We start from the raw sequence: 57,671 nt of genomic DNA on the forward strand, positions 1-57,671 counted from the left end.
GATCGCTCCGGTCCCCGACGTGGCCCGGCAGGCGATGTACTCGACTTGGTACAGCGACCACCAGCACGTCTCCGCCGAATCGGTCGAACGGCACGCCCGCGCGGGTGCGTCGTACGGCTGTGAGGCGGTGATTGTCGACGACGGCTGGCAGACCGACGACACCGCCCGCGGCTACGCGTACTGCGGTGACTGGGAGCCGACCGGCCGGGCGTTCCCGGACATGGCCGCGCACGTACGCCGGGTGCACGATCTCGGACTGCGCTACGTGCTCTGGGTCGCGCCGCCGCTGATCGGCGTGAACTCGAAGGCCTGGGAGCGGTTGAAGGATCGGACCCTCGGTTTCGCGGACGGCGAGGTCACCGCGGTGCTCGACCCGCGCTACCCGGAGGTTCGGGAGCACCTGCTGGAGAGCTGCATCCGGCCGGTGCGGGACTGGGGAGTCGACGGATTGAAACTCGACTTCATCGACTCGTGGGCCTGGTCCTCTCCTCCCCCGGCGCCGGGCGGCGATTGCACGTCCGTCGACGAAGGCGTCGAGCTGCTCCTGACAGCGGTCACCACCGAGCTTCGGAAGTTGCGGCCGGACGTGCTGATCGAGTTCCGGCAGGACTACGTGAACCCGCGGCTCTGGCAGTTCGGCACGTTCCTGCGCGCCGGCGACTGCGCCCTGGACCCGGTGGAGAACCGGGTGCGCACGGTCGACAGTCGCCTGCTGGCCGGCGATCGAGCGGTGCACTCGGACATGCTGCTGTGGCCGCCGACGGCAACCGCGGAGACCGTGGCGCAGCAGTTCATCGGCGCGATGTTCAGTACGCCGCAGGTGTCGATGGAACTCGATGCGCTGTCGGCCGAGCACGAGCGTGTGGTGCGGCACTGGCTCGGGTTCCTGCGGGATCACACCGACGTGTTGCTGGGCGGCGTACTGACGCCGTCGCGGCCGGATGCTCGGTACACGCAGGTGCGGGCGGTCGGCGACCGGACCACGGTGGTGGCGGTGTTCAGCAACCCCGTGGTCCAGCTGGACGACTCGCCCACGATCGTGGTGAACGGCGGCGCGGACCGGCGGATCTACGTCGAAGGTGCGTCGACCGGGCCGGTCGATCTCGTAGTGTCTGATTGTTCGGGTCACGAGGTACACCGCAGTACGTCGGCGCCGCAGGGGGTGTGGACGATCGACGTACCGATCGGCGGTGTGGCCCGGATCGAACGGAACCGAGGGGGATCGATTGGTTGAGCAGAAGCCGCGACGGACGACGGTCGCGGATGTGGCCCGCCGGGCCGGGGTGTCGGCGATGACCGTGTCGAACGTGCTGAACGCTCCACACCGGGTGGCCGACCCGACGGTCGAGACCGTGCGGGCGGCGATCAAGGAGCTCGGATACATCCCGAACCACGCGGCCCGGGCGTTGTCGTCCGGTCGCAGCCACGTGATCGGGTTGCCGCTGTACCTCGAGGACGAGTCGTTCAGCGACCAGAACCCTGGCCTGGGTGGGTTCCTGCACGGTCTGCTCGGCGGTCTGGTGAAGGCGGCCGCGATCTCCGGGTACGGCGTCCACGTCACTACCCCGACCGAGGGTGCGACCGAGATCGCGCTGTACGAGAAGCTGATCGCGGCGCGGCAGGTCGACGCGATCGTGGTCCTGGAGACGATGCCGCAGGACGAGCGGATCGAGTTCCTCAGCCAGCGGCGGTTCCCGTTCGTCGCCTTCGGGCGGACCGGACCGCAGCATCGGCAGTGCTGGGTCGACGTGGACAACGAGACGTCGATGGCCGGGATCGCCCAGCATCTGCGGTCGACCGGGCGCTCGCGGGCGGTCTACCTCGCGACGGACAGTGCGTTGCCGTGGGTCCACCAGCGGCAGGCCGGGTTCCGGCAGGAGTTCCCCTCGGCGGTCGTGCGCTCCTTCGCTTCCCTCGAAGCGGTCGCGTCGTACGTCGAGGACGCTGACGACACGGACGTTTTCGTCGCGGACAACGACGCGTACGCCGTGGTCGCGATGCGAGCGTTGCAGCGGCGCGGGGTCGCGGTCGGCGAGGATGTCGCGGTCACCGGGTTCAACGACTTCCCGTTCGCGAGCATGCTCGACACCCCACTGACAACGGCCCGCATTCCGCTGCGAGACATCGCAGCATGCCTGTTCGACCGCGCGTTGCAGGAGATCAGCGGCGAGACCGATCAGCCCGGCCGACTGGTCACCGCACCCCTGGTGGTTCGCTCGAGTGCCTGACGGGCGATCAGGAGGGTGGTCGTCGTACCGAGGATGCCGGCTGCGGCGATGGTGAGATTCGGTGCGAGGAAGGTGCCGACGAATCCGGCCAGGCCGATGCTGATGCCCTGGATCGTCATCAGGCCGCTGGTCTGGAGGGTGAAGAGCCGACCTCGGTACGCCGGGTCGACCGCATCCAGGATGAGTGGGTCGATGCCCTGGTTGAACGCGAAGCCGGCTCCGGAGACGGCGAGCAGGACCGCCGCGATCGGGACGGACGGTGTGGCGAGGAAGGCGATCGCCGGGAGCTGGCTGAGCAGCAGGAGTGGGACGACGAGCCGTCGCCGCGTGGAAGGGGTGAACCGCGCGGCGACGAGCTCGCCGAGTACTGTGCCGGTCGCGTAACCGGTGAAGAGTGCTCCCGCAGCCGCGGCCACCGTGCCGGCCTGGGCCGTGTAGGCGACGGCCAGACCGTCCGGGACTGACGAGAACGCGGGCGCGACCCAGGTCAGTACGACCAGGTTGCGGAGGCGCTTGGTGGCGATGAGGTAGCGCAGGCCGGTCCAGGAATCGCTGATCGGGTTGCTCTCCCGCTGACCTGCCGGGGTGTACGGCGTACCGACGCCGATCAGGATCGCGGACGCCAGGAAGGTGACCGCATCGAGGGCCAGCAACCAGGTCGGTCCGACCGCCGCCACCGCGATCGCCCCCAGCGCGAACCCGGTCAGCACGGTCACCTGACTAATTGCCCGCAGCAACGACCTCCCGATCGGGAAGAGATCGGCCGGGAGCAGGTGCGCGAGACTCGCGGCTCGTGCTCCCGCGAAGATCGGCGCGATCACCCCGGTCAGTAGCAACAACCCCAGCAACCCGCCGACGGGCATCCCCGGGATCAGCATCAGCCCGATACACAGCCCGCTGAGCAGATCACACCCCACCAGCACCCGCCGCGCCGGAAATCGATCAGCGAACGAGGACAGCAGCACCCCACTGACGGCGTACGGCAGAAAGGCGCACACCAGGACGAGCGCCGACAGCAACGGCGAGCCGGTCCGCTCGAAGATCAGGATCGACAAGGCAACCTGAGCCGCCACCGTCCCCAGCATGCTCACGGCATGCGCCCCGAACACGCTCCGCATGCCGGGCAGACCCAGGACGGCTTGATAGGACCTCACCCGCAGAGAATGCGAGGTGGTCGATGAACCGGCGTAGAGTTTTGGTTGTGGCCGAAAGTTCTGCGCGATGACGGTACTGCGGTTCAGCCAGGGCGACGCGTTGCGATGCCGATTCGGGGCTTCGCCGCTCTGGGAGACGATGTCGGCAGTGCGAGTCCTGAACGGCGCGCGGCATCGACCCTTGTACGCCGGATGGGTCGAAAGCAAGCGTGACGTGGTGGCCCAGTTGGACCTGACCCAATTGAAGGCCTTGCAGCCTCGCGTGGGGTTCACACCGGACTTCCTGACTCCCCCACCGAAAGCCTCCCGAGCCAAGTTCGCGACCGAGATCGCCCGGGTCCGGAGTACGCCGCTCGACCAGGTGAAGACCGAGCTGGTCCGCTCCCGCGACGAGCTGAACAACCCCGGCGCAGCCGAGATCAACAAGATGCTCCAGGACCTCTCCGGCACCCGCGAACAACTCGCCGACGCGATCGAGAGCGCCTGGACCCTGCTCGTCCAGCCCGACTGGCCACTGATCAGCCGGGTCTTGGAAGACGACATCGCCTACCGCGGTCAGCAGCTGACCGAGGGCGGTCTGGCCGCGTTGTTCGACGACCTGCACCCCAACCTCAGCTGGGACGACGACCGCCTGATCGCCCCGCGCTACCGCGAGCCGGGCCGCGAACTCACCGGCCAGGGCCTCCTCCTCGTCCCCGGCGTCTTCGCCTGGCCCTATCTCGTCATGGTCCTCGACCCCAGCTATCAACCCACCCTCGTCTACCCGGCCCGCGGCGCGGCCCGCCTCTGGTCCGACGCCCCCGCTCCCCCGGATCCGCTGGCCCGACTCCTTGGTCGCACCCGCGCCACGCTTCTCGTCGCCCTCGACCCACCCGCCACCACGAGCGCACTCTCGACCCAGTACGGCCTGGCCCTCGCCACCGTCGCCGAACACCTCTCCGCCTTGTACGACGCCGGCCTCGCGAATCGGCGTCGTACCGGTCACCAGGTGCACTACCGGCGTACCGAGGTGGGACAAGCCGTCATCGACGCATCCGTCGGATAGGACGCGTTCGGCGTCAGAATGCTGGAGTGAACAAGGTTCCGAAGGCCGCGCCCCACAGCATGCGCCACATCCGGCGGTGGCCGGCCTCGCTGGCCGTGATCGCCGTACTGATCCTGCAACTGCTGGTCCCGACCCAGATCAACGGGCTGCCGCGCTGGCTGATGCCGGCGCTCGGCCTGCTGCTCCTGCTGCCGCTGGTCTGGATGAACCCGTTCCATCTGCGTCGCGACGAACCGTGGTTGCGATGGGTCGAACTCGTCCTGCTCGCGGTCCTCGTCCTGGCCAACGCCTTCTACCTCGCCGGACTGATCTACTTCCTCAACCACGGCGCCGCCAACCAGGGACTGGTCCTGGTCAAGGGTGCGCTGCTGATCTGGGTGACGAACGTTGTCGCGTTCGCGGTCTGGTACTGGGAGGTCGACCGCGGCGGACCGTTCGCCCGCGCCCCCGAACACGACCGCGAGGCCGAGCGGGCCGACCTGCTCTTTCCGCAGATGACCGTCGACCTGCCTGGTTGGGAGCGCTGGCTGCCCGGTTTCACCGACTACCTGTTCGTCTCGTTCACCGCCGCGACCGCGTTCAGCCCGACCGACACGATGCCGCTGACCGCGCGGGTGAAAACGCTGATGGGGGTCCAGTCCGGGATCGCGCTGCTCACGATCGCGGTCGTCGCGGCCCGCGCCGTGAACGTCCTCTGAGACGTCTCTCGACAGCCTTGTAATGGGCATGAGACTGTTATGCCCATGTACAGCACGAAATCGGTGGGGTTGGGGTTCGCGGTCTTCTCCGCGATCACGTTCGGTGGGTCGGGGCCGTTTGCCAAGGCCCTGATCGGCGCCGGGTTCACGCCGGAACAGGCGGCCTGGGTACGCATCCTCGGCGCCGCCGCCCTGCTCGTCCCGCTCGCCCTGATCTTCCGCGGTACGGCGGGACTCCGCGCGGCCCGCTCATCCTGGAAAGCGCTCGTGCTGTACGGCCTGACCGGGATCGCCGGCTGTCAGACGCTGTTCTTCATCGCGGCCAGCCGGTTGCCGGTGGGGGTCGCGCTGATGCTCGAGTTCTCCGGGCCGGTGCTGGTCGTGGCGTGGCTCAAGTTCGGGCAGAAGGTCGCCGTACCGAGGTCTGCCGCGGTCGGTGTCGGGATCGCCGTGATCGGCCTGGCGACGGTGGCGGAGATCTGGTCCGGCCTCACGATCGACCTGATCGGGCTCCTCGCGGGGCTCGCGGCGGCCGCGTGCCAGGCGACGTACTTCATCCTGATCGACAAGCTGACCGGCGCCGCCGATCCGCTGGTGATGACCGCGGCCGGAAGTGTGGTCGGCGCGGTCGTACTCACGCTGATCTCGGCGCCGTGGGGTGTGCCGTGGCACGTCCTGACCGACACGATCGCGATCGGCCACCGGCACGCACCCGGCTGGGTGATGGCGACCTGGCTGATCGTCGTCAGCACTGTCGTCGCCTACCTGGCCGGCGCGGCCGCGGTCCAGCGCCTGTCCGCGGCGATCGGCGGAGCCGTCGCGTACGTCGAGGTCGTGGCGGCGTGCGTCTTCGCCCTGATCCTGCTCGGCGAAACCCTGCGCACCAACCAGATCATCGGCGGTGCGATCGTCCTGGTCGGCGCGTTCGTGGCCCAGTCGTCGGTCGGGAAGGTCGCTCCCCCGGAGATCCCGGATGTTGATGCTGATCCTGGCGCTCCCCGGACCGACGTACTGGATCCGGTCATCTGAGCGAGTCCACCAGCTCGCGGGGCAGGCCGTGGGTCTCGTGCAGGTACTCGTAGTCGGTGTCGTCGAGGGACTTGTGAAACCGCTCGTGACTGAGCACCTTCCGGCCACGGTCGAGCAGGTTGCTGAACCGGATCTCCTCGTCGATCAGGATCCGGCGGACCAGCGTCACCGACTCGCCCTGGTGGAAGTGGTGCAGCGTGTGCTCGAACAACTCCAGCGGCAGGTCCGACAGCGTCCGGGACTCGTCGTCGCGCCACAGCAGCGTGAGCACGCGCCGGATCAGCCGGCGCAGCACATAGCCGCGGCCGGTGTTGGACGGGTGCACACCGTCGCCGACGATCACCATGCTCGACCGCAGGTGGTCGATCACGATCCGCTGCGACTGCTCGTCCAGCTGCCACAGCTTCGGGACGATCCGCATCCACGGCTCGAACAGCGAGGTCTCGAACACCGAGTCCTTGCCTTCGAGCAGCATCGTCAGCCGCTCCAGGCCGAGACCGGTGTCGATGTTCTGCTGCTTGAGCGATTCGAGCGATCCGTCGTCGAGGCGGCGGTAGCGCATCATCACGTGGTTCCAGATCTCCACCCAGCGATCGTCGGTGGTCGGCGTACCCTGCGGATCTCCCCTGCCGGTCCAGTAGAAGATCTCCGAGTCCGGGCCGCACGGGCCGGTCGGGCCGTTCGACCACCAGTTGTCGTCGGTGGTCCGCTCGACCGGGATGCCGAGCTCCTGCCAGGTCTGCAGCGACTCCTGGTCCAACGGCACCTGGTCGTCGCCGCCGAACACCGTCACGTACAGGTGCCCAGGGTCGATGCCGAAGTCGCGGGTGAGCAGTTCGTAGCCCCACAACAGGGTCTGGCGGGTGCCGTAGTCGCCGAGCGACCACGAGCCGAGCATCTCGAACACGGTCAGGTGGGTCGGATCCCCCACCTCGTCGAGATCGGTGGTTCGCAGACATCGCTGGATCCCGACGAGTCGGCGCCCCACCGGATGAGGTTCGCCTTCCAGGTACGGCGTGAGTGGATGCATCCCCGAGGTCGTGAAGAGCACCGGATCGCCGAGCCGCGGAATGAGCGTGGACCCGGTCGTCGGAACGTGCCCGCGGTCGAGGTAGAAGTCGATGAAAGTCCTGCTGAAGTTCATGATCCTGGTCCTTGTCTGGATTGACCGGAACCAGACCACCGGGCGTCAGAAACAACAAAACCGGCGAACCGTTTCCGGTCGCCGGTTGGTGAAGAAGATGTCAGGCAGCGGCAGCCGGAGAGCTGAAAGCTCGTACGGCTGCGATAAGTCGGAGCGTCTGACGCATGTCCAAAAGACTACACGAACCCCGGACCCACCTGTCCAGCACCTTCTGCTAGGTGCTGGAGGCCCGGAGGAACATCAGGACTGCCCGGACCCGGCGGTGGTCGTCGGGGGCCGGCGGCAGGGCGAACTTGTGGAAGATGGAGCGGACGTGGGCTTCGACCGTCTTCGGGCTGAGGACCAGCGACTCGGTGATCGACTGGTTGGACCGGCCCTGGGCCATCAGTTCGAGGACGTCGCGTTCGCGGTCGGAGAGGCGTTCGACCGGGCTGCGTGGGCGGTTGAGGATCTGCTCGACCACGGCTGGATCGATGACCAGGTCGCCGCGACCGACCCGGCGGACCGCGTCGGTGAAGTCGGTCAGCTCGACCACCCGGTCCTTCAGCAGGTAGCCGGTCCCGGTCGCACCACTCGACAACAACGTGAGCGCGTACTGGGGTTCGACGTATTGGGACAGCACGAGCACGGCGGTGCCCGGGTGGTGGGCGCGGATCTCCTGCGCGGCCGTCAACCCTTCCTTGCCGTAGCCGGGTGGCATCCGGATGTCGACAATCGCCACCTCCGGCCGGTGCCGCTCAACCAGGATCCGCAGCTCCTCGGCGTCACCGGCCTGCGCCACGACCTCGAACCCGGCCTCGGTGAGCAACCGCGCCATCCCCTCCCGGAACAGCAGCGAATCCTCCGCAATCACGACACGCATGGGATCTCCGCGCGTACACACGTTCCTCGGCCCGGCGGACTGTCCACGCCGAGCCGGCCGTCGACCGCGGCAACCCGATCGGCCAGACCGCGCAACCCCGATCCCTCCGGGTCGGCGCCGCCCTTGCCGTCATCGCGGATCTCTACGACCAGTCGGCCATCGGTACGCCGTACCGAGACACAGACCTCCGTCGCCGACGCGTGTTTGGCCGCGTTGGCGAGGGCCTCGGAGATGACGAAGTACGCCACCGCCTCGATGGCCGGCTCCAGGCGTTCAGCCGGTACGGCGAGCAGACGCACGGGGACCGCGGAATGTTCGGTCAGCGAACGCAGCGCCGAGTCGAGGCCCTCGTCGACCAGGATCGACGGATGGATGCCGCGGGCAAGCTCCCGGAGTTCGTCCAGCGCCGTCGTCAACCCATCGGCGATCGCGTCCACCGAGCACGCGGAGGCCGGATCACCCTCGATCGCGAGCTTCGCCGCGGTCACCCGGGCGTCGAGTGCGAGCGATACCAACCGTTGCTGGGCACCGTCGTGCAGGTCCCGTTCGAGCCGGCGCCGTTCGTTGTCTGCGGCAACCACGATCCGGGCGCGCGACGCTCGTACCTCGGCAAGCTGCGCGTTCAACTCGGCCCTCAATCGGTCGTTGTCGACGGCCATCCGCACTGCCGCACCGGCCGAGCTGAGCAGGTCCGCGTCGTCGAGCAGCGCACTGTCGTGCAGCACCGCGATCATCGGGTCCCCGTCATGCTCGAAGTACGTCGTGGTCTGCCCCGACCTGTCGGCCAGTACGGCGCCGTTCGCGGTGAGATACCGCTGCGTCGTGACGTCCCAGCGACCGATCGTCAGCGACGGATCACCCAGCACCCGCGCCATCGCCTGCTCGACCAGATCCAGCCGGGAGTGATCCGCGAGCTCCGTCACCAACTCGCCGATCCGGGCCTGCCGCACCCACGCGAGTGACAGTCCCGCCAGGATCGCGAGCGGATGCAAGAGACCGGCGTACGTCCCGACCTCTCGCGCGGCCCGGAGGACCTCGGGATGCGTGTCGTAGAACTTGAGGCTGTTGGCAACGATCTGGACACTGAATGCCAACAGCAACGGTACGGCGGCAACCACCACCGGACCGGAGATCCGCCGGAGCGGACCGCTCGCGCGCCACCAGCGCAGCACGCACACCGCCGCGAGTCCGACGAACATCGGCACCATGAAGTAGACCCTGGACGGGAAGACCGCGTAGATCCGGTCGATCAGGTCGACGACCTCGGGACCGGCCCGGATCAGGTTCAGATCCGGCGGGCAGTCCCCGCACCCGATCTCGAGCGGGTCGACGCCGAACGCCGGGATGGTCGTCCAGCACAGGACCGCGACACAGGCCGCGAGTACGGCGAGGCGCTCCCAGCGCTGGGTCAACCGACCGCCGGGGAAGGCCAGCAGGAGCAGCGCCAGGGCCGGTAGGATGGCGAGTTCGAACGCCAGGCCGATTGTCCACAACAACGGGATCCGGGTCGCGTCGAACAGGTACATCAGGTACGCGACGCCGGTGAGGATCAGCAGGACGCCGGTCCGGTTGCGCGGCTGCCGGGTCCAGGCGATCAGGCCGGCGACGAGGTAGAGCCACGGCAGCAGACCGAATTGCCACGTGTTGTCTCCGGCCCGCCACAACAGCAGACATCCGACCCCGCCGGCCAGCCCGGCGAGGACCGCGACCACGCGGTTCATCCGCCACATCCGAGGAGCTCGGAGATCCTGGTCTCGGACAACTCGGCCTTCGAGATGAAGCCGAGCGCCGGTGTACCGGGCAGGCGGCTGCGATAGGCGGAGGCATCCCGGATCGAGGTCAGGATCACCGCCGGCGCATCCGGCTCCTCGGCCAGCCGCCGGGCCACCTCGAACCCGTCAATGTCCGGCAGCTGGACGTCGAGCAGCACTACGTCGGGTCGGAGCGCCTGGACGGCCGAGATCGCCGAGCTGCCGTCACCGGATTCGCCGATCACGTCGAACCCGTGCGACTCCAGCATCCGGCGGGCCGAACTCCGGAACAGAACGTAGTCGTCCACGATGAGGATTCGCGCCGCCCCCATCTCCACATCGTCGGGGCCACCCGGCCACCCGTCAATCAGGGCCAGCCCTCAATCGCGCTCTGGTGCCCGCCCGGATGTGCCCTCGCGGGCCCGGCTGCTTCGCTGGCCACGAAGCGCCAGGGAGGGGACCAGGCCATGCCAACCATCAGACTCCGCACGCTCGTCGTGTCGCTCAGCACGTGTGTCGCGGTCGTTGTCGCGGGCACCCTGCCGGCCGCTACGGCAGCACCGCCGGCACGCGGCCTTGCTGCTTGCGTGGATGATCCGGCGTTCCGCTGCGCGACGATCCCGGTACCGCTCAACCGGCAGCATCCCGACAGCCGCACGATCCCCTTGCATGTCGAGGTCTTTCCGCACACCGGCCCGGCCGCGGCCCCGGCCGGCGCGGTCTTCATCACCTTGGGCGGTCCCGGCGCGTCGATCAGCGCGTTCGACAAGTACCCGTACGCCGACATGCTGTCGACCGTGGCCGAGACCCGCGACCTGGTGTTCGTCGACCAGCGCGGCCTCGGCCTGTCCGCGGCGATCGACTGCCCGGCCTGGCAGCACGGCGGACCGTTCTACCCGTCCGCGGCGCAGTGCCACGACCAGCTGGGCGACACCGCGAACTTCTACAGCACGACCGACGTGGCCGACGACCTCGAGCAGGTCCGGCGGACCCTCGGGTACGGCGACATCGACCTGATCGGAGCGTCGTACGCGACCCTCGACATGGTCACGTACGCGACCAGGTGGAAGCAGAACGTTCGCTCGATCTCCCTGGGTGCACCGGGCCTGGCTGTGGATACCGATCCCTTCAACCCTTATCCGGCCAGGGCTTACCCGACTCTCGTGAACGCGGTCTGCGGCCGCTCGCCGGGTTGCGCCGCGGCGAATCGTGATCCAGCCGGATCGCTTGCCTGGCTGGCCGATCGGCTTCGTCGTACGCCGGTCACCGGGACCGGATACGACTCGCACGGAATCGCGCACAAGCTCACGGTCACCGAGAACCTGCTTGCCTTCGGCATCATGTTCTTCAACGGCGGCAGCTTCGTCGGGCCGGGCGAGATCACCCCGGCCGCGGAGGCTCTCCGGCGCGGCGACGCGGTCCCGCTGCTCCGGTTGGCGGCCGACGTCGACCCGGCGAACGGCTTCGACAGCGGCGATCCGCGCGAGTACTCGGCCGGCCATGCGCTTGCCCGGATGTGTGTCGATCTGCCGGTTCAATGGGACAAGGATGCGAGTCCGGCGCGCCGCGCGCAGCAGTACGCGGCCGCGTACGCCGCTGAGCCGGCGCACTACGGTCCGATCTCGAAGGCTGCTTGGGACCATCCGGGCTATCTCGGCTACTCGCCGCAGCCCTGTATCGCGTCGAGCTGGCAGGACCGGCCGAACTACCCCAGCGGCACGAAGGTCCGCGGCATACCGTCACTGATCCTGGCCGGCGAGTACGACGCCGGTGTGCCGGAGGAGCTCGCGCGGATCGCGGGCAAGGTGCTGGTCGGGTCGAAGTACGTCGAGTTGGCTGCTGTCGGCCACGCGACCTGGTTCGAGGGACCGTGTGGGACTGCGTTGCTGCAGCGGTTCATCACCACGCTCAACGTCGGGGACACCTCGTGTGCACGGGTCCCACCGGCGGGCTATTGGATGCCCGGCAGCTTCCCCGTGACTGCGGCGTCCGCTCCGGTGGCCAAGCAGACGAGCGGTCCGGCCGCGAGTCCCGACGTACGACGGTTGGCCACAGTCACCACGTGGACGGTGCTGGACGGCCTGTCCCATATCGCGTCGATCTCCGGCCTGGTCGCCGGCGGCCTGCGTGGCGGCACGATCACCTACGTGCCTGATGCCGATGTGCCCTTCGTGTTCGACGATGCTCGCTTCACCAAGGACGTGCGGGTCTCGGGTTCAACAACCTGGACACCCGACGGCATCGAAGGCTCGTTCACAGTCCGCACCTCCAGCGGCCCACCCATCCAGGCGACGCTGACCGGCCCGTTCACCAAGCTCGGCAGCGACTTGACCCTCACCCTCCGCCAAGGCCCGACAACCCAAACCCTCACACTTCCTGGCTACTGAGAACTACACGTCGAGGAGTTCGCGGAGTACGGCGCCTGTGTGAGGGCGGGTCCATTCGCGGCGGACCCAGTCGCGGCCGGCGGTACCCAGGGATTGGGCTCGGGTGGGGTTGGTGAGGAGGTCGGTGATGCGGAGGGCTACGGAGACTGGGTTGTAGGGGTCTACCAGGTAGCCGGTTTCGCCGTGGCGGACGGTGTCGGGGGCGCCGCCGGAATCGCCCACGATGACGGGCTTTCCGGTGGCGGAGGCTTCTAGCGTCACGATCCCAAGAGCTTCGGGCTCTAGCCCGAACCGCCTCGTTCGGCACGGCATCGCGAACACGTCCGCGGCATCGACGTACGGCGGAATGTCCGTCCACGGCACCGGGCCCGTGAAGACCACCGACGAGCGCACCCCGACCGCGGACGCCAACTCCTCGAGCCGTTCGCGATCAGGCCCACCGCCGACCAGCAAGAGGATCGCCGACGGAACCTCAGCCAGCACCCGCGGCCAAGCGCGGATCAGCGTGTCCTGACCCTTGCGCGGGATCAGCCGCGACACACACGCCACGATCGGCCCCCCACCGAGCCCCTTCCGAACCTGCTCTCCCCCGCACCCCGGAAAGAACCGGTCCGTATCGACCCCAGGCGTCAACCGCCGCATCCGCCGTACCGCAGCCGGCGACAACGCCGGCGCAATCCGATCAGCACACCACGACGACACCGTGGTCACCGTGTCCGCCGCGTCACCGATCCGCCGCAGCGCCTGCCGAGCACCCGGTACGCCGGCCCACCACGTCTCATGCCCGTGGGTCATCGCCACGATCCGCCGCGCACCGGCCCGGCGCAACGCCGGCCCCATCAGCCCGAGCGGCGCGGCCGCGCCGAACAACACCCGGTCGGCGTCGTACTCACGCAGCAGCCCGGCCGCCCTCCGGGTGATCCGGGCCGTCGGCAACAACATCGTCGTACGATCCCGGATCACCGGGAACGGAAGACTCGCGTCGTACGCCGCATCGCCCGGTTCGTGCGACGTATAGACCACCAGCTCGGGCAGCTCGTCGCACAGCGACCGGACGAACGTCTCGATCCCGCCCTGCCGCGGCGGAAAGTCATTGGTGACGAGAAGGACAGTCATCGCTGCGGCGGAACGGTCAGGCCGTGTTCGGACGCCCAGGCCCGGCCCATCGCGATCCGCTCCGGCGGGGTTGGGTGGGTGGCGAACAGCCAGACCCGCCACCAACTCGGGTCCAGCCCGGAGATGTTTGTCACGGCCAGATCGTGCTGCATCGCGACGAAGTTCCGCGGGTCCTTCGTCAGCTGCAGCGAGTGGAAATCGGCGCGCGACTCGATCCGGCGGCTGACGAAGTTCTGCACCGGGGCGCTGACCGTCGTCGCGGCAACGATCAGCGCGAGCAGCATCGCGGTCCGTCGTGGGTCAGCCATCCTTGTCCCGAGCAACAACTGCAGCAACACCACCCCGAGGGCCGCACCGAGGACACCGATCAACGTCCCGTGCAGTACGTCGTCCTCCGACGCGTGACCGAGTTCGTGCGCGACCACCAGCCGCACCTGCGCCGGCGGCGTGTCCTTCAGCAGCGTGTCGTAGACGACCAGCCGACGGGTCGACCCGAAGCCGGAAACGTAAGCATTCAAAGCGGTCGTCCGCTTCGAAGCATCCGCGACCAGCACATCCTTGACCGGTACGCCGTCATCCGCGGCGAGCTTCATGAAGTCATCGCGCAATGCCCCGGCCGGCATCGAACTGAACTGGTTGAACCGCGGCTCGACCAGCACCGGGTACGCGAACGAAACGCCCAGCACCAACACGGCAGCAGCACTTGCCGCAGGCAACCACCAGCTCTGTTTCCACTTACGGGCAAAGGCAATCAGGACCAGCGCGATCACCGCAAGTGCGAGTGACATCAGCGCCCAGTTCACGATGCGGTCGCGAGTCCAGAGGCTCCAGTCCTGCACCGACAGACCGTACCGGCGGGTGACTCGCTCGGCCATCACATCGGTCGGGACCGTGATCAGGCTGGTCAGCAGTCCGAGCCCGAAGACGAGGAGCGGCACAGAGACGTACCAGAGCCGTTTGAGGTGCAGGGCGTCGTACAACCGTCGGCCGAGTGGGCTGAAGCCGATCACGAGTGGGACCGCCACCGAGAGCAGCCAGGAGGTCGTTGACCACGGCAACAACGCGTGCCGGAAGGCGTTCTGGCGGGCGATCTCCGCGGCAGTGAAATCCAGGGCAGTGTCCGAACCCGAGGAACCGGGCAGATGCCAGGGCAGGCTGATGACGATCATCGCCACCACTTCCACGGCAAGGACGGCGGCGACCACTCGAGGCGCCCACCACTTCACTGAATCAGACACAGCAGCCCATCAGACACCGGCGAGCCGCTTGAGGTACTTCTGCCACTCGGCGACGAACTCCGCCTCGGTCATCCCCAGCACCGACTTGAACGCATCCGCCAGGCCGGTCGTGGTCTTCGACGCGTGCACGGCCCGGTAGAACTTCACCAGCTTGGCCTGCCCCTCCCGCTCCGCTATCAGCCGGCAGGCCAGCCACGCCGACTCGTAGGCCTGTGGCAGCTCGGTGGCGGACGCTGCGAACGCGTTCGGCGACGGGAGCGTGGCCGGAACCTTGCCTTCCCGGACCCCCTTGAACAACTCCTTCGCCGCCGACTCGTCCTGCACGGGGACAGCGGTGAACGCGACGTAATCGGCGAATCCCTCGGCCAGCCACAACGGCACCGGCGACGCGGTCGCGGTCGACGCGACGTGGGTGGTCTCGTGGGTCAGCACGATCCGGCGGCCCTGCTTGCCGAGCTCCTCGAAGAGCTTCGGATTGGCGACGATCCGGACCGGAGCCCCGGCCAGTGGACTGTCGAGCTCAGCCATCGTGACGGCCGCGATCTGGGTGTACGTGTTCGGTTGGGCGCCGAGGACGGACTCCATCTGCGCCTGCTTGGCCGGCAGATAGACGACCACCTTCTGTTTCCAGGCCTTGCCCCACACCTTGGTGACCGACTCGACCGCGCGATCCGCGACCGAGACATAGCCCTTCGCGTCCGCCTCCGAGTCGAGGCTGATCACGAGACTGTGCGTGCCCTTGGCTACGTCGATCGGGCCGAGCGCCCAGATCGGCCGGCGCTGCCCAGCCAGGAACCGCTCCGAGAACGACGCTGCGTACGTCGTCCCGTCCCGAACGACGAAGGTGACCGGCAAGGTCTCCCGGGCGGGTTTGGTGTCGAACCCTGACAGCTGCCAGGACACCTCGACCTGAGCCAGCCAGGACTGCGTCCCGCCGAGCTCGGTCTGGCGGTCCGGGGTGAGCGCGGCGATGTCGTCGCTCACGTAGCGCAACTGGAACGTGCCGATCGGGAGCGTGCTCAGGTTGGCGAAGATCGTCCGCGCGCTGGCCCTGAACTCGGCGGCCTTCGGGTCGATCGTGTCCAGGAACTCGGTGCGGTTGTCGCTCTCGACCGCGTCGGACATCTTCTGCAGGACGGCCTCGCCGGCGACAGCACGCTGTACGCCCTTGGCTGCTTCGTCAGGAGTCGAGGAGGTCTGGGCCTTGTGCGCGCCGGGCGCGTTCGGGTCGGCGGGCGCGTTGGCGATCTGCTGAAGTCCGGCGTACCCGGCTCCGGCGACCAGGCAGACGGCCAGGCCGAGGGCGACCTTCTTGGCGATCGGGCCGAAGGACGGCGGGAGCCGGCGACCACCGGACGGTCCGTCACCGCGAGGCTGCGGACGGTCATCAGCCGGAGCGACGACCGGGAGCGGCACGGTATCGCCCTCTTCGTCGATCACCTCGGCCCCTCGCTGCTCACCTGCCCCAGTCAGGCGGGACACTACGTGCCTCCTCCGACATTACGGCACCTGGACGTCCGTGAAACGACTCGGCCCCGGGGGTTGTCCCCCGGAGCCGATGAGTATGTCAAGAGAAACAGGTCAGCCCGGGCGGACCGCGGTGTTGAAGGGCATCTCGTTCATCGGGGCGATCTGGACCGACTTGCCCGGGCGCGGGGCGTGCACGATCCGGCCGTTGCCGATGTACATCGCGACGTGGCTGATCGGTGAGTAGTAGAACACCAGGTCGCCCGGCATCAGCTGGCTCTTGCTGACCCGGCGGCCCTCGCTCGCCTGTGCCTTCGACGAGTGCGAGAGGGACACACCGGCCTTGCCCCAGGCGTACATCATCAGGCCGGAGCAGTCGTAGGAGCTAGGACCCTCGGCGCCCCAGACGTACGGGTCGCCCATCTGCGAGAGCGCGGCCTGGACCGCGGTCCCGGCGCGACCGTTGGCCGGCACGGGGAGGTCGACCTCGTCGTCCATCCGGTCGCCGGAGCGGGTCGGGCGCTCCTTGCGCGCCTTCTCGGCCTCGTCGGCGTTCTCCTGCTCGATCCGCTTGCGCTCGGTGTCGCTGAGCTTGTCGAGCACCTTCTGCGCGGCGTCGAGGTTGGTCTGGATCTGCGCCTTCAGCGCGTCCTGCTTGGCCTGCACGGCCTGCAACGCGGCCAGCTCGGCCTGCTCGCCGGCCTGGAGGTCGTTCAGCTTGCCCTGGGCCTGCTGGTAGCGGCGCAGTACGGCGTCCTGCTGACCGGCGAAGGCCTGGGCCGTGGAGGCCTGGCTGAGGAACTGGTCCGGGTTCTGCGAGAGCAGCAGCTGGGCGGTCGTCGACATCCCGGAGCTCTGGTACCCAGCGACCGCGAGGGAGCCGATCTGGCGCTTCACCGTGTCGACCGAGCCCTGCTGCGTGGCGATACCGGCCCGCAGGGCCTTCACCCGGGCGTTCGCGGCATCGATCTGCCCGCGCAGGTCGTTCGCTCCTTCACCGGCGATCTCGGCCTTGTGCTGCAGCGCCGCGACCTGGGTCTTGGCCTGCTCCAGGGTCGGCTTCGGATCAGCGTCCGCAGCTCCCTGGATGAACAGCACGCCAGCGATGACAGCGGTGCTGGTGATGGCGGCGAGGGCGATTCCCTTGGTGCGGTTGATGCGTCCGATGGACACAGCCCGGTCGGTCCCTTCCTCTGCTCGCGCCGTCCCCGTCAGCCACGCCGGCTATGGGTTTCTCACCCACAGTCGCCGACGGGCTACTCCCTCGGCTTGCCGCTGCCCGGTCGTCCTGATCGAACGACACCCTGAGGCAACGAGACGTAACAGTAGTGACCGTTTCGTGACCAGTGCAATTCGCCCCTCGGGTTTGATCCAAAATTAACGAAGCGTCACCCCGACCCAACGGCCGTTTCACCTTCTCCGTCAGGGATTTCGGCAGCAGCGTCGAGGTCGACACTGCTGACGGCGTGCACGAGGCGTAAAGGTGGAACCAGACCGGATTCCGCCAGCGCGTCCAAAGCGGCCTTCTCGTCGTCATCGATCCGCAAGCTGCCGGACCGCTCCGCCGAACTGGATCTTTCTGCAGAGATGGCGAGCACTACCGTGACAACGCAGTCCTGGCAGCCAGGACCCCGCATCGCACACGCGTCGCAGTCGATCAGCACAACGTCCTCCAAAGTGGGGAAGCACCCGGACTTGCATCCGGCTGATGAGGACGCTAGAGAGGCCCGCCGACAGTTTTGTTCGCTAGGCGCGAGCGATCCGCGCAATCAGGCTGGACGCGGACAGTGAGCGGGCACCGAGCTTCATGATGCTCTCGGCAACCTCACGGTCGGTCGAAACGACCACCACCGGGCGCCCTGGCGGCTCGGCGCGGACAAGTTGCCGGATCACGTCATCCGCGATCACTCCGGCCGGGCTGAACCGCACCCGCACACCACGGGGTGGATTCAGTTGCACCGGGCCCGAAAGTTCGGCGCCGTCGAAGACCACGGTGACTTCGATCCGTCGTTGCGCGACCAGCGCACCCAATGCGGTCACCAATCGCTGGCGCTGCGAGTGCAACGGCGAGTTCGGCCAGGCGGTCTTCGTGACGTTGTAGCCGTCGATGACCAGGTGGACCTGCGGCAACGCCAGCAATTCGTCGAACAACGCCGGGTCGTCCTCAGGCGCCGTACGCCCGATTGGTGCGGCGTCTGGCTCCGTGCCCGCGACCGTGTCGGCCGGACGGAGCTCTCCCCCGGGTGGCAAGGCCAGTTCGCGGCGCAAGCCACTCGCTGCCTCGAGCATCGTGTCCAGCAGCAGCCGGGTCCGTGTCGACGCGAGCTCGCGTTCCTGTCCCGCGGACCGGCGGGCGGCGTGTTCGATCGCTTCGAGTTCGGTGATGCGGGATCTGAGTTTGCGCAGCTCACGATCCACCTCGGCGCGGGCCGCATCGACCCGTTCGTCGGCGGTGTCGGCCTGCTTGGTCTGATGCTCGAGGTCGCTCTGCAGACCGCTGATCCGCTGCCGCGCCTCGTTGAGCTTGCGGCGCAACGTGACGTTCTCGGCTTTGAGCTCGTTGACCTGTTCGCGAAGCCGTTCGCGGACCTGTCGCGTCTCGGTCCGGGCCTGGTCGAGCTGGTCGGAGAGCCTGCTGACGGCTTCCTCGTCGGCGTGTGACGTCTCGACCGGCACCTGAGCTGCCGCGGCCACGTGCCGTTCCCAGTCGTCCGGACGGAGCAGGTAGGCGAGGGCCGCGACCTCGACCGGATCCGCGGTCGGGACCGGGATCCCTTCGGCCACCGCGTCGCCGAGCTCCGCGTGCTCCCGGCGTACCTGGAACGCGGTCAGCCGGCGGAAGTGCTCGTCGGTCTCGAGGATCGGGCCGAGCACCGACGCGGACAGTTTGGCCCGCTTGGCCGGCGCGAAACTGGCGAAACGGCGCAGCGGAGCCGGGATGTCGGACGCGGGGAGCTGACCGAGTGCGTGCGCGGCAAAGGAGAGGACCCGTTGCCGGACCGGTTCGGGCAAAGTCATAGCGGCGGAGCTCGCGGCGGTGCCTGCCTCAGTCACCGGTCCGCAGTCCGGCCCGAACGACAGCCTGGCAGCAGCCCGGCCGGTGATGCAGACCACAACGGACCGGCCAACGGGCCGGAATCGCGGTGATCGCCTGTGTACGCATACCAAGAGCCTAGTCGACTCTTTCGCGTGTCACCTGCGGAATTGTCGGTGGGGGCTTTTAGCGTCGTTGCCATGACCAGCCCAGTGCGCGCGCCGGATGCGGGACCGCTGATGCCGATCCGTGGTGTCCAGCCGAGTTTCGACGACCTGGGTACGCCGCTGCGCGACATCACGTTCTGCGTCGTCGACCTGGAGACGACCGGCAATCCGCCGGGCGTCGGCGGGATCACCGAGATCGGCGCGGTGAAGGTGCGGGCCGGCGAGGTGATCGGCGAGTTCCAGACCCTGGTCAACCCGTCCGAGACGATTCCGCCGTTCATCGCGGTGCTGACCGGGATCACCAACGGGATGGTTGCCTCGTCACCCCGGATCGAGTCGGTGCTGCCGGCGTTCCTGGAGTTCGCGCACGGCTGCGTGATGGTCGCGCACAACGCGCCGTTCGACATGGGCTTCCTGAAGCACGAGACGCAGGTGCACGGGTACGACTGGCCGGACTTCGCAGTTGTCGACACAGCGTTGCTGGCGCGGCGGGTGATCACCCCGGACGAGGCGCCGAACTGCAAGCTCGGGACGCTGGCGAAGCTGTTCCGGACCAAGGTCACGCCGAACCACCGGGCGTTGTCGGACGCCCGTGCGACCGTCGACGTGCTGCATGGGTTGTTCGAGCGGGTCGGGTCGTTGGGCGTGCATACGGTCGAGGATCTGCAGACGTACTCATCCCGGGTCGCGCCGGCCGTCCGCGCGAAACGGCATCTGGCCGAATCGTTGCCCCACGCACCGGGTGTGTACCTGTTCACCGACGACCGCGGCGAGGTCCTGTACGTCGGGAAGTCGAAGGACCTGCGGACCCGGGTCCGGTCGTACTTCACCGCCTCCGAAACCCGCAACCGGATCGGCGAGATGGTCGGGATCGCGACCGGCGTACGCGGGATCGAGTGCGGGACGGCGCTCGAGGCCGAGGTCCGTGAACTGCGGCTGATCGCGGAGCACAAACCGCGGTACAACCGGCGGTCCAAGTTCCCGGAGCGGCAACACTGGCTGAAGATCACCGTCGAGCCATTTCCCCGGTTGTCGCTGGTCAAACAGGTGCGTGACGACGACGCCGGGTATCTCGGCCCGTTCACCTCCCGGAAGACGGCCGAGCGGGCGATGGCCGCGCTGCACGAGGCGTTCCCGATCCGGCAATGCACGGCACGGATGTCACGGCATCCACAACTCTCGCCGTGCGTGCTCGCCGAGATGGGCCGCTGCGTCGCGCCGTGCGACGGCCGGATCTCAGCGGATTCGTACGGCGAGTTCGTGACCTCACTGCGGACGGCGCTGACCGTGGACCCGACGCCCGTGGTCGAGGCGCTGGACCGGCGGATCGATGTCCTGTCCGCGGACGAGCGGTTCGAGGATGCCGCCGTACATCGGGATCGGTTGAGTGCGTTCGTGCGGAGTTCGGCGCGGATGCAACGGATGGCATCGGTGACCGGATGTGCGGAGATTTGTGCGGCTCGCCGTACCGACGATGGTGGCTGGGAGTTGCATGTGATCCGCCGGGGCCGGCTCGCGGCGGCCGGATTCAGCCCGCGTGGGACGGATCCGCGGCGGTATCTGGAGATGTTGCAGGCCTCGGCCGAGACCGTGCTGCCCGGCGTCGGCCCGGTCGCCGCGGCCTCGCCCGAGGAGATCGAGCTGGTTTTGCGCTGGCTCGACCAGCCCGGGATCCGCCTGGTCGAGATGGACGGCACCTGGACCTGTCCCGTGAGTGGCGCCGGGCGTCATCTGACCCGGCTCGACAATTCGCGTTCGGACGAGCACCACCACCCCACCGAACGCCGCCGCAACCTCCGTCCGCTCGGTCCGGCCCGCGTCGGCTAACCCACCACGGGCGGCACTATGCTTCTGCGGGTTGGGACGCGCCTCACGGCGTACTGCGGGCTCAGCATGTGATTCGAGGAGAGGACGGCATGGTCACCGCGATCGTGTTCATCAAGGCCGACGTCGCACGGATCCCGGAGGTCGCCGAGCAGGTGGCGGCGATCGCGGGCGTGAGCGAGGTGTACTCCGTCACCGGCGGGCTCGACCTGATCGCGATGATCCGGGTCGCGCACCACGACGACCTGGCCACCGTCATCCCCGACCACGTGAACCGGGTGCCCGGGGTGCTGAGCACCGAGACGCACATCGCGTTCCGCGCATACTCCTCGCACGACCTCGAAGCCGCCTTCAGCCTGGGCGAGGAGGACGGTGTCTGAGGGCTGGGAAGTACGGCCTGTCTTGACACGTGCTGAAGTTACGGTAAGTGCATGAGCGACGTCCCCGAAGGCTGGTACCCGGACCCGACCGGTCAGCCGAACACCATCCGCTGGTGGAACGGGAAGCAATGGACCAACCGCACCGAGCACGAAGACACCGCCACCACCCCCGACGCGACCGCCGCGAGCGCTGACACCTCGTCGACGGATACGCCGGACACATCCTCGACGTCAGGTACTTCGTCGCCGGGTTCCTCGTCAGCCTCGGACTCGGGCGTGTCCTCAGGCTCCGGCGCGGGCTCGAACTCGGGCTCGGGTGTGTCCTCGGGCTCGGGCTCTGGCGCGAGCTCGACCTGGGGCTCCGGCGCGAACTCGGGCTCGGGCTTGTCCTCGACCTCGGGGTCGAGTGGGGCGGGCGCGGGTTCTGGTGGGGCGTGGGGTTCGGGTGGGAGTGCGTCGGGTGGGGTGGCTGAGGCTGGGTGGTGGGATACGTCGTCGGCGCCGCAGCAGGCTGGTGAGCGGCAGTTGGCTTCGGTGCCGGCTGATACCGGTGCGGCTGCGGACGAGCTGAGTGCGTTCGAGCGGGCGCGGGCGACGTGGGATGCGCCGGTGATCCTGGAGGCACCACCCGAGCACTGGTCGCGACGCGAGGTCACGGAAGACGATCTCCTCGATGACCTCAACGACGAGCAGCAGCCCGCGACCGAGCCGGATCCGGCCAATGGCTGGACCCTGAAACTCGCTCCGGCGCCCGACTCGGCCGGTACAGACTCCCCCACGACGTCGACTCACGAGGCCGACGGACGAGCTGCGACCACGCCGACCGCCGTACCTCCGGTCGTTGAGAGCGGGCCGACTGTGGTGCCGGCGGTTGAGGAGCCGGCGCAGAGTTGGTCGGATGTGAGCTGGACGCAGGCGCCGACCGTCGCGCCGACGCCGCGGACGGACGAGCAGCCTGGTGGGCTGGAGCAAGTTGACGACGAGCCGACACAGATTCAGCCGGCTTGGGCTGTGCAGGCTGACGACGAGGACGATCTGCAGACGTCTCGTACGCCGTCGTGGGGATCTGACCAGGCGGACGACCTCACCGAGGAGCAGCCGGCCTGGGGTTCTGAAACGACCGAGGCCGAGCCGGAGCAGTCGTGGGGCAGCCCGGACGAGGCGCAGCCCAACCAGAACTGGGGTACGCCGCAGTCCGGTGAGCAGCCCGACGGTAATGCCGACGAGGACTACGGCTGGGGCAGCCCAACTGCCGGTCAGCCCGAGACCACGCCCACCTGGGAAGCCCAGCCGGGCGGTCCGTCACCCGCGTGGGAAGCCCCGCCGGGTGGACCGACGCCGGCTTGGGAGGCTCCTCCGGGCGGACCGACGCCGAGCTGGGAAGCGCCGCCTGGTGGACCGACGCCGACCTGGGAAGCCCAGGGTACGAATGCCGAGCAGTCCAACGGCTGGGGCCAGGAGAACGGTTCAGCCCAGGGCTGGGACGGCAACCAGGCAGCAGGCCCGTGGGCCGGCGACAACCAGCACACCACCAACAACGGTTGGGCCGACCAACAAACCACCCACAACACCTGGGACACGCAGCAGAACGGCACCGACGGCTGGGGTGCCGGGCAGAACGGACACGACGGCCCGGGTGCGCAATCCACCTCCAATGATGGTTGGGGTGCGCAGGAGAACGGGAACGATGGGTGGGGCGGTGGACAGCAGGGGGCTGACCAGTCGGCTGGCGCATGGGATGGAGTGCAGACTCCGGGACCTTGGGATGCAGCGGCTCAGCAGGTAGCTGGACAGCAACACGCTGGTGGGCAGCAGGGTGCCTGGGGCGATCAGGGCGCCGGTCAGCAAGGCGCCGACCAGCAGGTCGCTTGGGGCGAGCAGCAGCATGGCGGCGAGCAGGTTGCGTGGGGTGAGCAGAGCGCCGGGCAGCAAGGTGCTTGGGGCGAGCAGGGTGGTGCGCAGCAGCAGGGTGGGCAGCAGGTTGCTTGGGGTGAGCAGCAGCACGGTGGCGGGCAGCAGGTTGCCTGGGGCGAGCAGGGTGGTGCACAGCAGCAGGGGGTTGGGGCTTGGGGTGGGGGGCAGCAGGAGCTTCTTGGGGGTGGGGGTAAGCGGGACAAGGGTGGTCGGGAGAAGAAGGGGAAGGCTTCGGGGGGTGGGTCTTCGGCGAAGATGCCGTTGATCATTGCTGGGGCGGTGGCGTTCGCGATGATCGTGGCGGCCGGGATCTTCCTGGTTGTGCGGCCGGGCAAGGACGACAAGACCGCGGACCCGCAGACCACCAGCTCGCCGACAGCGACCGGTAGCCAGCCGACGAACCAACCGACCGGCCAGAGCAGCACCAAGCCGGGACAGTCGAAGAACCCGAAGCTGCACGAGGGAGCCGGCCGGATCGCCTCCGACGCGATCTCCTTCCCGCGCATCGGTGCGCCGTGGTCGGAGAAGAAGCGCCTGGTCCAGCAGCTGCTCAACTCCAGCGGCCAATACATCATGCTGCAGGAGAAGTTCGACGGTACGAACAACTGGTACGCCGACATCTTCGTCGGCGCGCTCGGTACCAGCTCGGGCTTCAACGGCGACCCGAAGGCGACCGCGGCGGCGCTGTCGATCCAGCTCCGGTCGAACCTGTACGGCGAGATCCCGGTCACGTTCAAGACGATCGCGAACGGCGCGGTGAAGCGGTCGGACAAGTCGGGCTGGTTCTTCCAGCAAACCGTGACCGCGAAGTCGGCCGCGGTGACCGCTCGGGTGCTTACCCTGACAGTGGCCGTTTTCGACCTCGGTGACGGCACCGCAGTCGCCTACATCAGCGACATCCCCACCAACCGGCCGGATCTGAAAGCGGCCGAGAGTCAGGCCTACAAGGGAATCAACGTTGGCTGAGAACGAAGACCAGACCCCGCGCCCGCCCCAGCGGCCGGCCCGGCACAGTGCTCCCCCGCACAAGGCCGGTAACGGCCCGCAGCAAGGCGATCACCCGCAGTCCCCCGATCAATCCGCCGACGCGTTGTTCGGCCAGTCCGCCGCGCCCGCACCACCGCCGCCCCCGACCGCGCAGTCCGCCGGGCCACCATCGGGTACGCCGAGCCACGCGCGCCAGCCTGGACAGCCGAACCCGTACCAGCAGCGCCCCGGCCAACCACCCACCGCGCCACCCCAACACTCGGCCCCCCAACAGCCACCGCGGCCGCAACAACAGCAGCGCCCCCAACAACCAAGGCCACAACAACCCGGCCCGCAGATGTGGGGATCGCAGCAGCAACCCGGCCCACAGCAAAACGGACCGCAACTCAACGGACCGCAGCAACCGGGACGGCAGCAGCAGCCGGGACCACAACAGCAACCCCGGCCGCAGCAAAACGGACCACAGCAGCGGCCGAGCCAGCCGCAGCACAGCGGCCAGCCGTCTTTCGGCCCACCGCAGTACCAGCAGCAACCACTCCGCCCCCAGCACTCCGCCCAGCACGCGTATGGCGCCCAACCAACCCCGTCGCACGGCCGGCCCACCGGGCAACCGCCGCACGGGCAGGACCCGCCGTACGGACAGGTCGGCCGTCAGAAGAAGCCGCCGATGGACAGCGGCGCGAAGGCCCGGCTGATCGGCGCGCTCGTGCTCGTACTCGCGGCCCTGGCCACGACCGGGCTGAGTGTCGGCTGGATCTGGAACAAGGCCGACGCCGTCACCCCGGTCTCGCTCCCGTCCGCCGGTCAGGCGCCGATCGAAACGATCAGCCCGTCGCTGAAACCGTCCAAGACGCCGGAGCCGGAAGGCAAGGTGATCGGCACCGAGATGGTTGCCGCGAACACCGACACGATGCCGATCATGAGCGCGGCCTGGACCAATTACTACGAGCAGGCCGGGCTGGTGGGCAGCGCCTCGATCTGGTTCACGGTGCACAAGAACTACGACGGCAAGAAGCACGACTGGGGCAACGTCACCGTCTTCGGGCAACTGCCTGCCGACATCCCGTACACCAACACGGCGGCCGGTCTGCGCGCGGCCGCGAGTGAGGCCGGGGCGCGGGCGATCGTCGACATCTACACCAAGGACGCCAAGGTCCTGCCCGGCACGACCCACAAGACGCTGAGCGTCGGCGGTCATCCCGGCCACGAGATCGTCGCCCAGGTCGCGATCAACCAGCCCGGCGTCAAGGAGACGTCCTCGACCGTGATGATCGCGGTGATCGACCGCGGCAACGGTACGGCGGATGTCTCGGTCGCCGACATCGCCGGGTCCACCCCGGCCTGGAAGGACGTCTGGCGCTACAAAGTCAGCCAGATCAAGATCAACCAGTAAACGCGCGAAGGGCCGACGGCAACAAACGCCGTCGGCCCTTCACTGCAAGAAGAAACCTTCAGCCGCGCACCTCGGCGCAAGCAGCGATCCACCGGTCCAGCGTCTCCTTCGCCGACCCCGAGTCGATCGCCTCCGCGGCCCGATCCATCCCACTGCGGATCCGGCTGGTGATGTCCCCCGGAACCGGTTCGTACGCCGCGAGCGCGGCGCCGGCGTTCAGCAGTACGACGTCCCGCACCGCACCCGGCTCACCATCGACGAGCGCCCGGACGACCTTCGCGTTGTACGACGCATCCGCACCCCGCAACGCGTCCGCGGCCACCGGCTCGATCCCGAGGTCGCGCGGATCCACCGTGAACGGCCCGTCGACCGACCCGCCACCGACAACCCACACCTTCGAGGTCGTCCGCGTGGTCAGCTCGTCGAGTCCGTCGTCCCCGTGGAAGACCAGCGCATCGATCCCACGCCGCGCGAGCACACCCGCGATCAGCCCGGCGATCCGCTCGTCCGCGACCCCGACCGCCTGCGCGGACGGATCACCCGGGTTCGCCAGCGGCCCGAGCAGGTTGAACGTCGTCGGTACGCCGAGCTCACGCCGAGGGATCGCCGCATGCCGGAGCGCCGGGTGGAACGCGGCAGCGAAGCAGAAGGTGATCCCGGCCCGCTCCCCCACCTCGGCGACCTGCGCGGCGGTGAGGTCGAGCGGGATGCCCAGCTCCTCCAGTACGTCGGCCGCACCGCAGGCGGACGACGCCGCCCGGTTGCCGTGCTTGACGACCTTCGCACCGGCGCCGGCGGCAACGATCGCCGACATCGTGCTGATGTTCACCGTGTGGGCTTGGTCACCGCCGGTGCCGACCACGTCGAGCGTCCGGCCGGAGACCGAGACGTGACCGGCGAACTCGCGCATCGTCGCGACCAGGCCCTCGACCTCGATCACCGTCTCACCCTTGGACCGCAACGCGATCACGAAGCCGGCCAGCTGCGCCGGCGACGCTGCGCCGGACAGGATCTGTTCCATCGCCCACGCAGTCGCGGACGCCTCCAGATCCTCACGCCGCAACAGCGGATTGAGCACCTGAGGCCAGGTATAGGCGGCCATGGGCGGGTGGTCAGGCGGTGGTGGCGGGGAGCTTGGCCAGGCGCTGGCGGATCAGGTCCGCGGTGACCTGGGCCAGCCGGACCGGGTCGATCGGGTGCGAGACCGCGCCCTCGGCCCGCGACCAGGTCGCCAGCCACGCGTCCTGCGGGCGGCCGGTCAGGACCAGCAGCGGCGGGCACTGGAAGATCTCGTCCTTCAACTGCCGCGCGATCCCCATGCCACCGGCCGGAACGGCTTCGCCGTCCAGGATGGCCAGGTCGATCCCGCCCTTGTCCATGGTATTGATCACAGCCGGCTCGGTCGCGCACTCGATGTACTCGAGCTCGGGCAGATCGGCGGCCGGCCGCTTGCCCAGGGCCAGCCGGACGGACTCCCGCGTCGTACGGTCGTCGCTGTAGACCAGCACCTTCAGCGGACGCTCTGAACTCATCGATCCATCCCAAGTTCTGTTCTGATACGAGTGGTCACCGCGAATGCTACCGGGGCGATTGTCCGGCCCGGCGCGCCTGTTCCTCCAACCGGTCCAGCCGGCGGTCCTCGCGGCGCGCTTCCCGCTGGGACTCACGCACCCATTGGACGAACAGTACGGCGAAGAACACCACGCCGACGAGGTCACCCGAACCCCACAGCAGGCCGCCCGCGATGTACTGGTCGTGCAGCGGCGACGGCGGCCAGGACCGGCCGAAGCTCGTGTACCAGTCCTCCGCGATCAGCTTGTTCGCGGACATGATCGTGATGCCGAGGAAGGCGTGGAACGGCAACGTCAGGAACGTCAGCATCAGCCGGAACGGGTAGATCACCCGGCCGGGCACCGGGTCGAGGCCGAGCAGCGGCCAGAAGAACAACGATCCGACCAGGATGAAGTGCAGATGCAACAGGTCGTGCAACGTGGTCGAGCGCAGGGTGGCGTCGTACCAGCCGCTGAAGTAGAGGGCCCACGGGCTCAGCACGAACAGCGTGAAGCCGATCAGCGGGAAGCACAGGACCTTCGCCACCCAGGAATGCAATACGGAGAGCAACCACTTCCGCGGCCGCTGCGGCAGCGTCCGCAACGCCAGCGTGACCGGCGCGCCGAGCGCGAGCATCAACGGCGTCAGCATCGACAGCACCATGTGCTGAGCCATGTGCACGCTGATCAGCACCGTGTCATAGGTGCCCAACGCGGACTGGGTGGCGATCACAGCACTGCCCAACCCCAGCCCGACAAAGGCGAACGTGCGCCCCTTGGACCACTTGTCGCCACGCTTGTGCAGCCGGTGGACGCCGTACAGATACAGCGCGCCCAGGAGGACGATCACGCTGAGTAGCACCGGCTCGAAGGTCCAGGCCGTCAGCAACCGCAGCGGCGTGAACGGCTCGATCTGGTCGCCCGGCGTGGCGTGGAGGGGAAGCACTCTTCCACAGTAGAAACCAATTGTTGCCGACATGCACGGGGGTGGTCGTGGCGCTGAACAGCGGGACCGACATAATGACGGCGTGGCCACTGCAACCGCGCTCCCAGCGTCTCGTGAACACGGACATCATGACCGTCCCAGCATGGTCAGTGTCGGCACGATCGTCTGGCTCTCGAGCGAACTGATGTTCTTCGCCGCACTCTTCGCGGCGTACTTCACGATCCGGTCGGTAACGACCGCATCCGCCGCCGCTGGGACCGAGACGCTCTGGCAGGCGTCGACCGAGATGCTGAACGTGCCGTTCGCCTCGGTGAACACGTTCGTCCTGGTCGCGTCGTCGTTCACCTGCCAGGCCGGTGTGTTCGCCGCCGAGCACGGCAAGGTGGGCCGGGTCGGCGCACTGGCGAACCCGCGTTCCTGGGGCATGCGTGAGTGGTTCATCCTCACGTACCTGATGGGCGCGGTCTTCATCGCCGGGCAGGTCACCGAGTACGCGAAGCTGGTCCACGAGGGCCTGACGATCTCGTCGTCGCCGTACGGATCGGTCTTCTACCTGACCACCGGGTTCCACGGTCTGCACGTGACCGGCGGTCTCATCGCTTTCGTGTTCGTCCTGGCCAGGACGTACATGGCTCGTAAGTTCACCCACGAACAGGCCGTCTCGGCGATCGTCGTGTCCTACTACTGGCACTTCGTCGACGTGGTCTGGATCGCCCTGTTCGCGACCATCTACCTGCTCAAATGAGTGAGAAGAGATCTTCCTTGTCACCGGCGCGCTTTCTCTCCGCACGTCGACGGCACCGGTCAGCCGGCCTCGTCGTGCTTCTGTTCGGCCTCCTGGCAGTGGGTTCGGCGTACGCCGCCTTCGCCCCTGACAACGCGGTAGCGGACAACTCGGCCCAGTCCCAGCAGATCGAGGAGGGCAAGAAGCTCTTCGCGGTCGGCTGCTCCAGCTGCCACGGTCTGAACGCCGAGGGTGGGACCAACGGCGAAGGCAAGTTCGCCGCCCCGTCACTGATCGGTGTCGGCGCCGCCGCGGTCGACTTCCAGGTCGGCACCGGCCGGATGCCGGCCCAGCAGCCGGGAGCCCAGATCCCCCGCAAGCCACCGGTGTACACGCAGGCCGAGATCGAGGCCCTGGCGGCGTACATCGCCTCCCTCGCCCCCGGCCCCGCGGTTCCGGCCTCGGATTCGTACGACGTGAGCAAGGCCACCGACGAGCAGGTCACCCGCGGTGGCGAGCTGTTCCGGACGAACTGCACGGCGTGCCACAACTTCGCCGGCCGCGGCGGTGCGCTGCCGAACGGCAAGTACGCGCCGTCGCTGATGGGCGTCAGTGAGAAGCACATCTACGAAGCGATGCTGACCGGCCCGCAGCAGATGCCGGTCTTCTCCGACCAGGTCATGCAGCCGCAGGACAAGGCCGACATCATCGCCTACCTGAAGGCGTTGCAGACGCAGAAGGACCCGGGTGGCTTCGGCCTCGGCCGGCTCGGCCCGGTCTCCGAGGGTCTGTGGGGCTGGCTGGTCGGTATCGGCCTGCTGGTCTGTGTTGCGGTGTGGATCGGCGCCAAGGGCGTCAAGGCCAAGGGAGCGAAGGCCGAATGAGTGACGACAAGAACCTCCCGGCCGTCAAGGCCGACGAGGAGCACAGTCAGGTAGTGGTGGCGGAGCCGATCCCGGACCCGGGCATCGAGCCGCACGAATACCGGATCACCGACATCGATCCGAAGGCGGCCGACCGGGTCGAGCGCCAGGTGTCGACGATGTTCACCCTGGCCGGCCTGCTCGCGCTCGGTTCCTGCGTGGCGTACTTCGCCATCCCGCGGGACTCCGTCCTCGAGTTCGGCCCGCTGTCCGGCAACGCCAACAACATGGTGATCGGGCTGTGCATCGGCCTGGCGCTGTTCCTGATCGGTGCCGGTGCGATCCAGTGGGCCAAGAAGCTGATGGTCGACGAGGAGATCGCGGAGGACCGCCACCCGGCACACTCCTCGCCCGAGCAGATCGCCGACATCACCGAGGCGTTCAAGCAGGGCGCCGCGGAGTCCGGCTTCACCCGGCGCAAGCTGATCCGCCGGTCGCTGCTGGCCAGCATGGGCCTGCTCGGCCTGCCGGCCATCGTGTTCCTGCGTGACCTCGGCCCGCTGCCCGGGCGAGCGCTGTACAACACCATCTGGGCGAAGGGCATCCGGGTCGTCAACGATGTCACCGACCGCCCGATCAAGCCGTCCGACCTGGTCGTCGGCCAGCTGGTCAACGCGGCCCCGGCCAACCTGGCACCGCTGCAGGAAGAGAGCCCGGTCGAGTACCAGAACGCCAAGGCCAAGGCCGCGGTGATCGTGGTCCGGATCAAGCCGGCCGAGATCCGCACCAAGCCGGGCCGGGAGAACTGGGGTGTCGACGGCATCCTGTGCTACTCCAAGATCTGCACCCACGTCGGCTGCCCGATCTCGCTGTACGAGCAGACCACCCACCACGTGCTCTGCCCGTGCCATCAGTCGACGTTCGACCTGTCCGACAGCGCCAAGGTCGTTTTCGGCCCTGCCGCGCGTCCGCTGCCTCAGCTACCGTTGGCAGTTGACAGTGAGGGCTACCTGGTTGCGCAGAGCGGCTTCACCGAGCCGGTCGGCCCGAGCTTCTTCGAACGAGGGTGACTGCAGTGTCAGACAAAGAGTTCCCGCCACCGGTGAAATGGGTCGACGACCGGCTCGGAATCGGCAAGATCGGCCGGAAGAACCTGCGCAAGGTCTTCCCGGACCACTGGTCGTTCATGCTCGGCGAGATCGCGCTGTACAGCTTCATCATCCTGATCCTCACCGGCATCTTCCTGACCTTCTGGTTCAAGCCGTCGATGGCCGAGGTCGAGTACCAGGGCTCGTACAGCCTGCTCAAGGGCCTGCACATGTCCGAGGCGTACGCCTCGACCCTGGACATCACCTTCGACGTCCGCGGCGGTCTGCTGATGCGGCAGATCCACCACTGGGCCGCGGTGCTGTTCATCGCCGCGATGATGGTGCACCTGCTCCGCATCTTCTTCACCGGCGCGTTCCGCAAGCCGCGTGAGCTGAACTGGGTGATCGGCTTCGGGATGCTGTTCCTCGGCATCATCGAGGGCTTCATCGGGTACGGCCTCCCGGACGACCTGCTCTCCGGGACCGGTCTACGGATCACGCAGGGGATGATCGGGGCTTCCCCGGTCATCGGCACGTACATGAACTTCTTCATCTTCGGCGGCGAGTTCCCCGGGGACGAGTTCGTCTCCAGGTTCTTCACCATCCACGTGCTGCTGATACCGGGGTTGATCCTCGCCCTGGTCACGGTCCACCTGTTCCTGGTCGTGTACCACAAGCACACGCAGTACCCGGGCCCCGGCCGGACTGAGAAGAACGTGGTCGGCTACCCGTTGATGCCGGTGTACATGGCCAAGGCCGGTGGCTTCTTCTTCGTCGTCTTCGGCATCACCGCGCTGATGGGCGCACTGATGCAGATCAACCCGGTCTGGCTGTACGGGCCGTACAACCCGGCCGAGGTGACGGCGGGGTCCCAGCCGGACTGGTACATGGGCTGGCTGGAGGGCTCTGTCCGGATCATGCCGGGCTTCGAGTCGCACTTCTGGGGCATCACGCTCAGCTGGAACCTGATCATCCCGGCCCTGCTGATACCTCCTGCCTTCGTCACGCTGGTCGCGCTGTATCCGTTCATCGAGGGCTGGATCACCGGCGACAAGCGTGAGCACCACCTGCTCGACCGGCCGCGCAACATGCCGACCCGGACCGGTATCGGTGCCGCCTTCATCACCTTCTACGGCCTGCTGTGGATCGGTGGCGGTAACGACCTGGTGGCCACCCACTTCGGCATCTCGCTGAACCACGTGACCTGGTTCCTCCGGTTCGCGGTGTTCCTCGGCCCGGTGCTGGCGTTCTGGGTGACCCGGCGGATCGCGATCTCGCTGCAGCGTTCCGACAACGACCGGCTCATGCACGGCCTCGAGACCGGTGTGATCGTCCGCTCCCCCGATGGCAAGTACACGGAGAAGCACGCGCCGATCTCGAACCACGAGGCCTACGAGCTCACCGCCCGGGACCGCCTGCTGCCGCTCGACATCGGTCCGGAGACCGACGACAACGGTGTTCGCGCCCCGCGCCGGGCCCTGAACAAGGTCCGCGCCCGGCTGTCGCGCTTCTACTACGCCGACGCGGTGCAGAAGCCGACCGCCGCGGAGCTCGAGGAAGCCCACGAGCACGCGCACGACGCGGACGAGATCCACGACATCAGCGAGACGGAGACCTACCGCGAGGTCACCAGCGACCGCTCCTGACGTCTGCTCATGAGGAAGGCCCCGGCATCATGCCGGGGCCTTTCTCGTTTCAGTAAGCACCCGGCTCGCCCGTGCCGGTCGTGAGCAGACTGCGGAGACTGCGTTGGACGTATCCGGTCCATCCCGTCGAACAGGCCTCGAAGCATTCGAACTCCGGCACCAGACCCGCATGCGTGAACCGCAGCGACGTCCGGCCCGCGTCCGTGGAGATGTCGAACCTGACCTCTGTTCCGTTCCACTCGGTCGGGTCGCCGACGAAGTCCGTGCTGCTGCTGTCCAGGACCCGCCACACGACCTTCTCGGGTACGACGAGCTCCGTCACCTCGAAGCGCCAGTTGTGATGGCCGGGCGAGTCGAAGGCGATCCGGTCGCCGACGTGTTCGGCGGATCCCTCGATGCTGTCCGACCACCAGGCTCGCGGATGGATGACAGCGTCGTAGACCTCCTCCGGGGTGCGGTCCACGGTGATCGTTGTGGTGAAGCTCTGATCGGTCATGATGCGTCCTTTTCAGATGGCGGGCCGGGGGTCGACCCGGTCGGCGAGACGGAGCTGAAGCGTTCCGACCGTGCGAAGGACGGCCCCGAACCGGTGAGCGACCGACGGGCGAGTACGGCGGACTGCTTCCGGCTGCTGCGGAGCGTTTGGGAGCGCGGACTGGGCCAATGCTCGGGCGTTCTCGACTGCGGTGTTTCCGGTCATGAAGTACGTCATGGTTCTGCTCCCTTCGAGAGCGTGCTGATCCGTCCGGCGGCCGGAGTGGCCGTCGGTTTAGCTGTTCGGTGGTGTCAGGGACCCAGGAGGTCCTTCAACGCGGCGAGCCGATCGTCCCAGTCGCGCGCCATGGCGGCGAGGAACTGCTGCGCGACCTGCATCGGTCCGGACTGCAGGTGGTACCGGATGCGCCGCCGTTCACCCGGCTCTGCGGTCACCAGGCCGGCCTCGGCCAGCAGCGCAAGGTGCTTGGCGATCGCCTGCCGGCTGATCGGCAGCTTGTCGGCCAGGTCGGTCGCGGTCGTCGGACCGTCCGCGGCAAGCGCCGCCAGGATCGCCCGCCGGCTCGGGTCCGCGAGGGCGATGAAGACCTGTTCGGCGATCGCCTCGACGTCAGGCTGCATCGAGGTACTCGATGAGCTCGTCGAGCTCCAGCACCCATCCGCGCGAGTTGCCGTCGAACGCGGGCTTGTGAACGTCGTCCGGCAGTTGCGCGAAGCCGCTCTCGACCACGGTCAGCCGGGTCCCTTCGCCGTGTGGCTCGAGGATGAACTCGACGTACGTACGACGCGGATCGTCGGCGGGCAGGCCGTAGATCTGCCAGCTGAATCCGAACGCCGACGGCTCCTCGACCCGCTCGACCCGCAACTCCGCGGTGTCGCCGCTGTCCCAGCTCATCGATGCCGCGCCACCCGGCCGCAGGTCGATGGTCGCCTCGTGACCGAACCACGTCCCGAGTCCCTCGGCCGTGGTCACCGCCGCCCACACCTTGGCCGGCGGATGCGGCAACTCCATCACGCGCTGGATCCGATCCGGGAAACCCATGACACCCACTCCTTATATAGCAATCATCCGGTTGCGATATCCAATCTATGGCAACCCGCTGGTTGCGTCAAGGGCAGAGGTGACCGCAGTCAGGTAGTCGGTGACCAAAGACTGCTCGCCAGGAGTCAGAGCCTCGGTGGTGGCGATCAGGCGATCGAGGAGCGGCCCGAAGAACTGCCAGCCGAGAGAGACTGCGGCGTCGGAGACCTGGAGTTGGGAGCTGCGACCGTCTGAGCGGCTTCTGACGCGTTCGACGTGCCCAGCGGCCTCCAGCCGGTGAATCACGGCTGTCGTCGCCTGAGAGGTCATACCGAGCTGCTGAGCCAACCAACTGGGCGTGGCGTCGACTCCCGCCCGCTCGGCGTCCAGCAGGCGGATCAACGCCCGTACGTCGGTCCCGTGCAGGCCGGTCGTCCGGGCAAACTCCCCCATCGCCAGCTCGAGCCGGACCGCGACCTCCCGCAACCGGTGCACCAACTCCATCGCCGCGGCCCGCTCGGGGTCGGCCGGCATCACTCCGTCGCGCATACCCGGCAAGATACCTCACTCAGTGAGCTATTCTCCCGCCATGACCTTCCAGGACGCGTACGACGCTCTTCTGCACCGCTGGGGTGTCCCGGTGGAGCAGCTCGACCTCGACGGCACTCACGTCAACGTCTGCGGCCCGGCCGACGCCCCTCCCGTGATCCTCCTCGCCGGACACGGAGCGACCTCGGCCGTCTGGTTCGCCGTCGCCGCACGCCTCGCCGAGCGCCACCGCGTCTACGCGCCAGACCTTCCCGGCGACGCCGGCCGCAGCACCACCACCCCGCCGCAGACGGTCGACGATCTGGTCGACTGGCTCAACGGTGTATTCGACCGAACCGGGCGGGCCCAGCTGGTCGGACATTCGTACGGCGCCTGGATCGCCCTCACCTACGCCCTGCGGAACCCGGACCGGGTCGAGCGACTCGCCCTGATCGACCCGACCGACTGCTTCACCGCCCTGCGCGTCCCGTACGTCGCCCGCGCCCTCCCGAGCCTCCTCCGGCCGTCCCGCAAGCGCACCAAGTCCTTCCTCCGCTGGGAGACCCAAGGCCTCCCGGTGGACGCCGGGTGGCTCGCACTCGCCGGCCTGGCCGCCGAGCAACCCACAGCCCGGGTCGTCCGCCCCAAACGCCCCACCGACGACCAGCTCCGCTCCCTCAAACCCCCGCTCCTGGTAGCCGTCGCAGGCCGCACCAAGACCCACAACCCCGACCACCTGACCAACCGCGTCACCACGCTGCTCCCAACAGCAACCGTCGTACGCCTGGAAACCGCGACCCACCACTCGCTCCCCACAACACCCGCCGACGAGCTGACCAAGGCCTTGCTGACCTGAGCGCCCAGTTGTCGAGTAGGAAAGACCCCCTCCCGCGGGTGCAGGAGGGGGTCTTGGGGTGTTCTGGTGTTAGAGGGCTGAGCCGGCCTTGTAGGTGGCCCAGGTGGTGTTCCAGTCGGTCCAGCCGTTGCCGGGCTCCATGTGCTTGTTGGTGCCGGTGACGGTGACGGGGTCGCCGCGCAACGTCTGGTCGAAGAACCACTTGGCGTTGGCGAGGCTCATACCGACGCAGCCGTGGCTGACGTTCTCACTGCCCTGGCTGCCGCCGGACCACGGGGCGCCGTGGACGAACTCGCCGGAGCTGGTGACCCGCTGGGCCCACTTCACGTCCGGGATGTTGTAGTAGTTCGGGTCGCCGGGCTTGATGCCGACCGTCGCCGCGTCCATCCGCTTGGTCGTGTACTTCTCCATGATCACCTTCACCCCGCTGCGGGTGGTGAAGCCGTCCTTGCCGGCGGTGATCGGGATGGTCCGGGCCAGCTTGCCGTTGATCGTCACGGTCATCGTGTGCTTCTTCACGTTGACCAGGCTGACGACCGACTTGCCGATGCTGAAGGCGATCTTCCGGCTGGCCGTGCCCCAGGTGCTGTTCCCGGCGTTGACACCCTGGGTGTCGATGTTGACCGTGACCTTGGTGCCGGCCGGCCAGTAGTTCTTCGGCCGGTAGTTGACCTGCTTGCTGTTCACCCAGTGCCAGGTGCCGTCGACCGGGACCGAGGTCTTGACCGACAGCCGCTTCTCCACGGCCGCGCGGTCCTTGACCGGGTTGTTCCAGAAGATCTGGATCGGCAGCGCGACACCGACGGTCTCACCGTTCAGCGGGACGACCGAGGCCTTCAGGCTCTTGGTCGCCTTCAGCGTCTTGAAGGTCGAGCTGATCGGCACGGTCGCACCGTCGGTGCCCTCGGCCGAGCCGCTCACCGTGTACGTCGCACCCGGCTTCAGCTGGGCCGCGGACGTCCAGGTGGTCTTCTCCGGGTTGAAGCTGCCGGTCACCTTGTCGCCGTCGTCGTCCTTCAGCGTGACCGCGGTCAGCTTGCCGGTGGTCGTCGACACCGTCACCGGCTTGTCCGGCTGGACCGAGGACGCGCCCTTGGCAGGCACGATCGAGATCGCCGCCGCCGCCGGGTCCTGCGTCGGCGTCGACGAGGCCCCCGGGGTGGTCGAGGCGCCGGGTGTTCCGTTGCTCTCAGACGTCGACGCGCTGGGCGTCGACGGGTTGTTGCCGCCTGCGTCCGTGTCGCTGCAGGCTGTGCCGGCCAGCAGCAGCACACAGATACCGGCCACGGCAAGGCCGTGCTTCCTCACCGAACTGCTCACCATTCCCCAGTTCTCCCCTGTTTCGTCAAACCGCCGCCAGGGTAACCCGTCGTACGGACAGTCCTGTGCAACGCACCGCCACCGGAGTGGTACGGACCACAACGGTCCTGCACCGGTGGCATTCCTAAAGACGCACGAAAGCGCCGCCCGGTTCGTTCCCGGGCGGCGCATTTCGTCAGATGCTCAACTAGTGAGCGTGGTCACCGCGGTAGTACTCGAAGATGAACCCGCTCAGCGTGACGATGCCGATCGCGCAGCCGGCGATGAACAGCCACCAGCCGAAGACGATGCCGAGTACGACGACCGCCAGCGTCAGCGCGGTCCACAGCGGCCACCACGAGTACGGCGGGAAGAAGCCCAGCTCCCCCGCTCCCTCGGCGATCTCGGCTTCCTTGCGGTCCTCCGGACGAGGATCCATCCGGCGGGCCGTGACGCTCAGGTAGAACGCCACCAGCAGCGACAGGAAGAACGTCATCACCAGTGCGGTGGTGCCGGTCGGGTCGTTCGACATCAGCCAGTAGACCGGCGTGACGACCAGCACGAACACGCTCAGGATCCCGAAGACCCAGGCTTCGACCTTCACGCCTCGTCCTTCCCTTCCGAACGCACGGTCTCCTGCAGCATCTCGACCCGGCCCTGGTCCTCACCCGCGTCCAGCAGGTTGTCCTTGCCGGCCTGGTTGTCCGGGTACTCGGCGAGGGCGAGGTCGGCGTGGTGCAGATCGAACGCCGGGCTCTCGGACCGGATCCGCGGCAGCCGCTCGAAGTTGTGCCGCGGCGGCGGCGAACTGGTCGCCCACTCCAGCGAGCGGCCCCAGCCCCACGGGTCGTCGACGCCCACCGGCGGCGACTTGCGCGACTTGTAGACGTTGTAGAAGAACGGCAGCATCGACAGGCCGAGGATGAACGCACCGACGCTGGAGACCTCGTTCAGCGTGGTGAAGCCCTCGTTCGCACCGTACGACGCGTACCGGCGGGGCATGCCCTCGACGCCGAGCCAGTGCTGCACCAGGAACGTCGTGTGGAAGCCGATGAACAGCAGCCAGAAGTGCAGCTTGCCGAGCTTCTCGTCGAGCATCCGGCCGGTGAACTTCGGCCACCAGAAGTAGAACCCGGCGAACATCGCGAACACCACGGTGCCGAAGACGACGTAGTGGAAGTGCGCGACCACGAAGTAGGAGTCCGACAGCTGGTAGTCCAGCGCCGGCGAGGCCAGGATGATGCCGGTCAGACCGCCGAAGAGGAAGGTGGTCAGGAAGCCCACCGACCAGAGCATCGGCGTGTCGAACGACACCGACCCGCCCCAGATCGTGCCGATCCAGTTGAAGAACTTCACCCCGGTGGGCACCGCGATCAAGAACGTCATGAACGAGAAGAACGGCAGGTTCACCGCTCCGGTGACGAACATGTGGTGGGCCCACACCGCGACCGAGAGGACCGCGATACCCAGCGTCGCGCTGACCAGGCCGATGTAGCCGAAGACCGGCTTGCGGCTGAACACCGGCAGGATCTCGGTGATGATGCCGAAGAACGGCAAGGCGATGATGTAGACCTCTGGATGCCCGAAGAACCAGAACAGGTGTTGCCACAGCAATGGCCCACCGTTCCCGGCATCGAAGACGTGAGCCCCCAAGGCTCGATCCGCCTCCAGCATCAGCAGCGCGCCGGCCAGGATCGGGAAGGCGATCAGTACCAGGATCGACGTCACCAGGATGTTCCAGGTGAAGATCGGCATCCGGAACATCGTCATACCGGGTGCGCGCATCGTGATGATCGTGGTGACGAAGTTGACCGCACCGAGGATGGTGCCCAGACCGGCCATCCACAGGCCCATGATCCACAGGTCACCGCCGATACCCGGCGAGCGGACCGCGTTGGACAGCGGCGCGTAGGCGAACCAGCCGAAGTCGGCGGCACCGCCCGGGGTGAAGAAGCCGCTGATCGTGATCAGGCCGCCGAACAGGAACAGCCAGAAGCTGAACATGTTGAGCCGCGGGAACGCGACGTCGGGCGCGCCGATCTGGATCGGCATGATCTCGTTCGCGAAGCCGACGAACAGCGGCGTCGCGAACAGCAGCAGCATGATCGTGCCGTGCATGGTGAAGAGCTGGTTGTAGACCTCTTCGTTCACGATCTGCAGGCCCGGCTTGGCCAGCTCGGCGCGGATGAGCAGAGCCATCACGCCGCCGATCAGGAAGAAGGCGAACGACGTGATCAGGTACATGTGGCCGATCAGCTTGTGGTCGGTGGTGGTGAGCCACTTGACCGCGATCTGACCCTTGCTGCGCCGCCGCGGCATCGCGGTGGTGCTACCGATAGCGCCGGTGCGCTCGGCGAAGTCGGTCACTTCTCGCCCTCCTGCTCCCCGTGACCGGGAATCGTGGTGGCGTCCTGCCCACCGGTGGCGGCGCCGGTCTGGCCCTTGGCGGCCAGGTCGCGCAGATGCGCGTCGTACTCGTCACGGGTCACCACCTTGACCGTGAAGATCATCCGGCTGTGGTAGAGCCCGCAGAGCTCCGCGCACTTGCCGGCGAAGGTGCCGGTCTTGGTCGGGGTCAGCTCGAACTTGTTCGTCCGGCCCGGGATGACGTCGAGCTTGAAGTAGAACGACGGCACCCAGAAGGAGTGGATGACGTCCGGCGAGGTCAGGTCGAAGTGCACCGACTCGTCCACCGGCAGCCACAGCTGGGCCGGGTTGGACATCGTCCCGGTCTCCCAGACGCCCTGCTGGCCGTCGACGGTGTCCTTGTAGTTGAAGGTCCACTGCCACTGCTGGCCCACCACGTTCACGGTGTGCTGCGGGCTGGACGACATCGCGGTGACCTTGTCGCCGTGCTCGACGGTGTAGAAGAACAGCACACCGATGATCGCGAACGGGGCCAGCGTGTAGAGCACCTCGAGCGGCAGGTTGTACCGCACCTGCCGGGGGGCCTCGTCGTTGCGCTTGCGGTACCGCACGACGACGTACAAGATCAGCGCCCAGACCATCACACCGACGATCAGCGCCGCGATCCAGGCGCCGATCCAGAGGCTTCGGACGGCCTCGGTCCGGTCCGATGCGCCCTCGGGGAGACCGAGTCGTTTCCACTGCTCAGTGGTCGCCGACGAACAGCTGGTCAGCAGCAGGGTGCCGAGCACCGCTCCCGCACCGACCAGCAGGCGTCGCTTCGCCGGACGTGTGGCGCCGGCAGGATCTGCCGTGCGCTCCTCCACTCCGGACGTGCCGTTCGAACCCACGGGGCGCCTTTCCCTTCCCAAGTGAGACTGACGACCAAACACTACTGGACACCATTCCCGTTCTTGCGCAGAGGTAGGGCTTAGCGTTTCCCGTGTGAACGAGCGTGCGTATCTGGACGCGGCATCGGCCGAGCCGTTGCACCCGGCAGCGCGGGAAATGTTGCTGCAGGCAGTCGATTCCGGGTGGGCGGATCCGGTTCGGTTGCACCATGAAGGACGGACCGCGCGGCTGCTGCTGGACAACGCCCGCGCGGTGCTGGCCGACGCGGTCGGGGTGCGGCCGGAGGAGCTGTATCTGACTATTTCGGGTACGGCGGCCATCCACACCGGACTGTCCGCGATCGGGGCCGCACGCAAGCGAGTCGGGAACACCGTTGTCCACAGTGCTGTCGAGCATTCCGCCGTACTCCACACGGCTGGGGCCGACGGCATCGAGGTGGGTGTGGACTCGAGCGGCCGGATCGACCTCGACGTGTTCGGACAGGCGGTCAGGCAGCCAGGGGTGGCGGTGGCCGCGGTGCAGTCGGCCAATCATGAGGTTGGGACACGGCAGCCGATCGCGGCGCTGGCCGAGGCATGTGGCGACGTACCCCTGTTTGTTGATGCGGCCGCGTCGATCGGGCATGACGCCATACCCGCGGGCTGGTCGGCCTTAGCCGCTAGCGCGCACAAGTGGGGTGGACCGGCCGGTGTGGGGCTACTGGCCGTACGGAAGGGGACGCGGATCGCACCGGCCTGGCCGATGGATGAGCGGGAGGACGGCCTCTCCCCTGGCTTCCCGGACGTGCCCAACATCCTGGCGGCCGCGGCTGCGTTGCAGGCCCGGCTGGCTGAGGCCGAGCAGCTCGACAAGCAGCACCGAGCCTGGATCGACGAGGTACGACGGCGTGTAGCCGCGGACATCCTCGACGTCGAGGTGGTCGGCGACCCCGAGGACCGGCTGCCCCACGTGCTCACCTTCTCCTGTCTCTACGTCGATGGCGAAGCCCTGGTAACCGCACTGGATGCCGAAGGGTTCGCCGTCTCCAGCGGTTCGGCCTGTACGTCGAGCACCCTCAAGCCCTCGCACGTCCTGGCAGCCATGGGCGTGCTGACCCACGGCAACGTCCGCATCTCGCTGGCGCGCACCACGACGTACGAGCAGGTTGATCGGTTCTGCACGGTGGTACCTGAGATCGTGCAGCGGATCCGTGCGGAGGTGGGGATGTGAACGTCGACCTGGACTGCCGCGGCCTGCTCTGCCCACTCCCGGTGATCAAGCTGGCCAAGACGCTACCGACCGTTGCCGTCGGCGACACCGTCACCGTGCTCGCCGACGATCCGGCCGCAGCCACCGACATCCCGGCCTGGTGCCGAATGCGCTCCCAGGAGCTGGTCTCCGCCGCCGATAATCAGTACGTGATCCGGCGGGTCAGCTGAAACACTCCGGATCGTGACCGACTTCGCGCACAAGCCGACCCTGACCGGTGAACTCGTCGTCCTGCGGCCGGTGGACGAGAGCGACTACGACGCGCTGCGGGCCGCGATGGACGACCCGGAGGTCGGCCGGTTCACCGGCAGTCGCGACGAGCTCGACGAGGACTTCGCCCGCGAGTGGTACCGGACCCGGAGCGACCAGACCGACCGGCTGGACCTCGCGATCGTGTCCAAGGCGACCGGCCGGACCGTCGGTGAGGCCGTCCTGAACCAGTGGAGCCCGGAGGACGAGTCCTGCAACTTCCGGATCCTGATCGGCCCCGACGGCCGCGGCCAGGGCCTCGGCACCGAGGCCACCCGGTTGATCGTCGGCTACGGATTCGAGCAGCTCGGCCTGTACCGGATCTCACTCACGGTGTTCGCCTTCAACCCTCGGGCCAAGCGGGTCTACGAGAAGGCCGGCTTCGTCGAGGAGGGCCGGCTGCGGCAGGCACTCAAGTGGGACGGCGAACGGGTCGACGACATCATGATGGCGATCTTGCGACCGGAGTGGGACGCGTTACGGTCGGACGTGTGATCAAGGCCGAGCGCATCGCCGTACTGACCGGAGCCGGGATCTCGACCGCGTCGGGCATCCCCGACTTCCGTGGTCCGCAAGGGCTGTGGACGAAGAACCCGGCGGCACAGGCGATGTTCGACATCGACGAGTACGTCGCCGGCCGGGAGGTCCGCGTGGAAGCGTGGAAGCACCGCCTGGCCGCACCGGCCTGGACCGCCGAGCCGAACCCCGGGCATCTCGCTCTGGTCGAGCTCGAACGCCAGGGCCGCCTGACCGGTCTGATCACCCAGAACGTCGACGGCCTGCATCAGAAGGCGGGCTCCTCCCCGGAGCTGGTCCACGAGCTCCACGGCACGGTCTGGTACGTCGATTGTCTCGACTGCGGCCGACGTATCCCGATGGCCGACGTACTCCCCCGCCTCGAAGCCGGTGACGAGGATCCGGCCTGCGAGGTGTGCGGCGGCGTACTGAAATCCGCGACCGTCTCCTTCGGTCAGTCCTTGGACAGAGCCGTCCTCGATCGTGCCGTTGCCGCCACCGAATCCGCCGACGCCTTCCTCGCAATCGGCACGTCTCTCCAGGTCTACCCAGCCGCCGGTCTCTGCGACCTGGCTCTCAACGCGGGCAAGCCGTTGATCATCCTGAACGCCCAGGAGACGCCGTACGACGAACAGGCCACAACAGTCCTGCACACCCCGATCGAGACCACCCTCCCCGACCTCGTGACCCTACCGTGACATTCGAGCCCTCCTCACGGTGCAGGTAGGCGGTTAGCGTCCCCGGCAGGGTGAGTCGGCTGGGAGGGGACCGTCATGCGCGGGTTCAGGCGATGGACGGCGGGGTTCACCGCAGTAGCGGTGGTCGCGCTGGGGCTGGGTACGGCGACTGCTGCGCCGGCGGAGGTACTTGCGGATCGGTTGGTGACGTTGACCGGGTCGCTGCAGAGTGAGCTCGGGTGTGCGGCCGACTGGGATCCCGGCTGTGATGCGACCAGTCTCGGGACGGCAGCGCCATACTCGAAGGTGTTCGACGTACCGGCCGGCTCGTACGAGTACAAGGTCACGATCAACAAGGGCTGGGACGAGAACTACGGCGCCGGTGGAGTGCTGGGCGGCGCGAACATCCCGCTCGCGATCCAAGGCCCGGCCAAGCTGGTCTTCACGTACGACGACACCAGCCACCTCGTCACCGTGAAGCCGGTGGACCTGGCCGGCTCGGCGGTGACCGCGGCGGACAAGACGCTCGCGTCGCCGAGTCTGCGCAAGGACCTCACCAAGGAGCGCTTCTACTTCTTGATGGCGGACCGGTTCGCCAACGGCAACAAGGCCAACGACGCCGGCGGTCTGACCGGCGACCGGATGGCGACCGGCCTGGACCCGACCGACAAGGGCTTCTACCACGGTGGCGACCTGGCCGGCGTGATGCAGAAGCTCGACTACATCAAGTCGCTCGGTACGACGTCCATCTGGCTCACGCCGTCGTTCAAGAACCAGCAGGTGCAGGGCACCGGCGCGAACGCGAGCGCCGGGTACCACGGCTACTGGATCACGGACTTCACCCAGATCGACCCACATCTCGGCACCAACGCGGACATGCGGCAACTGATCACGCTCGCGCACAAGAAGGGGATGAAGGTCTTCTTCGACATCATCACCAACCACACCGCCGACGTGATCGACTACCAGTCCCATCAGTACGGGTACATCCCGAAGTCCACCTCGCCGTACAAGGATGCTGCCGGCAACGTCTTCGACGACAAGCAGTACGCCGGCGGCGACACGTTCCCGCCGCTGGACAAGAACATCTCGTTCCCGAACGTGCCGGTGTTCCGGACGCCGGCCGACGAGACCGTCAAGGTCCCGGCCTGGCTGAACGACCCGACGCTGTACCACAACCGCGGCGACTCGACCTTCGCCGGCGAATCCGCCGAGTACGGCGATTTCGTCGGACTGGACGACCTGTTCACCGAGCAGCCGAAGGTCCGCGACGGGATGATCGACGTCTACAAGACCTGGGCCGAGTTCGGTATCGACGGGTTCCGGATCGACACGGTCAAGCACGTCAACCTGGAGTTCTGGCAGAAGTTCTCCCCGCAGATCCTGGCCGCGGCCAAGAGCGCCGGGTCGAAGAACTTCTTCATGTTCGGCGAGGTGTTCGACGCCAACCCGACCTTCATGTCGACGTATACGACCCAGGGCGCGCTGCAGGCGACGCTCGACTTCGGGTTCCAGCAGAACGCGGTCGCCTACGCGAAGGGTGACTCGGGCACCAAACTGCGCGACCTCTACGCGAACGACGACTACTACACCGATGCGGACTCGAACGCGTACCAACTGCCGACGTTCCTCGGCAACCACGACATGGGCCGGGTCGGCACCTTCATCAAGCAAGGCGGTGCCAACGGGACGGAACTGCTCGCCCGGGACAAGCTGGCGCACTCGCTGATGTTCCTGACCCGTGGTCAGCCGGTCATCTACTACGGCGACGAGCAGGGCTTCACCGGGCCGGGCGGTGACAAGGACGCGCGGCAGGACATGTTCGCGACCAAGACCGCCGACTACACCGACGACGAGATCGTCGACGGCTCCGGTACGACGACAATCGGCAGCAAGGACCGGTACGACGTCAACGCGCCGATGTACAAGCACATCGCGGCCCTGGAGAAGCTCCGGGCGAAGTACCCGGCGTTGTCCGACGGCCGCCAGGTCCACCGGTACTCGTCGAACACCAACGGCCTCTACGCGTTCAGCCGTCTCGGCACCGACAACGTGGAGTACCTGGTGGTCGCGAACAACTCGACCACGGCCGGGACCGCGACGATTCCGACGTACGGGTCGAACAGTTGGCTCAAGCCGGTCTATGGCGGGTCCAAGGCCGTGAAGACCGACCGCGAGGGCAGAGTGGTCCTCAGCCAGGCACCTCTGTCGGTGACTGTCTACCAAGCGCAGAGCAAGGTCCCGTCGCGGTCGAAGGCGCCTGCTGTCTACGTGAGCTCGCCAGAGCTCGGTGCGACGGTCGGTGGGCGTGCTGAGATCGCTGCGGCGGTGCCGGCCAACACTCCGGTCACTGTGACCTTCGGCTATCGCCCAGTGGGTACGACGGCTTGGCAGCGACTCGGCTCCGACGACAACGCGCCGTACCGGGTGTTCCAGGACGTGTCCGGGCTGCCCAAGGGAACGCTGCTCGAGTACCGGGCGGTGTTGCGCGATGTCTCCGGCAACTACTCGGTGTCCGGTTCGTACGGCGTGGTTGGCGATGCTGCTGCACCGGGTGGTGGCGGGGGTGGCACCGGTCCCGTCGTACAGCCCGCGAACGTCAGCGTGCCGGGTGACCACAACAGCGAGATGGGCTGCGCGGCGGACTGGTCGCCGGACTGCGACCAGGCGCAGCTGACGCTGGACCCGAAGGACAAGGTGTGGAAGGGCACGTACACCATCCCGGCCGGTGAGCACGCCTACAAGGCGGCGATCAACAAGACCTGGGACGAGAACTACGGTGCCGGTGGGGTACTGAACGGCTCGAACATCTCCTACACCGCTCCGGCCACACCGGTGACCTTCTACTACGAGCACGGCCGGCACGTCGTGACGTCCAGTGCCGAGGGACCAATCATCACCGTGCCCGGGTCGTTCCAGTCCGAGCTGGGATGTCCCGCGGACTGGGATCCGGCCTGTATGCGGCCGTGGTTGACCGACGAGGATGGCGACGGCACCTATACGTGGTCGACCAGTGAGTTGGGAGCTGGCAATTATGAGGCGAAGGTCGCGCACAACCTGTCCTGGGACGAGAGCTACCCGGCGAACAACGTGCCGATCTCTGTGCCCGGGGACGGGCTCGTCGTCAAGTTCTCGTACGTCCTCGCGACGCACGCGCTGACGGTGACCACCTCCAAGCCCGGCGCCCAGCCGGACCTCAGCCAGGCCAAGGCGCAGTGGGTCTCTCGCGACCTGCTCGCCGTACCGCCGGTCGCGCACCCGGAGCGGTCGCGGTGGCGGCTGCACTGGTCGGCCGACGGGTCGTTGAAGGTCGACGCCGACGACATCGGCGGCGCCTCGGCCGAACTGCGGTACGACCCGAAGGGGCTGCCCGCGTCGGTGCTGGCGAAGTTCCCGGCCTTGAAGGGCTATACGGCGCTGAGGCTCGACCACGGTGATGCCCGGAAGATCCTGACCGGGCAGCTCGGGTTGGCGCAGTACGACGACGTCGGGCGGCTGCTCGACGCGACCGGCGTACAGATTCCCGGCGTGCTCGACGACGTCTATGGGTCTGCGACCGGACGCACGTACGGCGTGAGCTGGCGCGGCGGTGCGCCGACGTTCACGCTGTGGGCGCCGACGGCTCAGAACGTGAGTCTGATTGTTGGATCGTCGACAATCCCGATGCGTCGCGGTGACGACGGGTCGTGGTCCGTGACCGGACCACGGTCGTTGAAGGACGCGCCGTACCGCTACCAGGTGACGGTCTACGCGCCGTCCACCGGCAAGGTCGAGACCAACGTCGTCACCGACCCGTACTCGGTCGCGCTGACGACGGACTCGGCGTACTCGGTCGCGGTCGACCTGAACGATCCGGCCGGCAAACCGGCCCTGTGGTCGGGTACGCCGGCGCCGAAGCTGGCGCGTGGTGTCGATTCGACCATCTACGAACTGCACGTCCGCGACTTCTCCATCAACGACAGCACGGTGCCAGCGACTCACCGCGGGACCTACTTGGCGTTCGCGGACGAGGGCGACGGGACGAAACATCTGCGCGCGCTGGCGGCGGCCGGTCTGAACACGGTCCACCTGTTGCCGACGTTCGACATTGCCTCGATCCCCGAGACCGGACAGCAGACGCCGGCGTGCGATCTGAAGTCGTTCCCGGCGGACTCCGATCAGCAGCAGGCCTGCGTGACGGCGACGGCGGCGAAGGACGGCTTCAACTGGGGCTACGACCCGTACCACTGGCTCGCGCCGGAGGGCTCGTACGCGACCGCTCGTGATGGGCTGGCCCGCGTGGCCGAGTTCCGCACGATGGTCGGCGGTCTGCACAAGTCCGGGCTGCGCGTCGTACTCGACCAGGTCTACAACCACACCCCGGCTGCCGGTCAGGCGCCGACCTCCGTGCTGGACAAGGTCGTGCCCGGGTACTACCAGCGGCTGAACGCGACCGGCACGGTGGAGACGTCGACCTGCTGCAGCAACATCGCGACCGAGCACACCATGGCCGAGAAGATCATGGTCGACAGCACCGTCAGCTGGGCCCGGAACTACCACGTCGACGGCTTCCGCTTCGACCTGATGGGCCATCACAGCAAGGCGAACATGCTCAAGGTCCGGGCCGCCCTCGACAAGCTGACCCTGGCCAAGGACGGCGTCGACGGCAAGAAGATCTACCTGTACGGCGAGGGCTGGAACTTCGGCGAGGTCGCGAACGACGCGCTCTTCGTCCAGGCCCGGCAGGGCAACCTCGGCGGCACCGGGATCGGCACGTTCTCGGACCGGCTCCGCGACGGTGTGCGCGGCGGTGGTCCGTTCGACGACAATCCGCGGATCCAGGGCTTCGGTTCCGGTGAAGCGAGCGACCCGAACGGTGACCCGATCAACGGGACGCCATCCGAACGCGCGGCGCGGCTCGCGCACGACACCGACCTGATCCAGCTCGGGCTGGCCGGCAACCTCCGGTCGTTCACGTTCCGCTCCGCCTCGACAGGTGACGTCGTACGGGGTGACGCGGTCGACTACAACGGCGCACCGGCCGGGTACGCCGATCAGCCGGACGAGGTGATCAGTTATGTCGATGCCCACGACAACGAAACGTTGTGGGACACGCTGACCTACAAGTTGCCGACAGCAATGACGATGCCGGACCGGATCCGGATGAACACGGTGTCGCTGGCAACGACCGCACTGGCCCAGACCCCGTCGTTCTGGCACGCGGGCGCGGATCTGCTGCGAAGCAAGTCCCTCGACCGCAACTCGTACGATTCGGGCGATTGGTTCAACACACTCGACTGGACCGGGGCCGACAACGGCTTCGGTCATGGCCTACCGCCGAAGACCGACAACGAGGCCAAGTGGCCATACATCAAACCCTTGCTGGGCAACGCGGCGCTGAAGCCGACGGCCGCTGAGGTGGCGACTGCGTCCACCGCGGCCGCCGACCTGCTGAAGCTCCGCTTCTCGACGCCGCTGTTCCGCTTGGGCTCGGCAAACCTGATCAACACCAAGGTCAGCTTCCCGCTGAGCGGTGCGAACCCAGGCGTGATCACCATGCGCATCGACGACACCGTCGGCCCCAACGTCGACCCGGCCCTCAAGGGCGTCCTGGTCGTCTTCAACTCCACCGGCTCGCCCGTCACCCAGACCGTGCCAGATCTGGCCGGCGCCAACCTAACCCTCTCCCCCATCCAGGCCGCAGGCTCCGATCCAGTGGTGAAGCAGACCACCTGGACCGCATCCTCCGGCACCGTCACCGTCCCAGCCCGATCGGTCGCGGTTCTGGTCCAGAAATAGCGCAATCAGCCGTGCAGGAGGCCGGCCAGGATCTGGTCGGTCTCCGGCGGCTTCGCGTCGGTGCCGGTGTAGGAGAGCGTCAGGGACAGGTCCGCTGAGTGATAGCTCAGGGTCAGGTACCCGTAGAAGCCGCCGGTGTGGCCCCAGACCACCTGACCGTCCGGGAGTTCGCGACGTTCGATGCCGAGGGCGTAGCCGTAGGGCTCATTCGGCTGGAACACGGTGAGCATCGCTTGGTGCTCCGGCTTCGCGAGCAGGTCGCCTTCGAGTACGGCGGCATAGAACGTGTTGAGGTCGGTGGCTGTCGAGACGAGCTCGCCTGCCGCCCAGGCCTGGGATGCGTTGCATCTGGCCAGGTCGACCAGCTCACCGTCCACCGGTAGATACGCACTGGCATGAGGTTCGGGCAGCTCCACGTCGTCGCCCGGCAGGATCGTGCGCTCGAGGCCCAGTGGTTGCAGGATCCGGCGCGCGACCTCATCGCCGTACGGGTTGCCCGTCACGGCCTCGATCAGCAGGCCGAGCGCGATGTAGTTGGTGTTGGAGTACGACCATGAACTACCCGGCGCGAACAGTCCCGGCTTCTCCAGACCAGCGCTCAGCATTTCCTGCGGCTCCCGGTGCAGGTAGCGATCCCGGAGGATGCCGACCGGCTCAGGGAGGTCGTCGGTGTAGTTGTAGAGGCCGCTGGTGTGGTTGAGGAGTTGCCGCAGGTCGATCGACACGCCCGGCACCCACTGGTCGATCGGCTCGTCGAGTTGGAGCTTGCCCTCTCCGACCAGCTGCAGCACGACGGTCGCCGTGAAGGTCTTCGTGATGCTTCCGGCCCGGAACCACCCGTCTGGATCCACAGGCTGATCGGTGCCGACCCGGGCGACGCCGCTGGAGCCGATCCAGGTTTGCTTGGGCGACCGGTAGTGCAGGAGCACCCCGGCCGCGCCGTCGTTGACCAACGAGTCCAGGTACGTCTGCATCTGGTCACTGTGTCACGCAGCTGTGTCACGCAGCTGTGTCAGGTGAGGGCGGCGAAGCGGCTGGCCGCGACGAAGGCGGCCAGGGCCAGGAGGATGGTGTTGGCCGCTGCCGACTTCGGCTCCTTGAGCGACGCGTGTGAGGTGGCGGCGCCGATCATGACGACGGACAGGCCGACCGCGGCGAGCGGCGTGAGAACCCGGGCCGTCTCGGTCAGCCACGGTGCGAACAGGCCCGCGACGGCGAACAGCTCGCACACCGCGACGATGCGGACGAGCGGCATCGGGAACGGAGCGATGCCGGTCTGGCCGCTGGCGATCAGACGCTCGCGGGACATCGTCGACTTCGCGAGGCCGGAGATCGTGAAGACCACAGCCAGTACGGCGGTCAGGATCCAGGTGATCGTGTTCATGTCGATTGCAGACGATCGACAATCCTCCTGTGTGACAGTGGCATGGTTTGTCACTGGGAGACGCCCTCGATCGTCTGTGAAGGTGTGATGGAGGAACTCAGGCCACTGCTGCTGTCGATCGCGTACCGGATGCTGGGAAGCTTCGGCGACGCGGAGGACGTCGTGCAGGAGGCCTACCTGCGGCTCCACCGCGAAGCCGAGGTGACGTCGCCGAAGGCGTTCCTCACCACGGTGACGACCCGGCTCGCGATCGATCAGCTCCGGTCCGCACGCCGACAGCGCGAGACCTACTACGGCCCTTGGCTGCCTGAGCCGGCGGTGGACGAGTACGTCGACCTGGCCGATCGGGCCGTCCTCTCGGACTCGCTGTCCACCGCGTTCCTGGTCGTGCTCGAGCGCCTGTCCCCCGACCAGCGCGCGGTGTTCCTGCTCTGCGACGTCTTCGGCTACTCGTACGACGACCTGGCCCGGTTCATCGGCAAGACACCGGCCGCCTGCCGCCAGCTCGCCGTCCGGGCTCGTCGTCGGATTGCAGACAATCGACCGCGCTTCGACCCGTCACCCCACGAACGCGACGAGCTGGTCCGCCGTTTCGTCGCGGCCGCCGAGGACGGCGAACTCGAGGCCCTCGTCGATCTCCTCGCCCCCGACGCCACCTTCACCGGAGACGGCGGCGGCAAGGGCGGCTTCCCGCGGCCGGTCCACGGCGCCGGCAACGTCGCCCGGATGCTGATCGGTGCCTTCGGCAAGTTCAACCAGCTCACCCCGGAACAGGTCCACGTCGGCGGTCAGCCCGCGCTCCGGATCCACGACCCGGAGGACCGCACGGTCGGCATCTGGTCGTTCGTCGTCACCGCGGGCCGGATCCAGACCATCCACGGCGTGGTCAACCCCGACAAACTCGCGCACCTGCAGTCGTCAGGGGATTCGGACGACCAACGCTGACGGGTCGACCGAGGCGGTCAGCACCCGGCCGTCGGAGATGGTGTCACCGTCCAGTTGCCGGCGTACCGTCGTCGCGGCTGTCACCTGGATTTGCCGCCCGGTGAACCGCTCGACGTGCTGCTCGCGCCACGACTTCACGACCAGGCTCAGCACGAGCCGCGGCCAGTGACTGATCCGCCGCGGCGCCACCACGACGGCATCGATCAGCCCGTCGTCCGGCTGCGCGTCGGGCAGCAGCGGGATGTTCGCCTGCAGCGTGCCGACGTTGCCGATCACCACAGTCCGCGCACGCCGTCGTACGGGCGTCTGATTGTCGACAATGATCTCGACCCGGACGAACGGGTGGTTGAGGTTCTTCAGCGTGGACACGACGTACGCGGCCCAGCCGACGCGCTTCTTCAGCTCGTCCGGCGCATCCGCGATGATCGCGGCATCCAGACCCATCCCTGCCATCACGACGAACCGATCAGAGCTCAGTTCGTCGCCTTCGATCAGCACGCTGTCGATCCGGCGCTCGTTGCCACCGAGGAGTTCGGTCAGGGCGACGTCCAGATCCAGCGAGATCCCGAGGTTGCGGGCCAGCAGGTTCCCGGTCCCGGCCGGTAGCACCGCGACCGGGATGCCGGTCCGGGCGAGTTCCGCGCAGACAACCCGGACGGTCCCGTCACCACCGGCGACCACGACCAGGTCGACCGCGTCGTCGATCGCGCGCTGCGCCATCGTCACGCCCGCATCGTCCTCGGTCGTCTCGAGCCAGAGCGCTACGTCGAAGTCCCGCCCGGTCAATGCGGCTTCGACGGTACGTCGGAAGCCGTCCGGCACCTTGATCGGATTGACGATCACGGCTGCCCGCCTGTCAGAACACACCTGATATTTGTCCGTTCTTGAAGATAACGTGCGTGAGGTGAGCAGACTTCCACGGAGTACACCAGAAGCCCAGGGGTTGTCCGCCGCGGCGCTCGACGCGTTTGTCGCGGCGCTCGACGCGTCCGAGCCGGAGATCCAGACCGTGATGCTGCTTCGGCACGGTCACGTCGTACTCGAGGAGGAGTGGTCACCGTACCGGTTGACCGACCCACATCTCCTCTTCTCCGTGTCGAAGAGCTTCACGTCGACCGCGGCCGGCCTGGCGATCGAGGCCGGGCTGCTGTCGCTGGACGACCAGGTCATCTCGTTCTTCGAGCCGGACGAGCTGCCGGAGACGATCAGCGACAACCTGGCCGCGATGAAGGTCCGGCACCTGCTGACCATGACCACCGGCCACGATCAGGACACCGTCGACGCGCTCAGCCGCGATCGCCGGATGATCAAGGTCTTCCTCGGCCTCGACGTCGAGCACGAGCCGGGCACGGTGTTCGTCTACAACAGCGGCGCGACGTACATGGTGTCCGCGATCCTGCAGCGCCTGACCGGTGAGCGGGTGCTGGACTACCTGCGGCCGCGGCTGTTCGAGCCGCTCGGCGCGACCGAGGCGACCTGGCAGGTGTCGAAGGAGGGCATCACCGTCGGCGGCTGGGGTCTGAGCATCAACACCGAGTCGCTCGCCTGCTTCGGTCAGCTGCTGTTGCAGCGCGGCCAGTGGGAGGGCAAGCAGCTCGTCCCCGCCGAGTGGTACGAAGCGGCCACCTCCAAGCAGGTCTCGAACGACAACCAGGAGAACCCGGACTGGAAGCAGGGGTACGGCTTCCAGTTCTGGCGCGGCCGCCACAACACCTACCGTGGCGACGGTGCGTTCGGCCAGTTCTGCCTGGTCTTCCCCGAGTACGACGCCGCCCTCATCGTCACGAGTGCCACCACCGACATGCAGGCGATCCTCAACACCGTCTGGGACCACCTCCTCCCCGCGCTCGAGGGCAAGGAGGTCGCGGCGGTCGCCCGGCCGGAGCGGCTGGAGCTCGCAGCGCCGAGCGGTCCCGCGCCGACCGCTGGGGACGGGCAGACCTACCGGTTCACCGAGCCGACGGTGACCGGGCTCGTGGCGGTTCGGCTGGATCCGGACGGCACCGGCGTGCTCAGCTTCTCCGACGATCACGATCGCGTGTACGAGCTCGTGTGTGCTCCTGGCAACTGGAATGAGCAGACAAAGCCGCTCGACGACGCGAGCGCCGAGGCCGGTAACCGCGTCCTGACCAGCGCGTACGGCGACGGCGATGCGTTCGTGGCGACCATCCGGTGGGTGGAGACGCCGTTCGTCGCGAAGCTCACCTGCCGGGTCGCGGACGGCACCATGACCGTGGACGGCGACGTCAACGTGTCATTCGGGCCGACGACGTTCAGCATCACGTCTGAGGCGTGATCGAGGTCACTGTCACAGGCTGAGGGCGGCGCGTGTCCTCCGGGTCGTAACAACAGACGACGGAGGAATGACATGAAGGTCTTGGTAGCAGGTGCGACCGGTGGATTGGGTCGGTCGTTGGTGCCGCAGCTGGTCGCGGCCGGGCACGAGGTGACCGGGATGATCCGGTCCGAGCGCGGCGCGGCCGGTGTGCGGGCGTTCGGGGCAGACGTCGTACTCGCGGATGGCCTCGACGCCGACGCGGTGATGGCCGCGGTGGACTCGGCCCGCCCGGAGGTCGTCGTACATCAGATGTCCGCGCTCAAGGGCGGCATCGACTTCAAGCACTTCGACGACAGCTTCGCGCTGACGAACCGGCTCCGCACCGAAGGCACCGACAACCTGCTCGCCGCTTCCCAGGCTGCCGGCGTACGACGGTTCGTCGTCCAGTCGTACGCCGGCTGGAACTTGCAACACGGTGGATCCACGACGAAGACCGAGGCTGATCCGATGGACCCGGATCCGGTCCCGGCGCAGCGCAAGACGATGGCCGGTATCAAGCACCTGGAGTCGGTCGTCACCAATGCCTCGGGGATCGAGGGTGTGGCGCTGCGGTACGGGAGCTTCTACGGGCCGACCGGTGACATCGGCAAGGGCGGCTCGATGGTCGAAATGATCCAGAAGCGCAAGCTGCCGCTGATCGGTGACGGGACCGGCGTGTGGTCGTTCATCCACTACGACGACGCGGCCGACGCGACGGTGAAGGCGATCGAGAGCGACGCGACGGGCATCTTCCAGATCGCCGACGACGACCCGGCGCAGGCGGCGGTGTGGCTGCCGGAGTTCGCCCGCATTCTCGGTGCGAAGGCGCCTCGGCACCTGCCGGCATGGATCGCGCGCCTCGCGGTCGGCGACGTCGGCGTGGCTGCCTTCACCGAGATCCGCGGCGCGGACAACACCTTGGCAAAGGCAACCTTCAACTGGCAACCCGCCTACGCCTCCTGGCGAGAAGGCTTCCGCAACGGCCTCTAAACCCTTCCAACCCGCCCACTCACCACACCGACTGGTGAGTGGACGGGGTCCTTGGAGGCTTTAAAGCTTCTGGCTCTCCCTTCCAACCCACCCACTCAACACACACCGGCTGGTGAGGATCAGAGTCCTCCGGAGACTTTAGAGCTTTTGGCTGAAGGTGAGGGTTTCGCCGCGGGCTCCGCCCATCCACAGGTCCTGGCAGGCCGCGGCGAACTCCTCGAGGTTCTCGGTGACGGTGCCGAACACGTTGCCGGGAACCCACCCCTGGTCCCCATTGATCAGCAGATTGTTCCGCCCGTAGAACACAGCCAGATCGACAATCGCACCAGTCGTCCCCGTGCCAGTCGTGTTCTCATACCCGTACGCCGGATTCCCCAGATCATCGGAATCGAACGAGAACCAGCACAGGTCCCCCGGGATCGGCGTGACCGTCGTGTTCTCCTTGCCCGGGTCGAACGTCGCGAAGCCCGGGAGCAGCGTGTAGATCTCGTTTCGCGCGTACTTCCCGTGGAACACCGGCGCCGACAACGGCAACGAGTCCCACACCGCCGTACACGTCCGCGGCGCGACATCGTCGAGCAGCTTCGCGACGCAGCTCACGCCCCGCTTGTCCAGGCTGACGGTGACGAACCTGCTCATCGTGCCTCCAAGGTTGGGGTACGGCGATGCCAATCGGTAGCCGCTTGATACGCCTGGCCGACGCGCAACGTAAGCGAATCCGCATGCCGAGCCGCGACGATCTGCAGCCCGACCGGCAGGCCCGTCCGGGTGAATCCGCACGGAACGCTGAGCGCCGGCTGCTGGGTGAGGTTGAACGGGTACGTGTACGGCGTCCAGCTGGTCCAATCCGGTGATGCGCTACCGTCCGGCACGTCCTGGCCAACCGGGAAGGCAGGGATCGGGAGCGTTGGCGTCACGAGTACGTCGTACTGCTGATGGAACCTGCCCATCAGCTGACCGAGCTCCATCCGGGTGCTGGTCGCGTCGAGGAAGTCGGACGCGGAGTACGCCGTCCCGAGGTCGGCGACCCGGCGCAGTCCGGGATCGACCCGATCGTCCACCTGGTAAGCCTCGAGCACCTTCGCCGCGCCGGACCACCAGAGGATGTGGAACGCGTCGACCGGATCCGCGAACCCGGGATCGACCTCGATCACCTCGGCGCCGGCGGCCGCGAGTTGCTGAACCGCCGCGCGGACCAGCGCATCCACCTCGGGATCATTGTCAACAAAACCAAGATCGGACGAGAAGGCAATCCGAACGCCGACAATCCCGTCATCGAGCCCGCTCGTGAACGAGGTGGCCGGCGTGGGCATCGCGGACCAGTCGCGGGCGTCGTACCCGGTGATCACGTCGAGCAGCACCGCCGCATCCCGTACCGTCCGCGTCATCGGCCCGGCGTGCGACAAGGTCCCGAACGCACTCGGCGGATACAACGGGATCACGCCGTACGTCGGTTTGAGCGCGACCGTGCCCGTGAACGCGGCCGGGATCCGGACCGACCCACCGCCGTCGGTGCCGACCGACCACGCACCCATCCCGAGCGCGACCGCGGCCGCCGATCCACCGCTCGAACCACCGGGGGTCGTGGCGAGATCCCAGGGGTTGCGGGTCACGCCGTACTTGGAGGAGTCGGTGACGCCCTTCCACGAGTACTCCGGGGTGGTCGTCTTGCCGAGGATGACCGCGCCGGTCTCGCGCAGCCGGGCGACCGACGGGGCGTCCTCATCCCACGGCCCGGCCTCGTCGATCATCGTGCTGCCGCGTAGCGTCGGCCATCCCCTCGTCCACAACGCGTCCTTGATCGAGGTCGGTACGCCGTCGCCCGGACCCAGTGGCTCCCCTGAATGCCACCGGGCCTCGGACTCCTTCGCCGCGGCAAGTGCGCCCTCGGCATCCACCAGGACGAACGCGTTGACCTGGTCGTCGTACTGTTCGATCACGTCCAGCGCGGCCTGTGTCGCCTCGACCGGCGAGATGGTCCTGCGCCGATATCCCGCAATCAACTCGCTCGCCGACAGATGCGGCGGCCCCGCGGCGGCTCGTGCCTCCGGCAAGTGCGGCGACCCTGCGGCGGCTCGTGCCTCCGGCAAGTGCGGCGACCCTGCGGCGGCTCGCGCTTCCGGCGAGTTGGGTGTTGGCTGCGTCATCGGGCTCCCGTCGGGATGTAGCCGAGCTTCTTGTCCACCACGTTGAGCAGTGGTTCACCGGCCAGCCAGCGCCGGACGTTCTCGGCGAACTGGGCGGCGAGGGTGTCCCGCCACCCGATCACATCGCCGGACATGTGCGCGGTGATCGTCGTGTTGGGTGCGCTCCAGAGCGGGTGGGTGGACGGCAGCGGTTCGCGGTCGAAGACGTCGAGGGTGGCGGCGATTCTCTTGTCCCGCAAGGCTTTCAGCAGCGCAGCTTCGTCGACAATCGGACCACGGGCGACGTTGATCAGATGCGCACCGGGTCGCATCGCGGCCAGCACGTCGTCGTTGACCAGCCCACGCGTCGCGTCCGTCAACGGTGCCGCGAGTACGAGATGATCTGCCCACCCGGCCTCGGCCGAAAGCTTGCTACTAGCAACAACTTCGCCGAAGTCGGGATCGCCTGACCGCGCCACGCGCCCGGCCCCTCGGACCTCCATCCCGGCCGCCCGCAGCAGCTGGGCGGTGGCCCGTCCGATCGCGCCCGTGCCGACGATCAGCACGTGCGCACCGAGAATGGTCTGCGTCTCCCGGTGCCGCCACTCGCGCTGTGCCTGGAACTCCAGACTCCGCCGGCTGTCCTTAGCGTGCGCGATCACCGCACCGAGCACGTACTCCGCAATCGGACGATCGAACACCCCATGCGCATTCGTCACCACGACGTCGGAGTCCCGAAGCTCGTCGAACAGCAAGGTGTCGACCCCGGCCGCGGTCACATGAATCCACTCCACCGACCCAGCGTCCGCCCAAACGTCCCGCACCGCCGTAGAAAAGAAGTCCCACAACATCAACCCCCGAGCCCCCCGCACCGCCTCCCCCAACCCCGCCGAATCACAAAACCGAAACTCAACCCCCAACCCCTCCAACCCAGGCGGCACCACCAACCCACCCGCGGGAGCGGTTGGTTCATCCGCGAGCCCAGGTGGGGTGGGCGTACGCACACGTGTGGGGGCGGGTGGTTCCGCGGGTTCGGGCGGGGTGGGGGCCCGGGCGCAGAGCACCGCGATGATGGGGGGCTCGGCGGGGGTGGGCATGCGTCGAGGCTAGGAACCCGCCCGTAGGATTGTCAACAATCCTGTCGCAGCCGCACACTGTCCCGCATGACCCCGCAGTCACACGCCGCACCACCCTCGCCGTCGGAAGTCGTGCGCCCCTCACAGCCGGACCTCGCCCGACCCCCGCAGTCCGACCTCGCACGACCCCCGCAGCCGGACCTCGCACAACCCTCCCAGTCCGATGTCGCATGAGCCTCGCGATCGGACATTGCATGCCCCGCACAGTCCGAC

The 57,671-nt window shown here is 67.7% G+C and carries 52 protein-coding genes (1 of these 52 running past the window's edge); 23 read left to right on the forward strand and 29 right to left on the reverse strand.

Annotated features, from left to right (window positions below; genetic code table 11):
• Both AB0L70_RS12545 and AB0L70_RS12550 read left to right on the forward strand, forming a co-directional pair.
• Positions 1–1,234, forward strand: the 3' portion of a protein-coding gene (locus tag AB0L70_RS12545) for a glycoside hydrolase family 36 protein (protein ID WP_363683097.1). It extends 500 nt beyond the left edge of the window; the window shows 1,234 of its 1,734 coding nt (coding positions 501–1,734); the start codon falls outside the window, past its left edge; its stop codon occupies positions 1,232–1,234.
• Positions 1,227–2,228, forward strand: a complete 1,002-nt coding sequence (locus AB0L70_RS12550) for a LacI family DNA-binding transcriptional regulator (protein ID WP_363683099.1) — start codon at positions 1,227–1,229, stop codon at positions 2,226–2,228. Before AB0L70_RS12545 ends, AB0L70_RS12550 begins: the two co-directional genes overlap by 8 nt.
• On the opposite strand, the gene AB0L70_RS12555 is transcribed toward AB0L70_RS12550, so the two are convergent.
• Positions 2,177–3,382, reverse strand: a complete 1,206-nt coding sequence (locus AB0L70_RS12555; RefSeq protein WP_363683101.1) for an MFS transporter — start codon at positions 3,380–3,382, stop codon at positions 2,177–2,179. The two genes, AB0L70_RS12550 and AB0L70_RS12555, sit on opposite strands and share 52 nt — an antisense overlap.
• Before the next feature lie 67 nt (positions 3,383–3,449).
• Here AB0L70_RS12555 and AB0L70_RS12560 point away from each other — a divergent pair, with 67 nt between their 5' ends.
• The 3 genes from AB0L70_RS12560 to AB0L70_RS12570 are packed head-to-tail and all read left to right on the forward strand — an operon-like array spanning position 3,450 to position 6,154.
• The gene (locus AB0L70_RS12560; RefSeq protein WP_363683103.1) at positions 3,450–4,427 is read left to right on the forward strand and encodes a DUF5937 family protein; all 978 of its coding nucleotides are present in this window, start codon (positions 3,450–3,452) and stop codon (positions 4,425–4,427) included.
• Between the two features lie 26 nt (positions 4,428–4,453).
• Positions 4,454–5,125, forward strand: coding sequence for a hypothetical protein (locus AB0L70_RS12565; protein ID WP_363683105.1), 672 nt, complete (start codon positions 4,454–4,456; stop codon positions 5,123–5,125).
• Between the two features lie 45 nt (positions 5,126–5,170).
• The gene (locus AB0L70_RS12570; RefSeq protein WP_363683107.1) at positions 5,171–6,154 is read left to right on the forward strand and encodes an EamA family transporter; all 984 of its coding nucleotides are present in this window, start codon (positions 5,171–5,173) and stop codon (positions 6,152–6,154) included.
• Here AB0L70_RS12570 and AB0L70_RS12575 read toward each other — a convergent pair.
• The 4 genes from AB0L70_RS12575 to AB0L70_RS12590 all read right to left on the reverse strand — a co-directional run bounded on the left by AB0L70_RS12575 (position 6,147) and on the right by AB0L70_RS12590 (position 10,243).
• Entirely contained in the window at positions 6,147–7,298 is a 1,152-nt protein-coding gene (locus AB0L70_RS12575; protein ID WP_363683109.1) for an alanine--tRNA ligase-related protein, read from the reverse strand. The genes AB0L70_RS12570 and AB0L70_RS12575 overlap by 8 nt on opposite strands.
• A 214-nt stretch (positions 7,299–7,512) precedes the next feature.
• Positions 7,513–8,160 (reverse strand): response regulator transcription factor, encoded by a 648-nt coding sequence (locus AB0L70_RS12580; RefSeq protein ID WP_363683111.1) that lies wholly within the window; start codon positions 8,158–8,160, stop codon positions 7,513–7,515.
• Positions 8,148–9,881 carry a sensor histidine kinase gene (locus AB0L70_RS12585; protein ID WP_363683113.1) on the reverse strand — a complete coding sequence of 578 codons (1,734 nt, stop codon included), beginning with the start codon at positions 9,879–9,881 and terminating at the stop codon, positions 8,148–8,150. Before AB0L70_RS12585 ends, AB0L70_RS12580 begins: the two co-directional genes overlap by 13 nt.
• A complete protein-coding gene (locus AB0L70_RS12590) occupies positions 9,878–10,243 on the reverse strand; it encodes a response regulator transcription factor (RefSeq protein ID WP_363683116.1) in 366 nt (121 codons plus the stop codon). The genes AB0L70_RS12585 and AB0L70_RS12590 overlap by 4 nt, the downstream gene beginning before the upstream one ends.
• 135 nt (positions 10,244–10,378) lie before the next feature.
• Between AB0L70_RS12590 and AB0L70_RS12595 the strand changes: the two genes are divergently transcribed.
• Entirely contained in the window at positions 10,379–12,298 is a 1,920-nt protein-coding gene (locus AB0L70_RS12595) for an alpha/beta fold hydrolase (protein ID WP_363683118.1), read from the forward strand.
• A 3-nt stretch (positions 12,299–12,301) separates the two neighbouring features.
• Here the strand turns inward: AB0L70_RS12595 and AB0L70_RS12600 are convergent, their stop codons facing one another.
• The 5 genes from AB0L70_RS12600 to AB0L70_RS12620 form a co-directional block, all read right to left on the reverse strand.
• A complete protein-coding gene (locus tag AB0L70_RS12600; RefSeq protein WP_363683120.1) occupies positions 12,302–13,414 on the reverse strand; it encodes a glycosyltransferase family 4 protein in 1,113 nt (370 codons plus the stop codon).
• Positions 13,411–14,652, reverse strand: coding sequence for a M48 family metalloprotease (locus AB0L70_RS12605; protein ID WP_363683122.1), 1,242 nt, complete (start codon positions 14,650–14,652; stop codon positions 13,411–13,413). Before AB0L70_RS12605 ends, AB0L70_RS12600 begins: the two co-directional genes overlap by 4 nt.
• 9 nt (positions 14,653–14,661) lie before the next feature.
• A complete protein-coding gene (locus tag AB0L70_RS12610; protein ID WP_363683124.1) occupies positions 14,662–16,134 on the reverse strand; it encodes a hypothetical protein in 1,473 nt (490 codons plus the stop codon).
• A gap of 99 nt (positions 16,135–16,233) precedes the next feature.
• A complete protein-coding gene (locus AB0L70_RS12615) occupies positions 16,234–17,292 on the reverse strand; it encodes an NlpC/P60 family protein (RefSeq protein ID WP_363683126.1) in 1,059 nt (352 codons plus the stop codon).
• Positions 17,293–17,865: 573 nt separating this feature from the next.
• A complete protein-coding gene (locus AB0L70_RS12620) occupies positions 17,866–19,137 on the reverse strand; it encodes an NYN domain-containing protein (protein ID WP_363683128.1) in 1,272 nt (423 codons plus the stop codon).
• A 216-nt stretch (positions 19,138–19,353) separates the two neighbouring features.
• Here AB0L70_RS12620 and AB0L70_RS12625 point away from each other — a divergent pair, with 216 nt between their 5' ends.
• The 3 genes from AB0L70_RS12625 (at position 19,354) to AB0L70_RS12635 (ending at position 24,404) form a co-directional block, all read left to right on the forward strand.
• The gene (locus AB0L70_RS12625) at positions 19,354–21,147 is read left to right on the forward strand and encodes a DEDD exonuclease domain-containing protein (RefSeq protein WP_363683130.1); all 1,794 of its coding nucleotides are present in this window, start codon (positions 19,354–19,356) and stop codon (positions 21,145–21,147) included.
• An 89-nt stretch (positions 21,148–21,236) separates the two neighbouring features.
• Complete coding sequence (locus tag AB0L70_RS12630) at positions 21,237–21,524, forward strand: Lrp/AsnC ligand binding domain-containing protein (RefSeq protein ID WP_363683132.1); 288 nt, start codon at positions 21,237–21,239, stop codon at positions 21,522–21,524.
• Between the two features lie 51 nt (positions 21,525–21,575).
• Positions 21,576–24,404, forward strand: coding sequence for a hypothetical protein (locus tag AB0L70_RS12635; protein WP_363683134.1), 2,829 nt, complete (start codon positions 21,576–21,578; stop codon positions 24,402–24,404).
• Here the strand turns inward: AB0L70_RS12635 and AB0L70_RS12640 are convergent.
• Complete coding sequence (locus AB0L70_RS12640; protein ID WP_363683136.1) at positions 24,391–25,002, reverse strand: hypothetical protein; 612 nt, start codon at positions 25,000–25,002, stop codon at positions 24,391–24,393. The genes AB0L70_RS12635 and AB0L70_RS12640 overlap by 14 nt on opposite strands.
• 90 nt (positions 25,003–25,092) lie before the next feature.
• Between AB0L70_RS12640 and AB0L70_RS12645 the strand changes: the two genes are divergently transcribed.
• Positions 25,093–25,818, forward strand: a complete 726-nt coding sequence (locus tag AB0L70_RS12645) for a hypothetical protein (RefSeq protein WP_363683138.1) — start codon at positions 25,093–25,095, stop codon at positions 25,816–25,818.
• Positions 25,819–25,876: 58 nt separating this feature from the next.
• Here the strand turns inward: AB0L70_RS12645 and trpD are convergent, their stop codons facing one another.
• The 3 genes from trpD to AB0L70_RS12660 are packed head-to-tail and all read right to left on the reverse strand — an operon-like array spanning position 25,877 to position 28,314.
• The gene (trpD, locus tag AB0L70_RS12650) at positions 25,877–26,920 is read right to left on the reverse strand and encodes an anthranilate phosphoribosyltransferase (protein ID WP_363683140.1); all 1,044 of its coding nucleotides are present in this window, start codon (positions 26,918–26,920) and stop codon (positions 25,877–25,879) included.
• Between the two features lie 10 nt (positions 26,921–26,930).
• Positions 26,931–27,350 carry a hypothetical protein gene (locus tag AB0L70_RS12655; protein WP_363683142.1) on the reverse strand — a complete coding sequence of 140 codons (420 nt, stop codon included), beginning with the start codon at positions 27,348–27,350 and terminating at the stop codon, positions 26,931–26,933.
• Between the two features lie 46 nt (positions 27,351–27,396).
• Positions 27,397–28,314: a cytochrome c oxidase assembly protein gene (locus AB0L70_RS12660; protein ID WP_363683144.1), complete on the reverse strand. Its 918-nt coding sequence runs from the start codon at positions 28,312–28,314 to the stop codon at positions 27,397–27,399.
• An 82-nt stretch (positions 28,315–28,396) separates the two neighbouring features.
• Between AB0L70_RS12660 and AB0L70_RS12665 the strand changes: the two genes are divergently transcribed.
• Genes AB0L70_RS12665 through AB0L70_RS12680 form a run of 4 tightly spaced genes read left to right on the forward strand, consistent with a single transcriptional unit; the run spans position 28,397 to position 32,635 of the window.
• Positions 28,397–29,059 carry a heme-copper oxidase subunit III gene (locus tag AB0L70_RS12665; RefSeq protein WP_363683146.1) on the forward strand — a complete coding sequence of 221 codons (663 nt, stop codon included), beginning with the start codon at positions 28,397–28,399 and terminating at the stop codon, positions 29,057–29,059.
• A complete protein-coding gene (locus AB0L70_RS12670; RefSeq protein WP_363683148.1) occupies positions 29,056–29,922 on the forward strand; it encodes a cytochrome c in 867 nt (288 codons plus the stop codon). The genes AB0L70_RS12665 and AB0L70_RS12670 overlap by 4 nt, the downstream gene beginning before the upstream one ends.
• Positions 29,919–30,971, forward strand: a complete 1,053-nt coding sequence (locus AB0L70_RS12675) for a Rieske 2Fe-2S domain-containing protein (RefSeq protein ID WP_363683150.1) — start codon at positions 29,919–29,921, stop codon at positions 30,969–30,971. Before AB0L70_RS12670 ends, AB0L70_RS12675 begins: the two co-directional genes overlap by 4 nt.
• Before the next feature lie 5 nt (positions 30,972–30,976).
• Entirely contained in the window at positions 30,977–32,635 is a 1,659-nt protein-coding gene (locus AB0L70_RS12680) for a cytochrome bc complex cytochrome b subunit (protein ID WP_363683152.1), read from the forward strand.
• Between the two features lie 49 nt (positions 32,636–32,684).
• On the opposite strand, the gene AB0L70_RS12685 is transcribed toward AB0L70_RS12680, so the two are convergent.
• The 5 genes from AB0L70_RS12685 to AB0L70_RS12705 form a co-directional block, all read right to left on the reverse strand.
• Positions 32,685–33,131, reverse strand: coding sequence for an SRPBCC domain-containing protein (locus tag AB0L70_RS12685; RefSeq protein ID WP_363683154.1), 447 nt, complete (start codon positions 33,129–33,131; stop codon positions 32,685–32,687).
• Between the two features lie 12 nt (positions 33,132–33,143).
• Complete coding sequence (locus AB0L70_RS12690) at positions 33,144–33,347, reverse strand: hypothetical protein (protein ID WP_363683156.1); 204 nt, start codon at positions 33,345–33,347, stop codon at positions 33,144–33,146.
• Between the two features lie 74 nt (positions 33,348–33,421).
• Positions 33,422–33,751, reverse strand: coding sequence for a metalloregulator ArsR/SmtB family transcription factor (locus AB0L70_RS12695; protein ID WP_363683158.1), 330 nt, complete (start codon positions 33,749–33,751; stop codon positions 33,422–33,424).
• The gene (locus AB0L70_RS12700; protein WP_363683160.1) at positions 33,741–34,172 is read right to left on the reverse strand and encodes an SRPBCC domain-containing protein; all 432 of its coding nucleotides are present in this window, start codon (positions 34,170–34,172) and stop codon (positions 33,741–33,743) included. The genes AB0L70_RS12695 and AB0L70_RS12700 overlap by 11 nt, the downstream gene beginning before the upstream one ends.
• Before the next feature lie 45 nt (positions 34,173–34,217).
• On the reverse strand, positions 34,218–34,700 hold the full coding sequence (locus AB0L70_RS12705; RefSeq protein ID WP_363683162.1) for a helix-turn-helix domain-containing protein: 483 nt from the start codon (positions 34,698–34,700) through the stop codon (positions 34,218–34,220).
• Positions 34,701–34,740: 40 nt separating this feature from the next.
• On the opposite strand from AB0L70_RS12705, the gene AB0L70_RS12710 reads away from it, so the two are divergent.
• Complete coding sequence (locus AB0L70_RS12710; protein WP_363683164.1) at positions 34,741–35,535, forward strand: alpha/beta fold hydrolase; 795 nt, start codon at positions 34,741–34,743, stop codon at positions 35,533–35,535.
• 69 nt (positions 35,536–35,604) lie between these two features.
• Here AB0L70_RS12710 and AB0L70_RS12715 read toward each other — a convergent pair whose 3' ends face one another.
• From AB0L70_RS12715 to coxB, 4 genes are all read right to left on the reverse strand, one after another.
• Positions 35,605–36,843 carry an Ig-like domain-containing protein gene (locus tag AB0L70_RS12715; protein ID WP_363683166.1) on the reverse strand — a complete coding sequence of 413 codons (1,239 nt, stop codon included), beginning with the start codon at positions 36,841–36,843 and terminating at the stop codon, positions 35,605–35,607.
• Positions 36,844–37,042: 199 nt separating this feature from the next.
• Positions 37,043–37,438: a cytochrome c oxidase subunit 4 gene (locus AB0L70_RS12720; RefSeq protein WP_363683168.1), complete on the reverse strand. Its 396-nt coding sequence runs from the start codon at positions 37,436–37,438 to the stop codon at positions 37,043–37,045.
• On the reverse strand, positions 37,435–39,153 hold the full coding sequence (gene ctaD / locus AB0L70_RS12725) for a cytochrome c oxidase subunit I (protein WP_363683397.1): 1,719 nt from the start codon (positions 39,151–39,153) through the stop codon (positions 37,435–37,437). Before ctaD ends, AB0L70_RS12720 begins: the two co-directional genes overlap by 4 nt.
• A gap of 44 nt (positions 39,154–39,197) precedes the next feature.
• Positions 39,198–40,091 (reverse strand): cytochrome c oxidase subunit II, encoded by an 894-nt coding sequence (coxB, locus tag AB0L70_RS12730; protein ID WP_363683170.1) that lies wholly within the window; start codon positions 40,089–40,091, stop codon positions 39,198–39,200.
• Positions 40,092–40,185: 94 nt separating this feature from the next.
• Between coxB and AB0L70_RS12735 the strand changes: the two genes are divergently transcribed.
• From AB0L70_RS12735 to pulA, 5 genes are all read left to right on the forward strand, one after another.
• Positions 40,186–41,301 carry an aminotransferase class V-fold PLP-dependent enzyme gene (locus AB0L70_RS12735; protein WP_363683172.1) on the forward strand — a complete coding sequence of 372 codons (1,116 nt, stop codon included), beginning with the start codon at positions 40,186–40,188 and terminating at the stop codon, positions 41,299–41,301.
• On the forward strand, positions 41,298–41,510 hold the full coding sequence (locus tag AB0L70_RS12740) for a sulfurtransferase TusA family protein (RefSeq protein WP_363683174.1): 213 nt from the start codon (positions 41,298–41,300) through the stop codon (positions 41,508–41,510). Before AB0L70_RS12735 ends, AB0L70_RS12740 begins: the two co-directional genes overlap by 4 nt.
• A gap of 13 nt (positions 41,511–41,523) precedes the next feature.
• Positions 41,524–42,084 (forward strand): GNAT family protein, encoded by a 561-nt coding sequence (locus AB0L70_RS12745; RefSeq protein ID WP_363683176.1) that lies wholly within the window; start codon positions 41,524–41,526, stop codon positions 42,082–42,084.
• A complete protein-coding gene (locus tag AB0L70_RS12750; protein ID WP_363683178.1) occupies positions 42,081–42,803 on the forward strand; it encodes a Sir2 family NAD-dependent protein deacetylase in 723 nt (240 codons plus the stop codon). The genes AB0L70_RS12745 and AB0L70_RS12750 overlap by 4 nt, the downstream gene beginning before the upstream one ends.
• 75 nt (positions 42,804–42,878) lie before the next feature.
• Complete coding sequence (gene pulA, locus AB0L70_RS12755; RefSeq protein ID WP_363683180.1) at positions 42,879–48,560, forward strand: pullulanase-type alpha-1,6-glucosidase; 5,682 nt, start codon at positions 42,879–42,881, stop codon at positions 48,558–48,560.
• 5 nt (positions 48,561–48,565) lie between these two features.
• Here the strand turns inward: pulA and AB0L70_RS12760 are convergent, their stop codons facing one another.
• Entirely contained in the window at positions 48,566–49,534 is a 969-nt protein-coding gene (locus AB0L70_RS12760) for a serine hydrolase domain-containing protein (protein ID WP_363683182.1), read from the reverse strand.
• A 38-nt stretch (positions 49,535–49,572) separates the two neighbouring features.
• Positions 49,573–49,944, reverse strand: a complete 372-nt coding sequence (locus tag AB0L70_RS12765; protein WP_363683184.1) for a DoxX family protein — start codon at positions 49,942–49,944, stop codon at positions 49,573–49,575.
• Between the two features lie 87 nt (positions 49,945–50,031).
• On the opposite strand from AB0L70_RS12765, the gene sigJ reads away from it, so the two are divergent.
• Positions 50,032–50,889, forward strand: a complete 858-nt coding sequence (gene sigJ, locus AB0L70_RS12770) for an RNA polymerase sigma factor SigJ (RefSeq protein ID WP_363683186.1) — start codon at positions 50,032–50,034, stop codon at positions 50,887–50,889.
• On the opposite strand, the gene AB0L70_RS12775 is transcribed toward sigJ, so the two are convergent.
• A complete protein-coding gene (locus AB0L70_RS12775) occupies positions 50,863–51,732 on the reverse strand; it encodes a diacylglycerol kinase family protein (RefSeq protein WP_363683188.1) in 870 nt (289 codons plus the stop codon). The two genes, sigJ and AB0L70_RS12775, sit on opposite strands and share 27 nt — an antisense overlap.
• Positions 51,733–51,793: 61 nt before the next feature.
• Between AB0L70_RS12775 and AB0L70_RS12780 the strand changes: the two genes are divergently transcribed.
• Together AB0L70_RS12780 and AB0L70_RS12785 are read left to right on the forward strand one after the other, a co-directional pair.
• A complete protein-coding gene (locus AB0L70_RS12780) occupies positions 51,794–53,185 on the forward strand; it encodes a serine hydrolase (RefSeq protein ID WP_363683190.1) in 1,392 nt (463 codons plus the stop codon).
• A gap of 72 nt (positions 53,186–53,257) precedes the next feature.
• Complete coding sequence (locus AB0L70_RS12785) at positions 53,258–54,196, forward strand: NAD(P)-dependent oxidoreductase (protein WP_363683192.1); 939 nt, start codon at positions 53,258–53,260, stop codon at positions 54,194–54,196.
• 138 nt (positions 54,197–54,334) lie between these two features.
• On the opposite strand, the gene AB0L70_RS12790 is transcribed toward AB0L70_RS12785, so the two are convergent.
• The 3 genes from AB0L70_RS12790 to AB0L70_RS12800 form a co-directional block, all read right to left on the reverse strand.
• A complete protein-coding gene (locus AB0L70_RS12790; RefSeq protein ID WP_363683194.1) occupies positions 54,335–54,835 on the reverse strand; it encodes a DUF3830 family protein in 501 nt (166 codons plus the stop codon).
• The gene (locus AB0L70_RS12795; RefSeq protein ID WP_363683196.1) at positions 54,832–56,250 is read right to left on the reverse strand and encodes an amidase; all 1,419 of its coding nucleotides are present in this window, start codon (positions 56,248–56,250) and stop codon (positions 54,832–54,834) included. Before AB0L70_RS12795 ends, AB0L70_RS12790 begins: the two co-directional genes overlap by 4 nt.
• An 89-nt stretch (positions 56,251–56,339) precedes the next feature.
• Entirely contained in the window at positions 56,340–57,266 is a 927-nt protein-coding gene (locus AB0L70_RS12800; RefSeq protein ID WP_363683399.1) for a D-2-hydroxyacid dehydrogenase, read from the reverse strand.
• Positions 57,267–57,671: the final 405 nt, after the last annotated feature.

The sequence above is a fragment of the Kribbella sp. NPDC051952 genome (assembly GCF_040680855.1).
Taxonomy (GTDB): domain Bacteria; phylum Actinomycetota; class Actinomycetes; order Propionibacteriales; family Kribbellaceae; genus Kribbella.

Bases quoted from the DNA above. Each gene is read 5' to 3' on its own strand.
- AB0L70_RS12560 (WP_363683103.1), top strand. From the start codon at position 3,450: ATGACGGTACTGCGGTTCAGCCAGGGCGACGCGTTGCGATGCCGATTC.
- AB0L70_RS12570 (WP_363683107.1), top strand. From the start codon at position 5,171: ATGTACAGCACGAAATCGGTGGGGTTGGGGTTCGCGGTCTTCTCCGCG.
- AB0L70_RS12575 (WP_363683109.1), bottom strand. From the start codon at position 7,298: ATGAACTTCAGCAGGACTTTCATCGACTTCTACCTCGACCGCGGGCAC.
- AB0L70_RS12580 (WP_363683111.1), bottom strand. From the start codon at position 8,160: ATGCGTGTCGTGATTGCGGAGGATTCGCTGCTGTTCCGGGAGGGGATG.
- AB0L70_RS12585 (WP_363683113.1), bottom strand. From the start codon at position 9,881: ATGAACCGCGTGGTCGCGGTCCTCGCCGGGCTGGCCGGCGGGGTCGGA.
- AB0L70_RS12590 (WP_363683116.1), bottom strand. From the start codon at position 10,243: ATGGGGGCGGCGCGAATCCTCATCGTGGACGACTACGTTCTGTTCCGG.
- AB0L70_RS12595 (WP_363683118.1), top strand. From the start codon at position 10,379: ATGCCAACCATCAGACTCCGCACGCTCGTCGTGTCGCTCAGCACGTGT.
- AB0L70_RS12600 (WP_363683120.1), bottom strand. From the start codon at position 13,414: ATGACTGTCCTTCTCGTCACCAATGACTTTCCGCCGCGGCAGGGCGGG.
- AB0L70_RS12620 (WP_363683128.1), bottom strand. From the start codon at position 19,137: ATGACTTTGCCCGAACCGGTCCGGCAACGGGTCCTCTCCTTTGCCGCG.
- AB0L70_RS12625 (WP_363683130.1), top strand. From the start codon at position 19,354: ATGACCAGCCCAGTGCGCGCGCCGGATGCGGGACCGCTGATGCCGATC.
- AB0L70_RS12630 (WP_363683132.1), top strand. From the start codon at position 21,237: ATGGTCACCGCGATCGTGTTCATCAAGGCCGACGTCGCACGGATCCCG.
- AB0L70_RS12635 (WP_363683134.1), top strand. From the start codon at position 21,576: ATGAGCGACGTCCCCGAAGGCTGGTACCCGGACCCGACCGGTCAGCCG.
- AB0L70_RS12645 (WP_363683138.1), top strand. From the start codon at position 25,093: ATGGACAGCGGCGCGAAGGCCCGGCTGATCGGCGCGCTCGTGCTCGTA.
- trpD (WP_363683140.1), bottom strand. From the start codon at position 26,920: ATGGCCGCCTATACCTGGCCTCAGGTGCTCAATCCGCTGTTGCGGCGT.
- AB0L70_RS12655 (WP_363683142.1), bottom strand. From the start codon at position 27,350: ATGAGTTCAGAGCGTCCGCTGAAGGTGCTGGTCTACAGCGACGACCGT.
- AB0L70_RS12670 (WP_363683148.1), top strand. From the start codon at position 29,056: ATGAGTGAGAAGAGATCTTCCTTGTCACCGGCGCGCTTTCTCTCCGCA.
- AB0L70_RS12675 (WP_363683150.1), top strand. From the start codon at position 29,919: ATGAGTGACGACAAGAACCTCCCGGCCGTCAAGGCCGACGAGGAGCAC.
- AB0L70_RS12685 (WP_363683154.1), bottom strand. From the start codon at position 33,131: ATGACCGATCAGAGCTTCACCACAACGATCACCGTGGACCGCACCCCG.
- AB0L70_RS12690 (WP_363683156.1), bottom strand. From the start codon at position 33,347: ATGACGTACTTCATGACCGGAAACACCGCAGTCGAGAACGCCCGAGCA.
- AB0L70_RS12695 (WP_363683158.1), bottom strand. From the start codon at position 33,751: ATGCAGCCTGACGTCGAGGCGATCGCCGAACAGGTCTTCATCGCCCTC.
- AB0L70_RS12700 (WP_363683160.1), bottom strand. From the start codon at position 34,172: ATGGGTTTCCCGGATCGGATCCAGCGCGTGATGGAGTTGCCGCATCCG.
- AB0L70_RS12705 (WP_363683162.1), bottom strand. From the start codon at position 34,700: ATGCGCGACGGAGTGATGCCGGCCGACCCCGAGCGGGCCGCGGCGATG.
- AB0L70_RS12710 (WP_363683164.1), top strand. From the start codon at position 34,741: ATGACCTTCCAGGACGCGTACGACGCTCTTCTGCACCGCTGGGGTGTC.
- ctaD (WP_363683397.1), bottom strand. From the start codon at position 39,153: ATGCCGCGGCGGCGCAGCAAGGGTCAGATCGCGGTCAAGTGGCTCACC.
- pulA (WP_363683180.1), top strand. From the start codon at position 42,879: ATGCGCGGGTTCAGGCGATGGACGGCGGGGTTCACCGCAGTAGCGGTG.
- AB0L70_RS12760 (WP_363683182.1), bottom strand. From the start codon at position 49,534: ATGCAGACGTACCTGGACTCGTTGGTCAACGACGGCGCGGCCGGGGTG.
- AB0L70_RS12765 (WP_363683184.1), bottom strand. From the start codon at position 49,944: ATGAACACGATCACCTGGATCCTGACCGCCGTACTGGCTGTGGTCTTC.
- sigJ (WP_363683186.1), top strand. From the start codon at position 50,032: ATGGAGGAACTCAGGCCACTGCTGCTGTCGATCGCGTACCGGATGCTG.
- AB0L70_RS12785 (WP_363683192.1), top strand. From the start codon at position 53,258: ATGAAGGTCTTGGTAGCAGGTGCGACCGGTGGATTGGGTCGGTCGTTG.
- AB0L70_RS12790 (WP_363683194.1), bottom strand. From the start codon at position 54,835: ATGAGCAGGTTCGTCACCGTCAGCCTGGACAAGCGGGGCGTGAGCTGC.